Source organism: Collinsella aerofaciens (assembly GCF_018785245.1).
Taxonomy (GTDB): domain Bacteria; phylum Actinomycetota; class Coriobacteriia; order Coriobacteriales; family Coriobacteriaceae; genus Collinsella; species Collinsella aerofaciens_AD.
This window is the reverse complement of record NZ_WQPL01000024.1, coordinates 1-57671: the sequence shown is the minus strand read 5'-3', so window position 1 is coordinate 57671 and position 57671 is coordinate 1. Positions and strand designations below refer to the sequence as shown.

Below are 57671 nucleotides of genomic sequence, written 5' to 3'. Positions count from 1 at the left end.
CTCGATCACCGCCTGCGAGGGGCGAACCGCCGAAAAGTCCTTATCGGTCATATCGTCGGGATCGAACGACGTTAGCGTGCCGTCCACGTCAAAAAAGAGCACAGCGGGTTCGGGACACGCATCAATCATATGGGTTCCTTTCGAGGATAAGGGCAAACGAAACATCCATCATATAATGGAGCGACGCAACCAGAGAGGTCACCCATGGAATTTTACGCAAGCTGCCCCGAGGGCTTTGAGTCCGCACTCGCCGATGAGCTTAAACGCCTCGGGCTTTCGCATGTTCGCCGGCTGAAGGGCCGCGCTACATTTGAGGGCGAGCTCGAAGAAGGCTACCGCGCCTGTCTGTGGTCGCGCCTGGCGAGCCGTGTGTTCGTGGTACTCGGGCGCTTTGAGGCGCAGGATGCCGATGAACTGTACGATAGCGTTTACGACATCGCCTGGGAGAGCATCGTCCGCCCCGGCGCCACCATCGCCATCACCGCCCGCGGCGTGACCGAGCAACTGCGCAACACGCGCTTCTCGGCCCTGCGCGCCAAAGACGCGCTGTGCGACCGCCTGGCCGAGACCACGGGACGTCGTGCCGACGTCGATGCCGCCGACCCCGATGTTCACCTACTGCTTTCGCTGCGTCAGCGTCGCGCGAGCATTAGCCTGGACCTTTCGGGCGACCCGCTGTTCAAACGCCTGCCGCCCGCAGCGACCCGCGCCGGCGAGGGCACGCACGTGCTGCGCCCCGACTACGCCGCCCTGGTGCTGGCGCAGGTCGGCTGGACCGCACTATGCGAGCGCGAGCTGACGGCCGACGATTACGAGAACGAAGCCCTCCCCACGCTGATCGATGCCTCGTGCGCCGGCGGCGGCCTGCTGCTGGAGGCCGCGAACATTCTGACCGACCGCGCCCCGGGCGCCGCACGCGAGCGCTGGGGCTTTGAGGGCTGGCAGCTGCACGACGCCGCTCTGTGGGAGCAGCTGCTTGCCGAGGCGCGCGAGCGCGAGGCGGCAGCGCGCGAGCGGCAGGCGCGCATCGTGGCCGCAGACATCGACCCCGCCGCTCGCAAGACCGCCGAGCGCATGGTCAAGAGCGCTGGTTACAAGCGTTTTGTCGACTTTTGCGCCGCCAAGTCCGCCACCGTGCTGGACCATGCTGGCGCCGTCGCCGGAGCCGCCGTAGTCGCAGACACCACCGAGACACCGCTTTCACTCATGCACGACGCCATGACGCTGGTCGGCGAGCTGCGCCGCGCGCCCGAGCTTTCCGCGGCGCCGGTCGCCGCACTCACCCGCGATGGCCTTATGGCCCGCGCGCTCCATGCCGAGCCCGCGCGCTCCATCGCCGTCATGCCCAATAACGAAGAGGCAACTATTGAGGTTTGGCCCTCGCTCGACCACGCCGCCGCAGCGTTTGAGGCTGCGACCAGTGCGGATGCCGAGGCCGAGGTTGCGGATGCCAACGAAGCCAACGACAAAGCCGCCGCTTCCTCCATGCCCGAACCTGCCGCCACGCTCGACCTGGGTGACGGCAAGCCGTTGCCCGTGCTCATTCCCGAGTCCGAGCAGTTCGCCAACCGCCTGCGCAAGAATGCCCGCCTGCGCCGCAAGTGGGCAAAGCGCGAGGGCGTGAGCTGCTACCGCGTCTACGATGCCGACCTGCCCGATTACTCCGCCGCCATCGACCTGTACGAGGGTTGCCCGCAGACGCCGGGCCGCTGGCTCGTCATCGCCGAATACGCCGCGCCCAAGACCATCGACCCCGCGCTAGCCCAGGCCCGCATGCTCGACATTTTGGCCATCGCGCCGCGCATCCTAGATGTTCCCGCCGAGCATGTGCACGCCAAGGCCCGCATGCGTTCGCGTGGCGGCTCGCAGTACGGCAAGCAGGGCGCCGGCAAGGGCGGATCGGGCGAGCGCGCCAACATCGCGCGCCGGCGTCTGCCGCTCATCGAAGAAGGCGGGCTCACCTTTGCCGTCAACTTTGACGACTACCTGGATGTGGGCATCTTCCTGGATCATCGCGTCACGCGCAACCTGGTGCGCGAGCACGCCAAGCAGGCGCGCCGCTTCCTCAACCTGTTTGCCTACACCGGCACTGCCACCTGCTACGCGGCCGATGGCGGCGTCGAGGAGACCGTGACGGTCGACCTTTCCAACACCTACCTGGACTGGGCCGAGCGCAATATGCGCCAGAACGGCTTTGTTGGTCCGCAGCATCATTTTGTGCGCGACGACGTGCTCGCCTGGATTCGCGACCAGCGCCAGACGCGCAACCGCTGGGACTTGATCTTTGTCGACCCGCCCACGTTCTCGAACTCGTCCAAGATGGGCCGCCGCACCTGGGATGTCCAGCGCGACCATGTTGAGCTTTTGGCCGGCGTATCGCGCCTGCTCGCACAGGGCGGCCACGCCATCTTTAGCTGCAACCTGCGCGGCTTCCGCCCCGAGACACGCAAGCTCGCGCGCGCGGGCGTGGTGCTGGAGGACATTACGGCGCAGACCATCCCCGAGGATTTCGCACGCAACCAGAAGGTGCACCACTGCTATATCGTGCGCCGCCTGCCCATTGAGGACGCCATGGCCGAGGTCGGCTTTAGCGCCGAGGAGATTGCCGAGCGTGTCGAGGAGCTGCGCAACCCCGAGGCCCGCAAGCCTCGCGCGGCAGTACCCGCGCACGCGCAGGCCGGAGACCGAGGGCCGCGCGGCGACGGCAAACCCTCCCCCGCCGGCAAGCCCAAAAAGAAGAAGTTCTACGCCAGCAAACCCAGGGGCAAATAAACAAAGTTGCGGTGGAATATGGACTGTTTGGCCGCCAAATAGGCCATTTCCGTCCGTATTTCACCGCAACTCATATTGGGACGGTGGTTGGCGATCTAGCCTTGGGTGACCAATCGGTAACCGATGCCCACGTGTGTTTGGATATAGCGCGGGTGCGCGGGGTCGGACTCGATCTTCTTGCGCAGCGTGCCCATAAAGACGCGCAGGCTCGCCAGGTCGCTCTTAGTTGCCGTGCCCCAAATCTCGTGCAGGATAAACTGGTGCGTTAGTACCTTGTCGGCGTTATGTGCCAGCAGGCACAGGAGCTTATACTCGATCGGCGTCAGATGCAGTTCCTCGCCATCCATCGTGGCGATGCCGGCATCAAAATCGATATGCAGCTCACCGGTATCGAACGAGCCCTCGGAGGCAACACCGCCCGTTTGCGCATACGAAAGGCGCCTGAGCGTCGTGCGAATACGCGCGAGCAGCTCCTCGACCGAAAACGGCTTGGTCAGATAGTCGTCAGCACCGGCATCGAGCGCGCGGATTTTGTCCGCATCCTCGCTGCGCGCCGAGACCACGATAATCGGCATGCCCGACCATGCGCGCACCGACTCCACCACCTTGACGCCGTCCATATCGGGCAGGCCCAGATCGAGCAGCACAATGCTCGGCGTCTGCGACGAGGCGGCGGCGATGGCGGCATGGGCGGTCTCCACGGCCATATGGCGCAAGCCGTGCGCCTCGAGCGCAGCAACAATAAGATTGCGAACGGCAGGGTCGTCCTCAACGACCAAGATGAGCGGTTTTACGGCAGAGTTCGGCACGGCGCTACTCCTTATCAAACGAAACGTCGGCGGCAGGAAGCTCAATCGTAAAGACCGAGCCGTGCGGGTCCGCCGCGGCAACCTCTATGCTACCGCCATGCGCCAGCGCAATGGAGCGGCAGAGCGAAAGACCCAGGCCCACGCTGCGGTGACTGTCAGCCAGACCGTGGTTGGCGGTGTAGAACGACTCAAAGATCCGCTCGCGGTCCTCGGGTGCGATGCCCGGACCATCATCGACCACCGAGCACGCCACGCGTCCATCGTCGACGCTAATCGAAATCATGATATGCGAGCCTGTGGGCGTATAGGTGATGGCGTTGTTCACCAGATTGACCACCAGCTGCACCATCAGGCGTGCATCGACGTTGACGAGCGCCGGCTCATCGCACGCCACCACCTTAAGGTCGTGCTCGCGCACGGCAGGGTTCACGTGGCGCAGCGCCTCCTCGACGATATCGTCCATGAGCTCGAGCGTGGTCGACAGGTGCATGCCGCCGCCCTCGAGCTTGGTGATGGCGAGCAGGTTCTCGACGGTGGCGTTGAGCCACAGCGCATCCGAGCGAATGGATAGAAGAAGGCCACGGCGCGTCTGGGCATCGAGAACCGCGGTGCCGGTCGAGCCCTGATCGAGCAGCACGTCGGCATTACCCGAAATACTGGTAAGCGGTGTGCGCAGATCGTGCGAGATGGAGCGCAGCAGGTTGGCGCGCAGCTGTTCGTTTTTGGCGAGCACCGCCGCCTCCTCGCGGGCCTCCATAGCGCGGGCGCGATCGAGTGCCAGCTCGCCTTCGCTCACGATGGCATCGGCAAGTGTTCGCTCCTCGTGCGTCAGCACGTCGCGCTCGGCAACGATAGCCAGCACGCCCACCACCGAGGCGGGGTCGCCCGAGCGCGCGAAGCCGTCGCCCGTGCGAACCGTCAGGTAGATGCCATAAAACGCCGAGCCGCCATAGGTGGCATCGAGCGGCGTTCCCACATAGGCGGACGCCGAGAGCCGCGGCGGCATCTGCGGCGCCAGTTCATGCACCGGCGCGGCATCGCCCACGGCCGTGTAAGTCGCGCGCGGCAGCAGGTCATCGCCCTCGGCGTCGGCGCTGTACCACACGACCGGACAGCCCGAAAGACGCGCCAGCTGCGTTGCCATGGCATGAACGATCTGCTGCTCGTCGGCGCACTGCTGCAGCATGCGGTTGGTCTCGAGCACCATATGCGTGCGGCGGTCGCTGGCGGCAGCCTGTGCCAAGGCGCGGCGCAGGGCCAACGCAATCGAGCTCGACACAAGCGAGACCACGAACATGATGAAGAACATGCCGGGATAGCCGCGGTCGATAAGCGACAGCGAGTAGCGCGGGTCGACAAACAAGAAGTTGTAGAGCGCCACGGCGGCAGCCGAGCTCAGCAAGCAATACAGGCGACTCCAGGTAAAGAATGCGCACAGCTGAACGGCGAACACATAGACGATCATGATGCTCGGCGCGAGACCCGGATGGTCGAGCAGCGCGCCCACAATCGTCGCCGCGACCAGCAGTCCCACCGATACGCAGGCGTCATACAGAGGAGTGCGGCGCGCCAGCGTTGTGCGCCGCCACCAAAAGTTATCGGCAATATCGCCGTCCGTACGGACGTCCATCAGCGCCCCGCTCCTCTCTCAAAAACAAAAACCACCACAAAGGGACAGGCACCTTTGTGGTGGTTTCCCTTGTGGTGGTTCCAAGTGTATAGCCTTTGCAGCCGGCGGTCGCTAGACAAACAGCACGTGCGCGAGCAGGGCACACACGCACACCGCTCCAAATACCAGTGCCACGATCGAAATTACGCGATCGGCCATATCCATGTTGGCACGGTTCGTCAAAAACCGATCTTCGGCGGCGTCGGCGCGTGCCTCACGTACCAGCTCGGCAACCACCTCGCGGCCATCAAGCATCTTTGCATCCATGTTTGCCTCCCCGGTCTCAATCTTGTCCATCGAAAACCAACTCCGTGCAACCCGTCGGCGCCTACGGCCGCTCGTTGGGGGCCAGGCGCTGCATCTTGTTCACGGCCTTGAACTTGGTGAACAGCGGCACGTACTCAAAGCTCACGTTGGAGTTCTCCAGGCCGTACCAGCGTGCAGGCGTGCCGGCGGCGCGGCGGATGATGTACTTGAGCGTGATGGCCGTACGCTCGCTCGGCTCCACATCGCTTTCGGGCGCCAGAAGCTTACGGATCAGGACGAACTTGAACGTACCGATGTTGCCCGGATCCTTGTAGACCGAGTAGTCATGCGTCTGCGCCGGCAGCTCGCCGGTGGCAGCCAGGTCCTGAACGACCTGACGCAGATAGGCATTGACGCGCTGGTTGATCTTGTAGCCCAGGTACAGATGCACGCGGAACACGTAGTCGGTGCCGAACGTCTCGACCGAATAGGCAAAGGTATGCGGCTCGTCCATGGTCTCGACATTCACGAACCACCAGGCGCGAGCGCGCTTGGGATGCTTGTCCAAGATCGAATAGACGATATCACGGTCGATGTAATCGGTATGGGTGTCCTTGGTCAGGTACACGATGTTGTCGCTCAGGCGCTCGTAGCGATCGTCATCGCGCAGGCGCTTGAGCTGCGGCAGGTAGCTGCGCAGCGGCAGCAGCGTAAACTGGCGCTGCTCGACCGCCGTGCCGTTGTACCAGCACACCATAATGCCCATGATGAGTGCAGCCATGAGGATGGTGAAGTAGCCGCCGTGGAAGAACTTGGTGAGCGAGCTCACGAAGAAGAAGCCTTCGAGCAAAAGGAAGAAGGCCGCGAAGATCCACGGAGCAACCTTGAGCTTGCGCTCCTCGTGCAGGTAGAAGAAGAGCAGCAGCGTGGTGCACATCATAGTCAGCGTAATGGCAAGGCCGTAGGCGGCTTCCATATGCGCCGAGTTCTGGAACAGCAGCACCACGATGACGCAGCCCACGAGCATGACGTTGTTGACCATGGGGATGTAGAGCTGGCCCTTGGTCTCGGCAGGGTAGAAGACCTGCATGTGCGGCATAAGGTCCAGACGGCTGGCCTCGGACACCAGCGAGAATGCGCCGGTGATGAGCGCCTGCGAGGCAATGATGGCCGCGACGGTGGAAAGGCCTACGGCAAACGGGCGCAGGCCCGGGGCGAGCATCTGGTAGAACGGGTTGAGGTCGGCAATGCCCATGAGCTCGGGGTTGGCAGCGTTGTTCATAAGCCAAGCGCCCTGGCCCATATAGGAAAGCAGCAGGCAGCACTTAACGAACGGCCAGGTAGCGTAGATGTTGCCGCGGCCGACGTGGCCCATGTCGGAGTAGAGCGCCTCGGCACCGGTGGTGGCGAGGAAGCAGCTGCCCAGAATCATGATGCCCGCGTGGTTGTTGGGGCTCAGCAAAAAGGCGATGCCGCGCACCGGGTTGAGGCACAGCAGCACGGCGGGGTGCTGGAAGACAAAGAACAGACCCGTGCCGCCCAGGAACAGGAACCACAGCGTCATGATGGGGCCAAAGGCGTGACCGATCTTGGCCGTACCGATGCGCTGTACCAAGAAGAGCACGATGATGATGGCGAGCGTAATGGCGACGACGCGGCCCTGGTCATCGCCCAGCACGGCATGGACCGCCGGGATGGTGCGCAGGCCCTCGATGGCCGTGGTAACGGTAACGGCCGGCGTGAGGATGCCGTCGGCGAGCAGCGCGGCGCCACCTAGCATGGCGGGGATGATAAGCCACTTGCCACAGCGCTTGACCAGACTGTACAGGGCAAAGATACCGCCCTCGCCATGGTTATCGGCGCGCAGCGAGATGAGCACATACTTGATGGTGGTCAGCAACGTGACCGTCCACACGACAAGGGAGAGCGCGCCGAGCACGAACTCCTCCGTGACGCTTCCGATGCCGCCGTTGCCGGCAACGAGCGCCTTGGTTACATACATAGGGCTGGTGCCGATATCGCCGTACACCACGCCCAGCGTGACGAGCATCGCCGAGATGCTCACAGGAATCGCAGCGTGCGAAGCTGCCTCCTTGGCCTTTTGTTCCATAAGCCGGTTTCCTCCCAACTTTAATGTTCGAAGGAATTATAGGTAATCGGCCCATGTTTGAATGGCACTGTTTTCCCAGCTAGATAAACATTTATACGGCCTTTAAGCCACCTCGGCGATATGGAATGTGACAAAGGGACTGTCTCTTTGTCGCATCCGTCATTTTCCGAGCCAATTTTTGAACCACCACTCCATGGAGCGGCTCATCTCGGCCATAAAGGGACTCGTGTGCTTGCGGGTATAGATGTCCACGACGCGCTCCCCCACCACGCGGGCATGCGGACGGAACATCGCGTCCATCTCGGCCACCTGCGCGTCCATGGTCGCGGCATCGGCGCGGCAGTAGCGCTCCTCGTGCACCAGGTTCACCACGGGATGCGCAATGGCCGGACGCTCCTTACGGGGCGTGCCGATGATGAGCATCGACAGCGGCATGGTATAGGGCGGCAAGTCCAGCAGCTCGGCAACTTCCTCGGCATTCTCGACGATATCGCCGATGTAGCAGCTCCCCAGCCCCAGGGCCTCGGCGGCAACCACGGCGTTTTGCGCAGCGATCACGGTGTCCTGGGCCGCGATGGCAAAGTCGCCCAAACCCGGCGCGCGGCGGGGCGCCTTGCCCGTACGCTCGACAAACTCGGGCTCAAAGCAGCCCACGTGCTCAAACAGATCGATCCACTTGGCATAATCGACCACAAATATTAGTGCCCAGGGCGCCTTGGCGATCATGGGCTGGTGATCGCACAGGTCGGCGAGGCGGTCCAGCGTAGCCTGCTCGCGGATGCTCACGATGGAATACATCATCATGGCGCCCGCCGACGGCGCGCGGCTCGCCGCATGCAAGATCGCCGCCCGCTGCTCGTCGGTCACCGCCACGGGACGGTCGTCGTCATCACGCGCGAAGGCACGCGTGGACGAGCGATGCTCCAACGTGTCCAGCACCGCGTTGCCCGTGGTCTCGACCGGATAGCCGCCCGCGTCCATGCCCGCAGCTCCGCCGCAGTGCTCGACGCCCGTCATACAAGTCTGCTCACCCATAGCCCCATCCTCGCCATTTCTTTAAGAAGCCTTTACGTTTCCGTGTAATTCCCGTCCATTATCGCGCAGGCCGCCACTACATTGCGCCACACCGCCGCACGTGCGCGTTAATATGGCTGGTTGTTGTGCGCAGCCACCAATTGCAGCGCATATCTTGGTAACAATCGGGTAAACCCCCGCTTTCGTACGTTTTAGTTTGTGAGGAGTCTCAGCATGTTCGCTGCCGCCATCTCGCTCGTCGGTCTTGCGGCGACCGTCTACCTTGTCTTGCGCGAGGCCAAGGCCATTCGCGCTCAGTCGGGCACCGTTGCCAAAAGCGCTCTTGGGTGGAGCGTCGTCTTCGGCCTGTTCCAGGTCTTTTTGACTATTTGGGGCGCCATTGGCCTCGTCGCCCAAAACGAGCCGCTCGCCTTTGTGATGCTCATCCTGACCAACGCCATCCTCACCGGATGCGCCTGGGCCAGCATCGCCCGCGATCGCATCGCCCCGCGCGTCTTTGCGTTCGCCAAGCCCGACGCCCCCGCCCCCACCGGCAAGCTCGCCCGCCTGCGCGGCGCCTTTGTGGGCAAACCACTCGTCGCCGCCGTCCTGTGCCTGCTGCTCGCCGGCGTCTTTGCGCTGCTGGGCATGGAGGTCTCGTCCAACCACGACTTTACCTGGGTCTACCACCTGTGCATCCTGCTCGAGTGGGCCATCATCACCGTGCTCATGATCGGCTTGTTCTTCCTGTTCCAGCGCCACGGCGCAGCTCCCGCGGTCCTGGCCTTTGCCCTCTTTGTCCTGGGCATTGCCGAGTTCTTCGTCATCACGTTTAAATCCATGCCCATCCAGCCGGGCGACCTTTCGGCCATCTCCACCGCCGCCGCGGTCGCCGGCACCGGCTACACCTTCTCGATCTCGCTGTTCTGCGTGCTGTCCATGGGCTTTACCGCCATCGCCATGCTGCTGTGCGAGTACGCCGGCCTGGTGGCACCGCACCGTCAGAAGGGTGCCGCCAACGCCAAGCGCATGCTGCTCACCAACCTGCTCGTCGCCGTGCTGTGCCTGGGCGGCGTGACCGCGCACGTCACCCTCATCGACTACTACAACACCCTCGGCATCACTGTCTACACCTGGCGCCCGCTCGAGAGCTACTGGCGCGAGGGCTACCTGCCCGCCTTTATTAGTGCGGCACAGTCCATCAAGCCGCCCAAACCCGCCGACTACTCCGTCGACGATGCCAAGGCCACGCTCAAAAAGTACGCCAAGGCCTACGACAAGTCCGACGCGGCCGAGAGCGACGAGCGCGCCGCCGCAAAGGAGCAGTTCGACAGCGAGAAGCCCACGGTCATCGCCATCATGAACGAAACCTTCTCGGATCTTTCGATCTACCAGAACATGCGCGCCGGCTACGAAGGCCCGCAGTACTTTAAGAACCTGTCCAACTGCCTCAGCCGCGGCAAGCTCTACGTGAGCGCCTACGGCGGCGGCACCGCCAATACCGAGTTTGAGTTTATGACCGGCAACTCCATGGCCAACCTGGGCTCGGGCGTGTACCCCTACACCATCTACAACATGGAAACGACCGGGAACCTGGCAGAGCAGTTCAAGTCGCTCGGATATTCCACCACGGCCATGCACCCCAACCACGCCACCAACTGGAACCGCGAGAACGTCTACAAGGACTTTGGCTTTGACCAGTTCCTGTCCATCAACGATTTCCAGGGCGCCGATACCCTGCGCGGCATGGTGACCGACCAGGCTACCTACGACAAGATTCTTGAGATGCTCAACCAGAACGCCGATCCGCAGTTTATCTTCGACGTGACCATGCAGAACCACTCGGGCTACGATACGGGCCTGCTGCCGGTCGACAAGCAGATGCACCTGAACATCGACACGACCGACCTAGACGCCAAGACCATCGAGGACGGCACGCTCTCCGATGTCGACGAGTACGTCTCGTGCATCGAGCAGTCCGACCAGGCGCTGCGTTACTTCCTCAACGCCCTGAGCAAACTCGACCGCAAGGTGGTCGTGGTGTTCTGGGGCGACCATCAGCCGTTCTTCCCGTCCAAATTCAACGATAAGTGGTTTACCGGCGAGGACGACGCCACCCACCAGGAGCGCTTGTGGCAGACCGACTACATCATTTGGGCTAACTACGACGTTGCTGGTTGCGACCAGACGAGCGAGGTCGACGACCTGTCCACCAACTACCTGTCCACGCAGCTTATGCAGCTGATCGGCGCCCCGCTGACCGACTACCAGAAGGCGCACATGACGCTGCGCGAGTCGCTGCCCGCCATCAACTCCGTGGGCTACGAGGACGCTAGCCTGCGTTGGGCGCTCTCCTCCAACGTCACCGGCGACGACGCCGAGGCCGCGGCTGCCACCAAGGCGCGCGAGGATTACGCCAAGATGCAGTACTACGAGATGTTCCGCGACGGCAAGAACGTCTACACCGAGCACTTCCAGACCGAGGCCAACGAGACCGACCCCAACCTGGCGCCAGGTACGACCAAGATCAAGTAGCAGCGCGTCTTAACTGGTTCGTCTGCCCGGCGACGCGGAACGTAAGGTTCCCTGCTCGGACAGTCCTGCGCAAGACGGAGGCCACATTAAGTGGCCTCCTTTGCGTGCGGAACTCGCGATGAACCTTATATGCCTCCGCCCGGACAGACGCCCTGTTGTTGGAGCGCGGCTTGTCATGGGGATACCCGCAGCATATACAAGTTAAAGGCCACGTCATGTGGCCTTTTTTGAATCCGGAAACCGTGTCCCAGAATTCACGTCCGGAGTGGGATGCAGTTTCCGCTTACGGCCCCGTTGGGAAACTCCATCCCACTCCGATCGCAAATTCCGGGTCGCATTTTCCACCAGATCCCTCAACCGGAAATTGCATCCCACTCCAAAGGCAAATTCTGGGACGCACTTTCCGAAACCCCATCCATCAGGAAAGCCCTTCCCACTCTGAATACATCCAGCGAACGTATGCGAGCGTGTTGTCCAGAACGGCCTCGTCATCGAGGTGATGGAAAATGTCACCCCAAACGCTTGCCACGGTTGCGTCCACAAGTGTCAAGAAAAAAGCCTCGAGAATCTCGAGGCTTTCACGTTTGTACGATTGAACGCGCGGCACCGCGAACGACGAAGCTACTCGCCCAAAACGGCCTTTTTGGCGGCTGCAGCCATGTTGTCCAGATCTTCCTTGGTGGGATGGTCCTTCGCGGCAACCCAGTTGTCGAGCAGCATCTTATAGCGAGCGTTGTCGGGATCTTGCTCGAGCATGGCCTCGTAGCGCTGCTTGACCGCGGGGCCCATCTTGCCCTGGCACATCGCCCAGCCCGCAAGCTCGGCATCCCCAGCCAAATTGGAAGTCACGCGATCAATAATCTGCTGGTAATAGCTCTGGTCGGCGCCAAAACCGCAGGTGCCAAACAGGAAGACGCGCTTGCCGTGCAAGGCGGAGAGCAACGCCGCGACCGAAGGCGTGCACGCGCCCTTGTCGCACCAAAAACCGACGAGCACCGTGTCGGCCGTGCAGGCGCCCTGCGCCTCGAGCGCAACCTGATCTGCATCCGCATCGTCGCTCAACGCCGCGGCATGGACAAACTCAACACCCGCAGCCTGCAGAGCGCGCTTGATCGCGCCCGAAACCATCCTAGTATTACCGCTCTTGCTGTTAACCACCAAAGAGCACGTCATAGTCACGTTGCCTCGTTTCCCCCAAAACTAAAGCCACTAATGCAATTTATTAGATGAATATCTTAGTACTAACGTGACAGATGTAAACCACCGTCTGTCGATTGATTAATTTGCCCCACGGGCTTGCTCACTGGGCGAATTGGCTGCGATAGAGTTCGGCGTAGAAGCCGCCTGCCGCTAGCAGCTCGTCGTGCGTGCCGCGCTCGATAATCTGCCCGTCGCGCATCACCAGAATGCAGTCGGCGTTGCGGACGGTGCTCAGGCGGTGCGCCACGACAAAGCTTGTGCGACCGGCCATGAGCTCGTCGAATGCCGCCTGCACCTGCAGCTCGGTGCGGGTATCGATACTCGAGGTCGCCTCGTCCAGCAGCAAGATAGCCGGGTCGGTGAGCATGACGCGCGCGATGCACAGCAGCTGTTTTTGACCCTGGCTAAACGTGCCGCCGTCCTCGCCGATGACCGTATCGTAGCCGCCTGGCAACTGCACGATAAACTTGTGCGCGTGCGCGCGCTTGGCGGCTTCGACAACCTGCTCGCGCGTAGCTCCTGGGCAACCGTAAGCGATGTTGTCCGCCACCGTGCCCTCGAACAGCCAAGTGTCCTGCAGCACCATGCCAAAGGCACGGCGAAGGCTTGCGCGCGCGTAGTCACGCGAAGACCGGCCATCGACCATGATGCGTCCGGCATCGATATCGTAAAAGCGCAGCAGCAGGTTGATGAGCGTCGTCTTGCCGCAGCCCGTGGGGCCGACCAGGGCAAAGCGTATGCCGGGCTTAGCCTCGATGCAGATATCCTGCAGCAGTTTGCGGTCGGGCACGTAGCTAAAGTCCACATGCTCAAAGGTCACCTCGCCCTGCGGGACGGCAAGTTCCACGGCATCCTCCGCATCGGGCTCCTGCTCGCGCGCATCGAGCAGCGCAAACATACGGCGCGCCGAGACGTACGCGGTCTGGATCTGCGTAATGACGTTGGTGACCTCGTTGAACGGCTTGGTGTACTGGTTGGCGTAGGACAGGAAGATCTGCACGCCGCCCACCGTAAGCGCCGCGGGCACGCCCGTGATCACGCCCACGCAGCCGATCACAGCGACCACGGCATAGATGATGTTATTGATAAAACGCGTACCGGGGTTGGAGAGCGAACCCATAAACTGCGCGCACTCGCCCGCGGTGTAGAGCTGGGCATTGAGGGCATCGAAGCGCTGCTGAGCGTTGGGGCCATAGGCAAAGGCGTCGACAAGCTTTTGCTCGCCCACATACTCCTCGATATGACCACCGAGCTGCCCTTGAATGCGCTGCTGAGCCGTAAAGCTCTTGTTGGAGAGCTTGGCAATAGCACCGGCAGCAAAGATGGAAAGCGGCGTGACGAGCACCACCACGAGCGTCATGGTCAGGTTAATGGAGAGCATAAACGCGAGCGTGCCCACGATGGTGATAACGCCGGTGAAAAGCTGGGTAAAACCCTGCAGCAGGCCGTCGCCCACCTGATCCACGTCGTTGACCACGCGGCTCATAAGGTCGCCGTGGGCATGGCTGTCGATAAAGCTGAGCGGCATACGGCTGAGCTTGTCGCTCGCCTCCACGCGCATGTCGCGCACCGTCTCGTAGGACAGGCGGTTGACGCAGTAGCCCTGTAGCCACTGGAAGGCCGCAGCACCTACGACGACAATCGCGAGCTTGGTAACGAGCGGCAGCAGTGCGTCAAAGTCCACCTGCCCGGCGGCAACGATCAGGTCGATGCCCTCGCCGATGAGGATGGGCGTGTAGAGCTGCAGAATCACGGAGATGGCGGCGCTCACAAACGACGCAACAAACGAAATGCGATGCGGACGAACGTAGCCCAGCAAGCGGCGGGTCACCGCACCCACGGGATAGCGCTCGGGATCGCCGGGCTGGCGCGGACCGTCACCCAGGTCGTTGAGGTTATCGTTGCCGGACACGTTGGCCGTCATCGTGGCGACCGAACCGGAGGAAGTGTACGGATTCATTTAGCAGCCCTCCTTTGCGCAGACGGATGCGGGGGCGGTCGGAGCGGACGCGGGCGTCGTGCTCCCCTGCTGGCCCTCGAGCTCCTCGCGGCGAAGCTGCGACTGGCAAATCTCGCGGTAGAGCTGGCAGGTCGTGTAGAGCTCATCGTGCGCGCCCAGGCCCGCGACCGAGCCGTGGTCGAGTACGCAGATCATGTCGGCGTCGCGCACGGTCGAAACGCGCTGGCTTACGATCACCGTAGTCAGCGGCAGCCCGCCCTCAGCAGCGCCACACACGCTGCGCTCGCGGATGGCATGGCGAAGCGCCGCGTCGGTCTTAAAGTCGAGCGCCGAGGCGGAGTCGTCCATGATCAATATCTGAGGCGAGCCCACCAGGGCGCGCGCGATGGTCAGGCGCTGGCGTTGGCCAGCGCTGAAGTTCTTGCCGCCCGCCTCGACCGGGGTATCGAGCCCCTGCGGCTTGTTGCGCACGAACTCGCTCGCCTGCGCCATGTCGAGCGCCGCCCAGAGATCCTCGTCGGTCGCAGCCTCGTCGCGCCAGGTCAGGTTGCTGCGGATGGTGCCGCTCACCAGCGACGCGCGCTGCGGGACGGTCGCGACCACACGGCGCAGCTGGTCGAGCGGCCAGGTGCGCACGTCGGCGCCCATCACGCTCACGCTGCCGGTGCTCGCATCGTACAGGCGCGGGACGAGCGAGACGAGCGTGGACTTGCCGCTGCCCGTGCCGCCGATAATGCCGAGCGTCTTGCCCAGCGGCAGCTCCAGGGTCACATCGTTGACGGCATTTGCCGCGCCCGCGCCAAAGGAGAAGCTCGCATGGCTCAAGCTCAGCGCGGAGACCGGGGCGTCGACGTCCGTCGCGGGTGCCTGGGGCAGTGCGACCGGCTCGTTATCCTCGTCGGTGATGCTCGGCACGCAATTGAGCACCTCGTTGATACGCGACGCGCTGGCGCTCGCCTTGGTAAAGACCACGACCAGGTTGGCGACGTACACGATGGAGGTGAGCGTCTGCGTCATGTAGTTCACAAACGCCATGACCTGACCCTGCGTGAGCTCGCCCACGTTGACCTGGATGCCGCCCACCCACAGGATGGCGCACACACCCAGGTTCATCACCAAAAACGTCACGGGGTTGAGAATCGACGAGAGCTTGCCCACCGCGATGGCAGTATTGGCCTGGTCATCGGCAGCTTGGGCAAAGCGCTCACGCTCGTGGTCCTCGCGCACAAAGGCGCGAACCACGCGGGCGCCCGAAAGCCCCTCGCGGCAAATGAGCGCGATGCGGTCGAGCTTTGCCTGCAGCTGCTTGTAGTACGGAATGCAGCGCGCCATGACAAACCAAAACACCAGGCCAATGGCGGGCGTGCAAATCAAAAAGATCATGCCGAGCTTAAGGTCGATGGCAAGGGCCGCGCACATAGAGCCCACCGCCAAGAAGGGCCAGCGGATGAGCATGCGCACGCCCAGCGCCACGGCAAGCTGCACCTGGTTGACGTCGTTGGTGATGCGGGTGATAAGCGACGGCGTGCCAAAGCGGTCGAGTTCGGCATAGCTCAACTTGTTGATGTGTTGGTAGAGCGCACCGCGGATATCGGTGCCCATGCCCTGCGAGGTGAGCGCCGCCATCTTTTGGCAGACGAGCGTAAACGAGATGCCGATCACAGCCATGGCGCCAAGCAGCATACCGTAGTGGACGACGGCGTTGACATCGTGTGCGCCAATACCCTTATCGATCATCTGGGCAATCACCAGCGGCGTCAGCAGGTCAAAGATCACTTCGATCAGCTTACACGCAGGGCCAATCACCATATACCGGCGAAACTTACCACCAAAACGCCTGAGCAGCTCAATCATGTATAGGCGCTCCCTATCATCATCCACATTCAATTCGAACCATGATAGTACCGCCACCCCAAAAGAAGCGTAAACAACTCGTCATTTCTAATGGGATTCGGTTTCCAAAGAAGCGGAAAGGCACGCGCACACCCAGCCAGTGTCGGGTCGACCGCCTGATATACTTACATTAGTGCTACCAAGTTAGTCGCCGACCCTTGAAATGAGGTGCCGAGATGAACGACATTCTCGCAAGAAGAGCAAGACGAGCAACTGTGGGCATCGCCCTTTCCGCGGCACTTGTCGCGGGAATCGCCCCCGTAGCGGCGATCGCGGCAGAAACCAGCTCCCCCACCGGTGCAGTTGCCTTGCAGACGGAAGATGCGGCCGCCGCAAAAGAAAAAGCGTATGCAGCCATGCAGGAAGCGCTCAAAAACCTCGAGGCCGCAAAAGACGCCGCAAGTCCCGAGAAACTTGCGGAAATCGATGATGACATTGCCGCTTTTCAAGAGATCTACGACATGGTGGTGACGGAAGCCGCCAAACGGAGGGAACCCCTTCCCGCCATGCAAGCGAACGTCGATGCAGCCCAAGCCAAATACGATGAGGCCCACAACCGGACAAGCGGCCTTCAGGCAGAATTAGATAAGGCACTTGAAGCACTCGGCGACGAGGAGCCCAGCACAGCTATTAAGGAGCATATTAAGCAGTTGCGCATGGAGATCATGACGGCACAAAGGCGAGAAGAATCTTGTGAAGATGATCTTCACCGCTACCAACGCCGGCTCGAAAGCCAGGAAAAACAGGTTCAGTATTTCGAAAGTAAGGCAAAGGAAGCTAAAGCCCACATCGACGAGGACATAGCCAAGCGAAATGCGCTCCTTAGCGATTTGGAAAAGGCGCAAGCGGCCTATGACGACGCCTGCAAGGCATACGAAGAGGCGAAAGCCGCGGCAGACAAGGCCGCCTCACCCGAGATAACGCAACCGACCGAGACGACGCCTCCCTCCAACTCAGCGCAACCGGCCGAGACGGCACAGCCCGCCAGCTCGCCCGCGACCGGCAAAAATACCCCGCCAAGCTCCACCAAGCAGGCGAACTCGAGCAGCGGCAAGCAAGCAGATACGACCGCCGGCAAGCTCGCGAACACGGGCGACACAGCACCGAGCGCAATAGCACTCGCAGGAATCGCCGCCATGGGGCTCGGAATAACCGCCACAGCCACACGCCGCATCAGGAACTCAAAATAGCCGCCAACGGCTATTGGCTCCGCCAATCCACAAGTCCAGAGACAAAATGAGGTCCGTTTCCCCAACCCAGGGAAACGGGCCTCTTTAACTGCAAAAATTCAAGCAACAGCACCGCCGCCTCTTGAACCACGTAGCCATCAATGCCCAGACAACGCCAGCAAGCCGCATTCCGCAAGGGATAGATTAAATTAGATAAACGCGCCTTTACGGGTGATTTTTGGACGACGGGGCCCGGCCGGCGGCGAGGTGTTTGGTAGTCGAGCGATCCCGCAGGCAAAGCCGAGGACCAGCGAGACACCAAACAGCCCGCCGGCACCGGGACCGCATCGCGGCACCAAAAAAGCGCCCGTGCGCTCGATGGATTCGGATGCCCGACAGAGGCTCCTTATGGCTGCTTCCTTCCGGACCTGACCAGATTCGGAACATGTCGTCATCCGAACCCATCGAACGCGCTAGGCGCTCGGTATATCTTACCTGCTCCCGCCCGCCAGAGCAAGGTAGCTAATTTGGGACGGAGCTTTTTTGACTACTTTTGCAGCCCGATTGCCAGAGCAGCCAATGAGTAGTCAAAATAGTCCCATCCCAAAATGACCGGCTTGGTGCCGCACCACAGAAAGGGCCCATCTACTACGTTTAGGCCACAGGGGTCAACCATAGCCGACTTTTTCGAAAATCGGCAAGCTTTCTACCTGCGGTTTTGTTTTTGCAAATTCCGGGATGGTCGAAGGTGGCCGGTTTAACGTAGTAGATGGCCGCATTTCGTGGCAAACGGTCCGACCCAAGACCCAAGGCAGCCAACCTCGAATGACCATTCTCGAAGTTGCGGTGGAATACGGACTGAATTGGCACCTTAAAGGCAAAAACACTCCGTATTTCACCGCAACTTATCGAGGGGATGGGTTTTAGATACGGCCAAGGTCGTAGGATCGAGCGGCCGCTTCACCGGCGCAGATGAGGTTGGTTGTGGCTTCTTGCGGATCGAGTGCCTGTTCCAGGTCCATGGGCTTGCGGCAGATTGGAAGCACCAAGTCGATGCCCTGCACACACACCGCATCCAGGTTGTCAGCGCGACCACCCACGACGGCGACCACCGGTTTGCCATATCGCTTGGCGCGGCGAGCCACACCAACCGGCGCCTTACCGGCGGCGGATTGCTCATCCATATTGCCCTCGCCTGTAATGACCAGGTCGACATCGCGCACGCGCTCGTCAAACCCCACGAGATCGAGCACCGTCTCCACACCCGAGCGTAGCTCCGCGCCGAGCGCCAGCAACGCCGCGCCCAAGCCACCGGCAGCGCCCGCGCCGGGCACGCCAAGCACCGAGCCAAATGTCCGTGCGTTCTCGGGTGTGCGCAACAATCCCTGGGCTCGCGCCTCGAAAATTGCCGCATCGAGCAGGCGACCGTAGCCGACCATCCAGCCGTCGTATCTGCGCAGCACCTCGACATCATCCGCCGGCAGGCCCTTCTGCCCGCCAAACACCGCCAGTGCGCCTCGACGCCCCACGAGCGGATTCTCGACATCGGAAAGCACAACGATACGAATATCATCCAAAGCCTGCAGTGCTGGCGCCAAATCGACGCTCGCCACCTGCTCAAGGCCGGCAAGACCGGGGGCGACATCGCAGCCCTGATCATCGACCACACGCGCGCCCAGCGCCTGCAGCATACCGGCGCCGCCATCGTTGGTGGCGCTGCCGCCCAAACCAATATAGATAGTCTTTGCGCCCACGCGAACCGCGCGAAGCATGAGCTCGCCCACGCCATAGGTTGTAGCAGCCAGCGCCGACGACTCCGTGCAAGGTGAATACCCGATGCCTGCGGCTTCGGCCATCTCAATAACAGCCGACTCGTGCTCGATATCAACCAGCATCCGGGCAGACGTGCGCTTGCCCAAGGGACCTGCCACCTCGCAGGTCACAATCTCACCGCCGCACGCGGCGATAGCATCGAGCGTTCCCTCGCCGCCATCTGCCAGCGGCAATACGCACACCTCGACATCGGACCACACACGGCGCATGCCCTCGGCAACCGCCGCCTCCGCCTGCGCGCTCGGCACGCTGCCCTTAAAGGAGTCGATCGCCAACAGCACACGGCGGGGCCGGCGGCACGCAGGACCAAAGTCAACCGCCGTGCCAGCATCCTCACCGGCACCTGCAAGCGCTGCGGCGTGAGCGGCGTGCGCGTCAAGATCGGCCCCACAACCGCAACCAGCGCCGCCCGCCCCGCGCAGACCGCCAAAATAGCTACTCAGCAGCTCGCGGCATTCGTCCGCCAGGACCCCAGCCGTCACGTTAAACCGATGATTCAGGCGCGAGTCGGCATTCAAATCGTATAGGGATCCCAACGCGCCCGCCTTGGCGTCGCTCGCGCCATACACGCAGCGCCCCACGCGCGCGTTAACCATAAGGCCTGCGCACATGCAGCAGGGTTCCAACGTCACATAGACCGTACAGTCGGAAAGGCGCCAGCGACCGAGCGACCGAGCGGCAGCACACAGGGCCGCAAACTCGGCATGAGCCGAAGGATCCTGGTCGAGCTCGCGCCGATTGTGCGCCCTCGCGACGATCTCACCGTCGCGCACCACTACGGCTCCAATGGGCACCTCGCCCACCGCCGCGGCGACTCGCGCCTCCGCCAACGCCTCGCGCATGAACTTCTCGTCGATTTCGGTGATCGTCATCGTTCGCCTTCCCTGTTGCAAATTCAAAACGATGCTATCATTACGACTCACGGAGAGATGGCAGAGCGGTTGAATGCGGCGGTCTTGAAAACCGTTGAGCGCGAGAGCGTTCCGGGGGTTCGAATCCCCCTCTCTCCGCCACTTTAGTGATTCACCGGTGTCATGGTCCGCTCAAACAACGCATCGACCACGTCGGCTATCTCAGGTCGACGCTCAAGATCGTGGCCTGATTCCCACCATATCGTGAAAAGACGAATAATACCGCCGGCGACAAACTCGGACGTCGTCTCGAGTGACACGGGGGCCAGGGCATCCTCGGCAAGCAGGTTCATCACACGCTCGCGGATGGAGCGGGCAATGCGGTCGCAAATAACGTTGGTCAACATGCCCGACATGCTGCTTGCCAAAATGTTATCCATGAGCCGCTCGTGCGTCAGAATCAAATCCATAGCATCGTCCAAAATCGCGTGCCGAAGCGCGCGCACGTCCTCGGCAGACACTGCGCCGGCCTCATCGGGCTGTTTTTGCGGCAAGCCCGACATGAGCTCATCGATATAAAAGGCAAAGTAATCGTTCTTGTCGCGAAAGTGCTTGTAGAACGTCGTGCGGCGAATCATGGCGCGGTCGCATAGCATGGCAACCGTCAGGTCCTCAAAACGATGCTCCTCGAGAAGCTCGGTGAAGGCATCGAAAAGGGCGCGGTAGGTTTTCTTAATGCGAAGGTCCACTGGTATCGCCATCCTCAGGGCAAAGACAACACTCGTCAATCTGTCGCATATCTTACACCTGTACCTCGCGCGCTTTGCCCCGGTGCCGACCCCGCCGAAAACACAACGCTTACCGGAAAGTTCGGCACGGTAAAACGTTGCGGGTATACTAGTAGCGTTATACCAACGGCAGCTGGCGCATGCCGCCGCGGCCATTCGAAACGGAGACATCATGATTACCGTCATCATCGGCATCGTTGTTGTCATTGTGATTGTCTGCGCCATCGCCGGCATCTACAACAACATGGTCACCAAGCGTAACCGCATCGATAACGCCTGGCAGAACATCGATACGCAGCTGCAGCGCCGTAACGACCTGATCCCCAACCTGGTCGAAACCGTCAAGGGCTACGCCAAGCACGAGCAGGAGACGCTCTCCGCCGTGATCAGCGCGCGTAACACCGCCGTCAAGGCCACCACGCCCGAGGCCAAGATGGAAGCCGACAACGTGCTGACCGGTGCGCTGCGTCAGCTCTTCGCCGTAGCCGAGGCCTATCCCGATCTTAAGGCAAACACCAACTTTACGCAGCTGCAGGCATCGCTCGAGGATACCGAGAACAAGATTAGCTATGCACGCCAGAGCTACAACGATTGCGTGCTCAGCTACAATAACGCCATTCAGACGTTCCCGGCTGTCATCTTTGCCGGCATCTTCCAGTTTAAGGAGCGCCAGGGCTTCGAGGCCGCCGAAGCAGCCCGTCAGGCCCCGACCGTCAAGTTCTAGTAGTTTGGCAGCGCATCCTTAATCGGCCAAATGCATAAACTGCCCCGTCGAATGCATACTTCGACGGGGCAGTTTCCTTTTTCGCGAAGGTCCCCCTCTAAGCGCCGTGCATTTTTAGGAGTATTCAACATAACCAAGAGCTTCGGGCGCCACGATAAGTGCCAAAGGCCGCGAATATCCCTGCAAATCAAACGCTGCCAGCCCATAACCCCGCCCATCATCCGTAGAAAACATCGAGAACTCCCGATTTTTTGCCCGAGGTCGGTATGCAGGGGCCTTCGATTGCAGAATACTCGCAAAAATGCACGTCGCCACCACCCCCACATGGCGCGAACCAAAACAAAAGCGCGACCTTCCTTTCCGGCGCACTCCGCAGGACGAAAGAACCCCCGCCGCACGAAGTGCGCAGCGGGGGCTCTTTCATGTCCGAGGACGCGCCGGAAAGGAAGGTGCCCTCGGGCCGGACATATCCGTAAGACAGATTACGCGACGGTGTAAACCCAGTTGTGCTTATCCTCGACAGCACCAGACTGGATACCAGTCAGGGTCTCGCGGAGCTTCTTCATCACAGGCCCGATCTCGGTGTAGCCAGCCGGGAAGGTCACGGTCTCGTCGGCGCCGTAAACCTTGTTGTCGATCTCGCCAACCGGGGAGATGACGGCAGCGGTGCCGCACAGGCCGCACTCCACAAAGGTGCCGGCCTTGACCTCGGCCCACTCGACGGGGCGCTGATCGACGGTCATACCCAGGTCCTGAGCGACCTGAACGAGCGAACGACGGGTGATGGAGGGCAGAATGGAGTCGGTGTGCGACTGCGGAACGACGAGCGTGCCGTCCTCCTTCACGAACAGGACGTTGGCGCCGCCGGTCTCCTCGACATAGGTGCGGGACTCGGAGTCGAGATACAGGTTCTCGGCATAGCCCTCGCGATGGGCCTCCATCGTGGGCTTAAGGGACATGGCGTAGTTCAGGCCGGCCTTGATGTTGCCGGTGCCGTGCGGTGCGGCACGGTCATACTCGGAAACGCGCAGCTTGACGGGCTTGAGGCCACCCTTAAAGTACGGACCGACCGGGGTCACGAGAATGCGGAACGTGTACTCAGGAGCGGGAGCCACGCCGATCACGTCACCGGAGCCGATCATAAACGGACGCACGTACAGGGTCGCGCCGGAACCGAAGGGCGGAACCCAGGCGGCGTTGGCAGAAACGACCTGCTTGACGGCCTCAACAAACTTGTCCTTGGGGAACGGGGGCATCTCGAGGCGCTGCGCAGAGTTGTACATACGCTCGGCGTTCATGTCGGGGCGGAAGCAGACGATGCTGCCGTGCTCGGCGGTGTAGGCCTTCAGGCCCTCAAAGACCTCCTGGCAGTAATGGAAGATGCCACCGCACTCGGAAACGTGCAGGGTGTGGTCGGTGGTCAGGCCGCCCTCGTCCCACTCGCCATCCTTCCAATGGGCCTCGTAGCTGTAATCGGTCTTCATGTAGCCAAAGCCGAGGCTACCCCAATCGATATCCTTCTTCTCGACAGTCATATGTCGCTCCTTACATACACAGTTGCATACTCGCGAACTCGCACGCAAGGACCGAGGCCGACCGCGTCGCAACGTCGCACGCCCGGAGCGTAGAGCCGGACGGGACACGCGAACGGCATCAAAGCCGATGGCACGTCGATTCGCATGCACGAGATTGTACTCCCCGTACGCGTCTGATAAAACGCTTTTCTTTAACTAAGTAAAGTATTTTCATTTGACCGAAACTAAAGAGGCCCGCCACCGTAAGCGGTGACGGGCCTCAACTGCACGGTTTGCGCGCTGGCTCGAGCTACGCGTTCTTTTTGCCCAGCTTAGCCTTAACCAGACCGACCACGGTCGGGATGATCGACACGGCAACGATGCCAACGATTAGCAACTCAAAGTGCTCCTGCACAAAGGGGATGCCGCCAAAGAAGTAGCCCAGCAGTGTAAAGAGCGTCGACCAGGTAATGCCACCCAGCACGTTAAAGATGACAAAGTTGCGCCAGTGCATGCCGCCCATGCCGGCGATAAAGGGCACAAAGGTGCGGATAAACGGGAAGAAGCGGCCCAGGAAGATGGCCAGGTGACCCCACTTGTCCAAGAAATCCTCGGACTTTTTGATGCGCTCGGGCGTCATGGCCTTGACCTTGCCCGAAGCGATAATCTTTTTGCCAAAGAAGTGACCGATCATAAAGTTGCACTGATCGCCCAAAATGGCAGCGGCCCATGCGGTGGCCAGAAGCGCCACAATGTTAAAGCCGCCATTGTGGGCAAAGAAACCCGAGGCGAACAGCAGCGAATCACCGGGAAGGAACGGGAAGAACACCACGCCCGTCTCGATAAAGATGATCAGGAACACGCAGCCGTAGGCCATAAGCGGGCCGGCGGCGATCCAGCTGGCGATCGCGGTGCGCGGGTCCTTAAGCAGCTCGGCAATAAAATTGATGAAACCCATGAAGTAAAACCTCTCAGTTGTGGGCGCGGATACGTCCAAGTTGACCAGTATACGGTTGCGGTGCCCCCTCGTGCGCAACCCCACAAAAGCATGACTCCATTACCAGCAAGTTTGCATAACTGACACCTGTCGCGCAATGCCGCCAAGATTGTCCTTCCTAATCCCTAGCGAATCGCTATACTTTATTGAATCGCATTGCCATGGCGCTAAGGGAGGGCGGCCGGTGAGCTTTATCAATACCATTCGCGAGGACATCAAGACCGTCCAAGCGCAGGACCCCGCCGCGCAAAACGGTCTGGTCATCTTCCTTTCCTATCCTGGCCTGCACGCCAAGTGGAACCACGTGCCCGAGCACTGGCTCTGGGAGCATGGACATCGCTCGCTCGCCCGCGTGCTCTCGCAGCTCACCCGTCATATCACCGGCGTCGAGATTCATCCCGCCGCACAGATCGGCAAGCACTTCTTTATCGACCACGCCATGGGCGTCGTCATCGGCGAGACCACCATTGTGGGCGACAACTGCGTGCTCTATCAGGGCGTCACGCTCGGAGGCACCGGCAACGAGACCGGCAAGCGCCACCCCACCCTGGGCAACAACGTCACCGTGGGCACGGGCGCCAAGGTGCTCGGCAACATTCGCATCGGCAACAACGTCAAAATCGGCGGCAACTCGGTCGTCGTTAAGGACGTGCCCGACAACTGCACCGTCGTGGGCGTGCCGGGACGCATCATCAAGCGCAACGGCTGCCGCGTGTTCGAGGAGAGCTTCGATGCCAAGCAGCATCGCGAGTACATGCCCGACGACGCCGCCGAGCAGTCCGCGCTCAACCGCCAAGGCATCACCGAGAACGCCCGCCGCGTCAAAGAACTCGAGCGAGAGGTGGCCGAGCTCAAGGCCCTCGTCGCCAAGCTCGTGGACGAGCGCTAGGAACGCAAGCGGCACAAAACGACATCGGCATCAACGCAAGAAGGCGCGCCAGGGAATTCATCCCCGGCGCGCCTTTCTTTTTGATGTGACATGCGGGACTGTCCCTTTGCCACATTATGCGAACTGACTCAGATAGAGGTCGGCATAAGCGCCCTCGGCTGCGAGCAGCTCCTTATGCGTGCCCTGCTCGATAATGTTGCCGTGGTCCATGACCAAGATCAGGTCGGCGTCCACGATCGTCGACAGACGGTGCGCGATCACAAAGCTCGTGCGCCCGCGCATAAGCGCATCCATGGCACGGCCGATGGCAAGCTCGGTACGCGTGTCCACGCTTGAGGTCGCCTCGTCCAGAATGAGAATCGCCGGGTTGTTGAGCAGCACGCGTGCGATGGTCAGCAGCTGACGCTGGCCCTGGCTGATGCTTTCGGCATCGTTGGCCACGCGCGTGTCGTAGCCCTGCGGCATGGTGCGCACAAAGAAGTCGACCTGCGCGGCGCGTGCGGCCGCCACGATCTCCTCGCGCGTCGCCTCGGGGCAGCCATAGGCGATGTTCTCGGCAATCGTTCCGTCGAACAGCCAGGCGTCCTGCAACACCATGCCAAACTGCTGGCGCAGCTCGCCGCGGTCCATACGGCTCGTGTCCACGCCGTCGAGCGTAATACGCCCGCCGTCAATCTCGTAGAAGCGCATGAGCAGGTTGATGAGCGTGGTTTTACCCGCGCCCGTGGTCCCCACCACGGCAATCTTCTGGCCCGGCTCGGCGGTAAACGACACGTCGCGCATAAGCGGCTTGTCGGGCGAATAACCAAAGCGCACATGCTCAAAGGAGACGCGGCCCTCCACGCGACCCGGCAGCTTGGCGGCCTTGTCCGGCAGCGGATCGGCCTCCATCTCGGGCTCATCGAGCAGGTCGAACACGCGCTCTGCACTCGCCAGCGCACTCTGCAGCGAGTTGAAGGTAAACGACAACTGCGTCATGGGCTCGGACGCCTCGTAGATAAACTGGAAGAACGCCTGGAACACGCCGACGGTCATGTGACCGGCAACCAGCATACTGCAGCCCACAAGCGCAATAACGATCTGCGCCAAACGGCCGATAAAGCGCACCGCGGGGCCGACAGCATTGATCATAAAGTCGGCCTTGGTGCTCACACGAGCCAGTTCCTTCGAAGCCTCGTGCACCTCAGCGGAGCTCTGACGTTCGCGGTTAAACGCGCGGATCACCAGACGGCCCGAATAGCCTTCCTCGACCGCACTCGTAATCTTGGACACCCACTCCTGGCGCTCGCCCGTCACATCGTGTGTGCGGCACGAGACGACCTTCGTCACCAGCAGCGACAGTGCCGTAAAGAACAGAAAGACGAGCGTAAGCTGCACGCTGAACACGAACATCACGCTCACAGCACCAACAACCGTGCCGATCGACACGAGCAGCTGCAGCAATCCGCGCTGCATGCTCTCGGACATCTTGTCCAGGTCGTTGGTCGCGCGGCTGACGACCTCGCCGGGACGATGCGCGTCAAAATAGGCGAGCGGCAGACGGTTGAGCTTTTGCGCGATGCGGTTGCGCAGGCACAGATTGAGGCGTTCGGCCACGCTCGACATCAAAAAGCTCTGGAGCGCGTAGAACGAGGCGGCGGCCGTCCAAATCAAAAAGTAGATGAAGATAGTCCTGCCGCAGTTCTCCCAGGTGATGCTGAAGGTGGCGTTGTTGACAAACGCTACCTGAATGTGACCCCACAGCTCATCGATCACGCGGGCGCTATATGCCGGCGCGGCAGTGTTAAAGATGACATAGAACACAATGCTCGCGAACACGATATAGAAGCGCCAATGGTCGCCGGCAGCCTCACTCCACAGGCGGCGCACCGTCGCCCAGGTATCCCGAGGTGTCTCGTCCTCGTCTTCGTCGTCCACGTCGCGCATACGCTCTGCCTCGGCGCGGGCGCGCTCGTCCTCGGCACGTTCGTTTTCCTCGTAGAGCGCTTGGCGGCGAGCCTCGCGCTCGGCTGCAGCCTTGGCGGCGTCATCCAGCTCGGTCGACGCGGCAGCCGTTTCCTCGACCAGTCCCGCGGCAACGGCGTCATCAACGCCGCCCTGCTTCTTGAGCTCCTCGGTCATGCTACTCACCTCCCTTCATCTGCGATTCCGCGATGGCGCGGTACACCTCGCAGGTTTCCATAAGCTCGCTATGCGTGCCCAAGCCCACAATCTCGCCGTCCTTGAGCACGACAATCTGGTCGGCGTGCAGAATCGTCGAGATGCGCTGCGCGATGATGAGCACCGCGGCATCGCGCGTCTCGTCTTGCAATGCATGGCGCAGGGCCGCATCGGTCTTAAAGTCCAGGGCCGAAAAACTGTCATCGAAGATGTACAAATCGGCCTGCTTCATGAGCGCGCGAGCAATGGCCAGACGCTGGCGCTGACCACCCGAGAAGTTCGTACCGCCCTGGGCAACCGGGGTATCGAGCCCCTGCGGTTGGTCGAGTACAAAGGTGCTCTGGGCAACCTCAAGCGCGTGAAGCATGTCGCCCTCGGTCGCGCCTTCGTTACCAAAGCGAAGGTTGCTCGCCACCGTGCCCGAGAACAGCCACGCCTTCTGCGGCACATAGGCAATGCGCCCGCGGATTTCGTCTTGCGTAAGCTCGCGCAGGTCCACACCATTCAGGCGAATGGAGCCCTTGGTGGCATCGTGGAAACGCAGCAGAAGCTTTGCCACCGTCGATTTGCCCGAGCCTGTCGAGCCAACGATCGCAGTCGTCTGACCGCGACGGCAGGAAAAGCTCAGGTCGCACAGGGTGTCCTCGTCGGCATCGTCAAAGCGAAACGACATGTGATCGAACACGGCAACCGCATCGGCCCCGTCCTTTGAGTCGGACGCGGCCGCATCAAGCGTACGCTGGCCATCGACGATACTCGGCTCAATCTCCAACACCTGCTGCGCACGGTTCAGGCACGCGGCAGCACGCGGAAGCGTCAGCACCACCATCTGGGCCATCATCACAAAGAACAGGATCAGAATTGCATACTCCAGCACCGCCGAGATACTCGCAATCTGCATGGCGTGGGCACCTACGCGGTTGCCGCCCACCCACAGCACCGCCACCTCGGCGATGTTCATCAAAAAGAAGCTTGAGCTGTCGAGGCCCACAAACAGGTGGTTGACTTTGATGGCGTTGGCGGCGTATTCGCTAAACACCTCGTCCAGACGCCGTTCCTCGTGGCGCTCCTTGTTAAACGCACGGATGACGCGCACGCCCACAATATTCTCGCGCAGCACCACGTTCATGCGGTCGATAAAGCCCTGTAGGCGCATAAAAATCGGCGCCGCGTTGGCAACCGTAAAGACCGCCGCCACCAGCACAATCGCAACGACTACGCCCAGAAGCGTGCCCATGGCGGGATCGATAAACCAGGCGAAGATGATGCCCGCCACAGCCAAAAACGGCACGGGCAGCACCAGCTGAATCGTCTGCAGAATCGCCTGCTGAATCACGTTGATGTCGTTGAGCGAGCGCGTGATCATCGATCCGGTGCCAAAGCGCTCAAAATCGCTGGCCGCGAGCTCGAGCGATTTGTCGTACACGGCATTGCGGATATCGCAAGCCACGTTGGCGGCCAGGCGCGCCGAAAGATAGCAGCCCAGCACCGTGCCGCCGCTAGCCATGCTGGTCGCGATAAACATGTATAGGCCGTTGCGTAAAATGTAGTCGACATCGCCCGTGGTAATACCGGTGTTGACCATGTTCGCCAGCATCGTGGGAACCAACAGCGTACCGACGTTATCCACCAGCAGCACCAGCAGCGTCACTGCGACAAGCCCTCGATATGGCTTTAGAAACCTCATTAACAGTCGCACGACTCCCCCTCACCTTGATTCTCGGCTTGGCTCTCGGCAGCGATATGCTGCTTAAAGGCATCGCACTCATCGCCGAGCACCTGAGAGAATTTGCCGATCAAGCGCATAATCTCGCGCTGCTCACACGGCTCAAGCGCGCCAAAGGCTCGCTGCTCGGCCTTGAGTGCCGGCAGCGCATAACGCTCGGCAAATCGCCTGCCCTCTTCGGTCAGGCTCACAACCTTGTTCTTACGACTGCCTTCGGCAAACTCCAACGTTGCGAAACCCCGCGCCGTCAAGGTTTTAATTGCCGAGTTGATGGTCTGCTTGCTGTAGAACCATTCGCTTGTCAGACGGCTTACGGCAATACTGCCGCCCGCCGTGCTGGTGTCGACGAGCATCCAATAGGCGCAGTCCGAAAGGCCGCAGGCGCGCGAGAACTCCGAATAGATATGGTCGAGTCCATTGATCAACCGGTCGAAGTCGACCAGCGCAACCGCACTATTCATCTATCCCACCATTCGATTGTCCGATTTTTGACCAATTATGTGTCTCTAGATTAGTCCGAGTTTTGACTATCGTCAACAGGCTTTCCGCGAATGCGTGCATTTTTATGGCCTATCGGCAGAAAAAGACCGCCGGCGCGGGGGCGGCGCCAGCGGTCACGTGAAAATCGGGTTTTATTGCCTGTTAAGCGGCGACGGCCTCATAGACCGTAGCGCCCGAGAAGCTGTCATGCAGGCTCTTGCCGGCAATCCACGGCAGCTCGACGACCTCGCAGACCGTGTTGACCAGCTCGGAGCAGTCAGTAAAGTGGCCCTTGTCGTTGAGGGCCTCGCAATCCTGAACACGCCAATAGCCATCGGTGTGCGTGATGTAGTACTCGTGATCGTTGATCGACACGAAAGCGCGCGTCTTGGAACGCAGCAGCTTCAGAAATCCTTCGAAGTCGGTCTCGACGACATCTCCAGCCTGGAACATGATGTTACCTCCTGGCCCGGCGCCACCATGGCGCGTTGATAAACGTTGGTGCTCCTTTAGTAAAACCTTTATCAGAGGTTATGCGTTCGTCATTTAGGCAAGTGGTAAAAAACCGCAGGGTAGACGGGATAAAACGTTTAACCATCCCATTTGTTTGTCACATTCTGAAGGTACTTTTATGCAAACCCACTTTCCCAATTGGAATCCATCCTTTTGGCCGGGCAATTGACCGTCTATCGTTTGAGCCCGACGGGTATGAACGTGGCATCTGCAACGCCACCGCAAGGAGACACCATGGAGACCATCGAAGCGCTCATTCACCGCCGCAGCTGCCGCAACTACAGCGATCGTCCCGTCGAGGCCGAAAAGCTTGCGCGTATTATCGAAGCCGGCCAATATGCACCGAGCGGCATGGGCCGCCAACCGGTGACGTTTGTCGCCGTCACCGACCCCGCGACCGTCGAGCGTCTCTCACAGCTCAACGCCCAGGTCATGGGCAGCAACAGCGACCCCTTCTATGGCGCCAAGACCGTTGTGGTGGTGCTGGTTGACCGCAGCGTGCCCACACATCTGGAAGACGGCTCGCTCGCCATGGGCAACCTGCTCAACGCCGCCTATGCACTGGGTGTCGATTCGTGCTGGATTCACCGCGCGCATGAGGTCTTTGACTCGCCCGAGGGCCTGGAGCTGCTGGCCAGCTGGGGCCTGCCCGCCGACGGCAGCCTGCGCGGTGTCGGTAACTGCATTCTTGGCTACGCCGAGGACACGCTACCCGAGGCAAAGCCGCGCCGCGACAACGTGGTGTACGTAAAGTAATTAGTTCCGCCGTTCTACCGAACGGCGGACCCGCTGAAAGGCCCCGTCCCAAATTTGCTGCCCCACTCGCAACTTATCCCGCCGATGGAGTTGTTGCCGTTTCATTTGCCTGGGCCGTTTCGGCGTCGTCGCCTTGCTTGTCTTCGTCCTTTTGCGCATCGGCGATGGTGGAGGCCGCCGCAACGATACCACGCTGGGGCGCGACGCCCGTCTGGGTCTGAGCGCCCTCGACAACTTCTGTACCTGCATGCGCGAGCTCGGGCGATTTAAACACTGCGTCCAAGTTGGCGCCACCGCCGGCATAGCCAAGCGCGGCGAGTGCGATGACGATCACTGCAACGACGACCGCGATCGGAACATAACGGTGCCAACCAGCCGGATTGAGCCCACTGCGGCGAGCCGCCCCGCGGCTGATGTAACCGAGCGTTCCGTCGTGCTTGAGCTTTGAGCCCACCACGCGTTTGCGGCCCCACAGTGAGGACTCTGCCTGCATTGCCAAGCGGGCGCTTGCCGAAGGATAGCCATATTTAGTGCGCTTGAACGAGCCATCAAACCCCGAGGCGTGTTTGCCCCACGTCACCGATGTCGTGCGTCGGTTGACCGGCGCGGCGCTCCGCCTTCTGCGGCTCGGTTTTGAAGTCTCAGCCATATGCCCTCGCACGCCGTAACCAAATCGAAACAATAACGCTTTGGACTGTAGCACACGCGTCGCGCGCGGTCACGGGCGCCTCGCTCAACGGTCATCGTCCTTCAGCAAGCGCCACAGCGTTGTACGGCTTATGCCCAGCACCTCCGCCGCACGGGTTCGGTTGCCGTGGAGATGGTCTACAACCAGATGCGCGATATCTCGCTCGGTATCGGCCAGCGGTCGCAGGATATACAGGTCACTTTCGAGCGTCGGGGCGCCAAAGGTTGCGGTCTTAATCACGTCCTCTTGGGCGAGCACTTCCTCCGCCACAGCTCGGTCCACCGTGCCCGCCCCCACCAAAATATACAGTCGTTCCGAGACCTCGCGGAGCTGCAGATAATTGCGCGGCCAGCGGTAAGCATCGAGCGTCTTCGTCGCCGCGGCAGACAGCGTGGGCGCTGCCGTCCCAAATGCATCAGCGAGATATTCCAAATAGCGCGCAACCTTCGTCGACGCGGCTCCCTGCTCGGCGATTGCCGGCGCCACGCTCACCGCACAGGCGAAGCGCTCGGTCACAAAGGCGGCTTGATCACTTTCGCCGCCGCCCGGCATGTCATTCGCCGTCAGCACCACATGGCAGCGCGTCGCCAACGCGGTGTCGGCCATCGTGGAAACGAGCTCGCGGAGGCGCTGGGGGCCAACCGCGTTCCAGCCCTCAATGCAAAGGGTCAGCCCCGTTTGGAACAGCGGCGATTCGGAGCTTTTGAGCATATGGCGCCAACCGCGGTCGGTGAGTTCATCGAGCGCGACGGAAACAAAGGGCTGATCGGCAAAAGGACCGTCCAGATAGAGGCGCTTGGCGATCTCGACCTGACCCGCTCCCAGCTCGCCCTCGAGCATAAGGGGCACACCGCGCGCGTAGCTCTCGGCAACCGGTGCAGCCACCGCAGCGGCACCCTCAACGATGCCGTACGCGCTCGATTCGTAGCGGGCCTCAACTTCGTCGGCGTTGAGCCACTCGATGCCCGCATGCGCCGCGGCACCGCGCACCTCGCGGACCACGACGACCCAAAGGCCCCCGCCCTCTTTGTCGGTGGGGCGAACGGTCAGGCTCAGGCGCGTACCCTCACGCCCCATAACCAGACGCGCGCCGTCTCCTATACGGTCGAGGCGCTCAGCGACAAAAGTCGCCACACCCCGCTCAAGCGCCGCGTCATTCATGGTCGAGATCGCGACGTCCCCACGCGCATCGATTGCCAATGCCGAGGCCCCGGCAGCAGCTAGGGCATCGGTCAAGATGTTCAGCTTGGCATCGCTATCCATGATTTGCCCCCTGTCCGCAGCGACGTGCAACCGCCGACGGTCGCACGACCGAGTGTTTCAAAATTGAACGATATTGCTCACCAAACACTATAGGGCAGAAAGCGCCGTCCTGCGAGTATAGGTGTTGCCCCGCATCGCCATCCTGGCGGGGCGATAAGAGCTCTTCGGGACTTATAAACCTGCGGACAAGCCATACCCGCAAGAGCTCCTATCGCTCCACCGTGAGAATGCGCTCACCAACACGCAGCACGCAAACAAGCTACTTCTCTACCAGATTCCCAGCACGTGCTGCATTCCCAAACTCATGCACGCAATGCCAATCCAGCAGCAAAAGCCCAGCGCGATGGGCTTGCCGCCCTTTTTGACCAGCTCGACGATATCGGTATTAAAACCAATAGCCGCCATGGCCATCACAATAAAGAACTTCGACAGCTCCTTGATGGGCGCCGTGATGGACACAGGAAGCTGAAACACCGTGGTGATCACGCTCGCCAGCACAAAGAACAGCACAAACATGGGAAACGCGCGTTTAAGCGAGAACGTGCTCTTAGCGTCGCCACCGGCCTTGCGTGCCAGATGCATCTGCCAGCATGCGAGGACCAACGTGATGGGAATAATGGCCAGCGTCCTGGTGAGCTTGACCACTGTGGCGCTCTCGAGCACATTGGCGCCGGGATGCATGCTGTCCCAAGCGCTCGCCGCAGCCGTTACGGACGAGGTGTCGTTGATGGCGGTACCGGCAAACAGGCCAAAGCCCTCGTTGGTCAGCCCGAGCATGCCGCCGAGCGTTGGAAACACGAGCGCCGCGATAACGTTAAACAGGAAGATGACCGAAATAGCCTGGGCAATCTCGCGATCGTCGGCATCGATGACGGGCGCGGTCGCGGCGATGGCAGAACCGCCGCAAATCGACGAACCCACACCCACAAGCGTCGCGATCTTGCCCGGCACGTTCATAACGCGGCAGAGCACAAAGGCGATGACAAGCGAGGTCGAGATTGTTGCCACGATAATCGGTAGCGACTGGGCGCCCTTGGACAGAATCTGGGAGAGGTTCATGCCAAAGCCAAGCAGGATAACCGCGTACTGCAAGACTTTTTTGGACGTATAGGTAACGCCGGCGGTGAGCTGTTCGCGACGATTCTTGGGAAAGACGAGCGCCAGGACCATGCCAAAGAGGATGGCAAACACCGGACCGCCGACCACCTCAATTTGTTTGCCGAGCAACGTCGCGGGAATGGCGATGATCAGGCAGAACAAGACGCCTTTCCAGCGCTCGCGTACGATGTTTGCCAGTTGCATATGGGATTCCTTCTTTCTATTTCACGTTTGCGACGGCTTATGATACGGCAACATTGAGCGCAGCCTTGCGCAAACACAGACTAAGATGCCGCAATAGTTCTCAGGCAACAGCCGAATTACCCACCGCGGAGAGCTGATTCGCGGCATAATTAACAACTGACATATGAGTTTGATAGAACAGTTGCGAGGCGCTATGGAAGAATCGATGCACGTCGGCGAGCAGGAAACGAGCCTACAGGACCAGTCCTATCACACCATTCGACGCAAAATCGTCTACCTGGACTACAAGCCGGGCGAAAAGCTGGGCGTCAAGCAGCTTTGCGACGACCTAGATATGGGTCGCACGCCCGTGCGCGAGGCACTGGTGCGTCTGGCGCAAGAGGGCCTGGTGCGCACCGTGCCCCAGAGCGGCACCTACGTCTCACCCATCAACCTCACCCTTGCCGAGAGTGCCTGTTACATCCGCGAGCATCTGGAAAAGCAGGTGATCGTGGAGTGCTGTGCGCGAGCCACGTCGGCCGGCATCGAGCAGCTCGACCGCGCCATCGTGCTGCAGGAAAAAGCCATGGCCGAAGAGGATCGCATCGGCTTCTTTTTGAGCGACAACCTCATGCATCACATGATTTTTAGCATCGCATGTCGCAGCACCGTGTGGTCGTGGCTCGAAGAGACCAATGCCGACCTGGAGCGCTTCCGCTGGCTGCGCGCCGCCACGCAGGTTCTCGACAATCAGGACATCGTGAACGAGCACAAGCAGATTCGCCGCGCCATCGCCGGTCGCGACCCCATCGAAGCGAGCTTTTTGGTCAGCAAGCACCTGCACATGATGTTCCGCAACCAAACCGAGGTTCTGGACCAGTTCCCCGAGTACTTCGAGACCAGCAAGCTCCGCTAACCTGCCAAAAAGGGACAGGTTCATTTTGGCAGGTTTTATCTGGTCAAATGCAAAAAAGGGCCCGGCTCCGTCTAATGACGCAGAGCCGGGCCTTAGTCGCTAGAACGGCGGAACCAACTACTCTACCGTGACGCTCTTGGCCAGGTTACGGGGCTGGTCGACGTCGCAGCCGCGCAGGATGGCGACCTCGCGGGCGAGCAGCTGCAGCGGGACACTCGCCGTGATGGGGCTGAACACGTCGCGGACTGCCGGCACGCGGATGATGCAGTCGGCAATCTTGTTGATCTCCTCGTCGCCCTCGGTGGCAACGACGATGACCTTGGCACCGCGCGCCTTGCACTCCATAAGGTTCGACACGGTCTTGTCGTAGGTGGCGCTCTTGGTGGCCACGGCGATGACGGGGAAGCCCGGATCGATCAGCGCGATGGGGCCATGCTTCATCTCGCCGGCAGCATACGCCTCGGCGTGCAGGTAGCTGACCTCCTTGAGCTTGAGTGCGCCCTCGTAGGAGATGGCAGCGCCCATACCGCGTCCCACGAACAGCGCCGACTGCGCGTCCTTGCATAGCAGGGCGGCCTCGTGCACGGCCTCGGTCTGCGTGTCCAAAATCCACTGGATCTGCTCGGCCGTATCGGAAAGCTCGCGGAACATCATGCGCGCTTGCTTGGTGGTCAGACGGTACTTGACCTGCGCCAGCAGCAGAGCCAGCAGCGTGAGGCTCACAACCTGGCCGATGAAGCTCTTGGTCGAGGCGACCGCGATCTCCTTGTTGGCCTTGGTATAGATGACGCCGTCGCTCTCGCGCGCCACGGGGCTGCCCACCACGTTGGTGATGCCAAAGACCTTGGCACCCTTGATGCGCGCATCGCGAATGGCGGCAAGGGTATCGGCCGTCTCGCCCGACTGGGACACGGCAACGACGAGCGTCGTCGGCGTGATGATGGGATTGCGATAACGGAACTCGCTGGCCGCCTCAACCTCGGTGGGGATGCGAGCCCAGCCCTCAATGAGATTCTTAGCAATGAGGCCAGCGTGATAGCTGGTGCCGCAAGCGATCACGTAGACGCGGTCGATGTCGTTGAGCTCCTCGAGCGAAAGGCCCAGCTCGTCAATATCGAGCTCGCCGGCCGGCGTCATACGACCGACCAGCGTGTCGCGCACGACGCGCGGCTGCTCGTGGATCTCCTTGAGCATAAAGTCGGGATAACCGCCCTTTTCTGCCATGTCCAGGTCCCAGTCGATGTGGGTGACCTTGGGCTCGATAACGTTGCCAGCCTCGTCGGTGTACTCGACGCCTGCGGGCGTGAGCTTGGCAAACTGACCGTCCTCGAGCACCACGACATCGCGGGTGGCGTCGATGAGTGCAATCACGTCAGAGGCAACGTAGGAACCGGTCTCGCCCGCGCCGACCACGATCGGGGAATCCTTGCGGGCCACGGCGATCACGCCGGGCTCGTCAGCGCACACGGCGGCCAGACCATAGGCACCGACCACGTGGGTGCACGCCTCGCGCACGGAGGCCATCAGGTCGTGCGTCTCGGCATAAGCCTCTTCGATCAGATGCGCGAAGACCTCGGTATCGGTCTCGCTCTTAAAGTGATGGCCGCGGCCCTCCAGCTCTTCGCGCAGCTCAGCGAAGTTCTCGATGATGCCGTTGTGGACGATGGCGATTCGACCGTCGCAGCTGGTGTGGGGGTGAGCGTTAACGACGGAGGGCTTGCCGTGGGTGGCCCAACGGGTGTGACCGATACCGCAGGTAGCGTCGCTGTCGATGTTGGCAAGCTCGCTCTCCAGGCCCGCGACCTTGCCCACGCGGCGGATGACGTCGAGGTGCGCCGCGGCGCCCTCGCCCACCTCGAGCGCGACGCCCGAAGAGTCATAGCCGCGATACTCCATACGCTTGAGGCCCGTGACCAGGATGTTCTTTGCAATATCAGAGCCGGTGTAGCCGACAATTCCGCACATAGGATAAATCCCTTCGTTCGCGTGACTGCAAGACGTCCACGCACAGGGGGCGCTGAGACGTATAACGTTCGAGTATTGTACTCACGCAAGCGCAAGCTGATATACCAGAAGTGGTATCTCAACTTAGATACCACCCGATGCACACATGCCCAGCCGGTCCAAACCACTGCAAAGGTGCCTGTCCCCTTCGTGGTGGTCGCGCTGGCAACGGCGTTTTCCCAGATAAAACCTGCCAAAATAAACCTGTCCCTTTTTGGAAGGTTTGGGATGCTACAATCTGGCTTGTACTTGAAACGCATCAAAGGGGCCGCTATGGCAAAGGTAAAAATCAGCGACGTCGCGCGCGAGGCCGGGGTTTCGCTGGGCACGGTTTCCAACGCGCTCAACCACCCCGAAAAGCTGCGCCCCGAGACCCTCAAGCTCATCAACGAGACCATCAATCGCCTTGGCTACCTGCCCAACCAAAGCGCTCGTCAGCTCGCGGGCGGCGCCACCAAGTCCTTTGGCCTGGTGCTCCCCCGTCTCGACCACGGCTTTTCACTCCAAATCGCCAGCGGCGCCCACAACGAGGCCCGCAAGCACGGCTACGACTTGCTCATCGCCAACGCCGATAACGACGATATTCTCGAGGACCATTACCTGCGCTACTTTATGGGCACCCAGATGTCCGGCGTCATGGTTCAGCCCATGGCATCCCCCGACTGGCACCCCGCCATGGCCAAGATGCCCGTGCCGATCGTCCACCTGGACATCCATTGCTCCGAGCCCGGCTACTATGTAGTGGCCGACAACGAGGCCCAGGGTCGCATCATTGCCGAACTCGCCATCGCCCGCGGCGCGCACCATATTGTCGTCGTCGGCCGAGCAGCATTTATGCAACTCACCCTGCGCGTCCTTGGCATTCATAAGGCGCTCGCTCTGCACCCCGATATCAAGATCGAAGTCATCGACGCTGGCGAATGGAATACCGCCGCCGACGGCTACGGCATCGGCGCCCAAATCGCCGCGCGCCCCGCCGACGAACGCCCCGATTTTGTCGTCGGTCTGACCGACGTGCTGGCCTCGGGTGTCGTTTCGGCACTGGTCGACAAGGGCATCTCTGTCCCCGAGCAGGTACGCGTAGCAGGCTGCGATGGCAACCCGCTCGCTTGGAGCGGATCGGTCCCGCTCACTACGGTAGCGCCCCCGGGCTACGAGATTGGCCGCAAGGGCGTTCAATTGCTCATGGAGCAAATCGAGAACAAGACCCCGGCAAAGACCAAGCATATCCGCGTCGGCTCTGCAGCGCGCACCGTCACCGCAGTCACCGCCGCCGAGGATATCAACCGCCAAGAACTGGTACGTCCGTTCCTACTGGAGCGCGCCAGCACCCAGGCAAGCACCCAGACCGACGCCACGGCCATCAACCTCGGCGCGTATCTATAGCACGCCCGCAAGTATGCTATGTCGCCGCTTAAGCAAAAGGGGCCCGACCATTGCCGGGCCCCTTTTGCTTAAGCGCAAACGTGGGCAATTGCTCGTTTCAACACCGCAATTGTCTAGCGCACGGCCTTGACCGACGCCGCCAGGTCGAACAACGTATCGAGCACGGCCTCGCAGCCATCCACCACGTCTTGCGGCAGCGGCACGATATCGGGAACGGCAAAGACATGGCAGCCGGCCGTAATGCCCGAGACGCAGCCGTTGCGCGAATCCTCGACCACGGCACATTCCTCGGGGGCAAAACCCGCGCGCTCGCAGGCAAGCAGATACATCTCGGGGTCGGGCTTGCCGTGCGCGACGTCCTCGCCGCAGGTCACCGTTTCAAACTTGTCAAAAAGACCGAATGCTTTAAGGTTGCGCTCGGCCGTAACATGGCGCGATGACGTTGCAAGGCCTACGTGATAGCCCGCAGCCAACAGCTCGTCTATGCACTCGGCAGCGCCGGCCTTAAGCTCCAGATCGGTCTTGACCATCTCGTCGCGAATCTCCTTGTGGCGGACATAGACCGCCTCGGTGGTTTCGTGGCTGCCGTAATGCTTATCGAGGATGTCCATGACATCGGGCAGCGTGCGACCGATAAACTGATGGATCAGCGCTTCATCAATCGCGAGCCCCAGCTCAGCGGCGCCTGCCTTCCAGGCCTTAATCCCCAAACGCTCGGTATCGACCAGCGTTCCATCCATGTCAAAAATAACAGCCTTGATCATATCGGTCCCCCATCGACTCTCGCTGTCGCATTGCCGCAACTCTACCGCATTTGGCAACTTGTATATAACGTATATACCATATTGCACTTTCGTTACACAGATAGAAGTCTTATGGCAAGTAACGCATTAGGATTATAGTTTTCAATCGAGTACTCAACGATAAGGATCGTTTCATGATTTTAGACACCACGGCACCCGCAGAGGAGCTTCAAGACAAGCTATCGGCGCTCGAACAGCTGCTTTTGGCATACGGGCGCGTGGCTATCGGGTTTTCCGGTGGCGTCGACAGCAGCTTTTTGGCCGCCGTATGCGCCCGCATCATGCCTACCAATACCCTCCTCGTCCATCTCACCACGCCGCTCATCGGCACGCCCGAGCAGGCTTCGTTTGAGCGGTCCGTTGATGGACAAGCCAATGAAGGACCGCATTTTAAACTCCCCGTGCTCAATCTTTCGGTGGATCAGCTGCAGCTCCCCCAGGTAGCCTGCAACGATGCCAATCGCTGCTACCACTGCAAGCACGCCGGCTTTACCGCCATCGTCAACCACGCCAAGTCGCTCGGCTTTCCCACCGTCATCGATGGCAGCAATGCAAGCGATCGCGGTGACTACCGCCCCGGCATGCGTGCGGCAAAAGAGCTCGGCGTACGCTCCCCTCTCATGGAGGTCGGCTTTACCAAGGACGAAGAGCGCGAGCTGCTGCGCGCATGGGGCTATCCCGTTTGGAACCTGCCGGCGGGAGCATGTCTTGCCACGCGCGTTCCCACGGGCGAGGAGCTTACGCGCGAGAAGGTCGATTTAATCCGCGCCTGCGAGGATTACCTGCACGATCTTGATCTGGCACAGGTACGCGCGCGCTTGATCGGCGGCTGCATGCATATCGAGGCCGCACCCGCAGATGTTGCCAAGATTGCCGCCCTCGGCGGTGCCGCCATCGACGACAAGGGCAAGACCCCGCTGCCCGCCGTTATCGAGTCCGCGCTGCGCGAGCTGGGCTGCGACCATATCTCCCCCGAGGTCACCCCCTACATTCACGGCGCCATGAACCAGTAATCCGCATCCCGATAAGTTGCGGTGGAATAGTTCCTGTTTTGCGGCCTATCAGGCTCCAACAGGAACTATTCCACCGCAACTGCGTTTTGCGAGCATGGGCCCGCAAAAGAAAGAAACGGTTTTATTATTGAGCGCGTTTGCCCGGGCAAACGCGCGGCGACGCGCTAGGCGAACATCTTGACGCTCATATCGACGGGATTCGCCGTGTAGCAGGACGTGGTCACGAGGCCATCAACGCCAGTCGACGCGTACTCGGCAGCGTTGTCGGGGCGAATCCCTCCCGCCGCAACTAGGGCCACATGGGGGTCGATTCCATGCAGCTCCTCGACAAGCGGTCCCAGCTCGGCAACCGACACTTTGTCGAACTGAATACCGTCAACGCCCGCCTTCACCAGCCTGCGAGCATCATCGGCACCCGCCTCGACAAACAACTTTTTCTCGATGCAGCGTCGACGAATCTGGGGCAGAAGCTCAATAAACGCATCGAGTCCCGTCGCCCCAGAAGGCGCTGTCATAAACCTGGTATGGTTGTCGAACACTAACACGGTCTCGGAAAGGCCCATGCGATGCGGAAACGCTCCGCCCGCAACGATCGCCTTGGTCAGCAGATCTCTATTGCCCGGCGTGCTCTTTCGCGTCGTCAGCACCTCGCACATGGGATTGGCCGCATGCGCAGCGTCGACCATTTTGCGCGTCTTGGTTGCCACAGCCGAGTAGTGATCGAACATATTTAGGCCGACTTTCCATAGCAGATGCAAATTGGCGGCCGAACCGCGTACACGCATAAAAGACCGCCCGGCTTCAACCTTGGTTCCCGAGGGCTCAAACCACTCGACCGTCAGGTTCAGCATTGTGGCCATACGCGCAACCTCCTCCGTGCAACAAAGCACGCAGTTCTCGCGCATGTAATACTCCATCGCACCGAGCGCCTCACCGATTCCCAGGATATGCGTCGTAAGATCGATATAGGGGACATCCTCGGCGATAAGCTCCTCGAGCCGCGCGTCGCTTATATGGATAATGTCGGACAAGGGGCCTTCTCTCTCGCATTGCTCTCGGCAGAAAAAAGCATGTCGTTTTCCCAGCCTATACGGTACAACCTCATCAGTATCGCTTGCCTCACATCTTACGCATTCGACCGAGCAAACGTCCATGGGCGGCACCTGCTAGACTGGTAGGCCCCAACCGTCCATCCAGGAGCCTCCATGTCGCGCAAGTCCGCCTACAAGCAAGTACTTTCCATCGGCACCGCCGTGGTGCTGGGGTTTGCGCTGTTCACAGGGTCGCTCGACGGAGCGCCCAAGCTGTTGTCGCCGCAAAGCGATGAGCAGGCAGCGGCTCTGGCCGAAAAGCAAAACGAGAGTCCCAGCCGCACCGAGGACGAGGCAGGCCTGGTCGCTCGGCTCGAATCGGGAACGGCGAGCTCCGAGGACTCCGGCGATGGCTCCGAATCCGCCGCACCCGACACCGGTGATGCCGCTTCCGAGGACAGCTCCACCACCCCCATCGACGAGGTCGAAAACCCCGACCTTAACCGCGCCCGCGGCGTATACCTCAGCAGCATTCCCGACTACGCCGGCAACCCCTACGTTGCCCTTCGCGCCGACAGCACGCACCCGCTCGGCACGCCATCATTCACACTCGATGAATACGAGCGCGCCACCGAAGAGGGCTGCTTTAAGAAATTCTCCAAGCTCGACAGCCTGGGCCGCACTCGCAAGGCGCTCGCCTGCGTGGGCCCCGAGTCACTCGGTCAAGGCAAGCGCGGCGATATCTCGCGTATCCATCCTGCCGGTTGGCACCAGCAGCGCTACGACTTTATTCCGGGCCAGAGCCTCTACAACCGCTGCCACCTTATCGCCTGGTCACTCTGCGGCGAGAACGCCAATCGCAAGAATCTCCTCACCGGCACGCGTTATCTCAACGAGACGGGTATGCTGCCGTTTGAAGAGCAGATTCTTAACTACATCCGCGACACAGGCAACCATGTGCTCTACCGTGTCACGCCCATGTATAACGAAGAGGAACTTGTCTGCCGTGGCATGCGCCTTGAGGCGCAATCGGTCGAGGACCACGGCAAGACCCTCTGCTTCCACGTATATTGCTACAACCTGCAGCCGCATGTGCAGATCGACTACGCTACCGGCCGCAACCAGGCCTCGGGAGACTAGGACCGACCAAGCTGCCCCAAAACCTAAAATGATCCGTTTTCCTCCGTCCCCAAGGGATCAAAAAGGGCCGCCCCGGTTACCCAGAGCGGCCCTTGCATCGGCACGCATGTTGCAGGCAACGCCACACGCTACTTGGCGCGACCCTCCTCATAGCGCTCGACCAGCTTGGCCTGAACGTCATAGGGAACCTGCTCATAGCCAGCGGGCTTCATGGTAAAGTCGCCCGTGCCGCGCGTGATAGAGCGCAGGCGCGTCGAATAATCCGTCAGCTCGGCCAGCGGCGCCTGGGCGATGACCACGGTGTCGCCGCGCTCATCGGTCTCCATGCCCGTCACGCGGCCGCGCGATGCCGAGATGTCGCCCATCACAGCGCCGGCGTAGCTCTCGGGAATAGTCACCGTGATTTCCTCGATGGGCTCCAGCACCACCGGGTCGGCATCGGCGCACGCCTTGCGCAGGCCGATGCGAGCCGCCGCGCGGAACGCCATCTCGTTGGAGTCGACGCTGTGATACGAGCCGTCGTACACAGCCACGCGAATGCCCGTGAGCGGATAGCCGGCAATGATGCCGTCCTTCATGGTCTCCTGGACGCCCTTGTCCACGGCGGGGATCAGCGAGCGCGGAATGCGGCCGCCCACGACCTCATCCACAAACTCGTAGCCGTCGCTCGTGCCGTCGGGCCCAATGAGCGGCTCCACGCGTAGCCAGCAGTCGCCATACTGACCGGCACCACCGGTCTGCTTCTTGTGGCGGCCCTGGGCGCTCGCCGTGCGGCGGATGGTCTCGCGATACGGAATGCGGATCGGCACGCTCTTGGCCACGACCTTGGTGCGATCCTCCAGACGGTTGAGCAGCACCGAAACCTGCGCCTCACCCACGGCGGAGATGATAGTCTGGCCCGTCTCCTCGTCGCGGTCGATACTCATGGTCGGATCGGCCTTGCATGCTTTCTCGATAAACGTATAGAGCTTTTCCTCATCGCCGCGGTTCTCGGCCTCGATGGCAATGCGGTACTGCGAGTTGGGAAACTTAAACGCCGCGGCCTCGACCTTACCGGTAATCGAGAGCGTGTCGCCCGTCTCGGCAGCCAGCTTGGGCGCCACGATGATGTCGCCGGCATAGGCATGGCCAACCTCGGTCATATCGCGACCGCACATCACATACAGGTGAGCCAGACGATCGCTCTTGCGGGTACGCGCGTTGATCAGCTCAAGGCCCGGCTCAAGCGTGCCCGTCAGCACCTTGATAAAGCTGATGCGGCCCTGCTGCGGATCGGCCAGGGTCTTAAACACAAACGCCACCGGACGGTCATCGTCGCTCGAAATCTTGAGCGAATCGCCGTCGATGAGCGGCATCTCGCCGTAGTCCGTCGGCGCCGGGAAGTACGTGGCGATATCGTCCATCAGCGAGTTGACGCCCTGCTCCTTAATGCAATCGCCCGCAAAGACCGGCACAAAGATGCGCTCGGCAATCGCCTTCGACAGCAGGCCCTCAAGCTCCTCCTGCGTCAGCGTCTCCTCGCCTTCCAGGTACTTCATCATCAGTTCGTCGTCAGCCTCGGCCACCAGCTCGCACAGATGGTCATGGGCTTCCTCGGCCTGGGCACGATACTCCTCGGGAATCTCCGACTCAACGGCTTCGGTGCCGTTGCAATGGCGCGCCTTCATGCGCACCAGGTCGATGATGCCGTCAAAGTCCTCGCCCTCGCCCCAGGGAAGGGTCACGGCGCCCAGGCGCGTGCCAAAGCGCTCCTGCAGCAAGTCCATTGTGGTCGCAAAGCTGGCCTCGGAGCGCGACAGGCGGTTTACGAACACCGCACGCGCCAGACGCAGGTCCTCGGCGGCATACCAGAGCTTAACCGTCGTAGGCTGTGGGCCGGCCTCGGCGTCGACCACAAACAGAGCCGTCTCGCAGACGCTCATCGCGGCAAAGGCGTCGCCGATAAAATCGGGGTAGCACGGGGCATCGAGCACATTGATGCGCGCGCCCTTCCAGTCGATCGGCGCGATGGTCGTCGAGATGGAAAACGCACGCTTAACTTCTTCGGGGTCATAGTCGAGCGTGGGCTTGGTGCCGTCGTGGCCGCCCAGGCGGGCGGTCTTGCCGGAAAGGTGGAGCATGGCTTCGGCGAGTGAAGTCTTGCCCACCCCGCCTTGGCCTACGAGCACCACGTTCCTTACGTTACCGGTCTTGGGAGCACCCATGATGACCTCCTTGCAGGGCCGCGCGCAATGCGCGACGCCAACGGGGAGAGTTCGCGGTCGGTGCCATCCCGGGAGCAGCATGGTCGGCAGCCGAGCCGACTCACCCTCCAAATGTCCTATGCCACCACCCTACCCTCACGGGCGGCTGTCCATGCATACCTTTCGGCGCACGTATGAATACAGGCGGCGAGAGGAAGAGACAAGCTTGTGAGGCGATTATTGAACCCCGTCGATGCAAACAAAAAGCCGCCACAGACCGTAAGACCTGCGGCGGCTTCGCCTCAATTAATAGTTGAGTAAATACCTGAGCCTATCCCTCGATACGGCTCAAGAACTCACGGGTGCGCTGCTCGCGCGGATGGTCGATAACCTGATCGGCTGGCCCTTCCTCGACAATGCGGCCGCCATCCATAAAGACCACGCGATCGGCAACATCGCGCGCAAACTGCATTGCGTGGGTCACGATCACCATCGTCATATTCTGCGCCGCAAGGTCTTTAATGACACGCAGCACCTCGGCCGTTAGCTCGGGATCGAGCGCCGAGGTCGGCTCGTCAAAGAACAGGATCTCCGGGTCGAGCGCCAAGGCGCGGGCGATACTCACACGCTGTTGCTGGCCGCCCGAAAGCTCACATGGCACCTTGTTCTCGTTGCCCGTAAGCCCCATCTGCGCGATCAACTCGCGCGCACGAGCTTCCGCCTGTTCGCGCGGGCGCTTAAGCACGCGGATCGGCGCGTCGATGATGTTTTTCATCACGGTATAGTGCGGGAACAGGTTGTAATTTTGGAACACCAGGCCGAATCGCGAGCGTGCCCGCTTGGGCACATCGCCCTTCGCATAGACTGCGCCCGAACCCGCATCCGTCGCAACGGCAAGGCCACCAAACGAGAGCGAGCCTCCGTCGAGTGTCTCGAGCAGCGTGGCACACCGCAGCAGCGTGGACTTGCCGCCACCCGAAGGCCCGATAATCGCCACGACCTCGCCACGCTTGACCTCGAGCGAGATATCCTTGAGCACCTCATTGCCGCCAAACGCCTTGCGAGCGCTTTCGATTTTCATCACCGAGTTAGTCATGATAATAGTCCAGCTTCTTTTCGGCGGCGCCCAACAGCATCTCGACCACGAAGTTGAAAACCCAGTAGATCAGCGCCGCAATCGCAAACGGTACCATGCTCACCTGCGAGGCAACCAGGGCCTTGGCGGTCGAGAACATCTCCCCCACGCCGATGGCAAACGCCAGCGACGTATCCTTGACCAGCGTGATGATCTCGTTGCCCATCGCCGGCAAAATGCGCTTGGCAACCTGCGGCATCACGATATACAGAAACGTCTGCACGCGCGAATAGCCCAGCACCTCGGCGGCCTCGTATTGACCGCGCGGAATGGACTGCAAGCCCGAGCGATAGATCTCGGCAAAGTAACCGGCGTAGTTGATGATGAACGCCACGACGCACGCCGTCCACTTGGAATCGGGCGTGAGCGAAATGCCAAACACGTAGTACGGGGCAAAGTAGATGGCAAACATCTGCAGCATGAGCGGCGTACCGCGCATGACCGAAATGTAGATGCGCGCAATCCAGCGAAGCGGCGCGATTTTGCTCATGCGCATAAACGCCACGGGAATTCCCAGCGGAATCGACCCCAACAGCGTCAGCACAAACAACTGCAAACTGACCAAGAAACCCTGGCCAAGCATCTGCATCATGACCTGAATAGACATTACTTGAGCACCCAATTATCGAAAGACAAACCATAGCTTGAATATTTATCGCAGAGGTCCTTGACCGTGCCGTCCTCGTAGAGCGCCTTGAGCGACTCGGCTACAGCATCGGCCGACTTGGTGTCGCCCTTCTTAAAGCCAACGGCGTAGTGCTCGCTGGACAGCGGCTCATCAAGCTGCGTATAAGCATCGGGCTTGGCGGCAAGCTGATACTGGGCAATCGAAAGGTCGCAAGCCACGGCATCGACCGCGCCGCTCTCGAGCTGCATAAAGGCCGTGTTGTACTCGCCGATCGTGTCGAGCGTGGCAAACGTCGCCGCCAGATCCTTCTGGTCACCCTCGAGCACATCCTGCGCAGCGGAATCGGTCTGGGTAATCACGGTCTTGCCGGCAAGATCGTCCCAGCTCTTGATGCCCGCGTCCTTCTTGACCACGAGCACTTGCTCGTTGAGCATGTACGGCTCAGAGAACGTGTAGTCATCCTCGCGCCCCTCCATGGTAAAGCCGTTCCAGATGCAGTTGATGGCGCCCGAGTTAAGCAGCGTATCCTTGGCGTCCCAGTCGATGGCCTCGTATTTGACCTCCCAGTCCTGCTTATCGGCAACAGCCTTGGCCAGATCGAGATCAAAGCCGGTGTACTCACCATCGTCGCCCACAAAGCCGTACGGAGGATAGGACTTATCAAAGCCCACCACGAGCTTCTTGGACTCCGCAGCACCCTTCACATCCTTGGCCGCGGCAGAGCCAGCAGCGGAGCCCTTGCCGGCGCCACCGCCGCAACCGACAAGACCAAGGCCAAGCACCGTGGCGAGCGAGCCGGCTAGACCAACAAACTGACGACGAGACATATCGGTATTCATGGTATTCCCCCTTGATGGCACTTTAGTTAAGTAAAGTGAGTCGTGTAACGTCCAGAATCATACACTCTACCTTGATAAAGTACAAGGGAGGGTTTGCCCGGCATGGGCGGGGAGCAAACATCGTTGGACTTATCACTGACACGAAATGGACGCTTGCATATCGTCCGCTAGCTTGGCACGGTACAATGCTTTCAGATTTCAATTTGTAAATTAGTGGGGTTAATTCATGGCAGAATCTCGTGCGGAGCGTAAGGCTCGTCGTGCTTTGATCGAGGCGGCTGAGGGGTCGAAGGAGGAGAAATCTTCTACGAAATCCAAGTCTTCTAAAGCTGCAAAAAGCAAACCGACCAAGAGCAGAGCTAAGACCAAGCGTTCTGACTCTCGTCGAGGCGGGGATAAAGCGCCTCAGACTCGTTCCAAGCGCTCGCATAAAGATCGGGTTTCGTCTGCGCGTAAGGCCGTGGACCCCAAGTCTCCCTGTTCGATCATGAAATCTTGCGGTGGGTGCACGGCGCTCAATCGTCCTTATAAAAAGCAGTTGGCGGCTAAGCAGGCTGCTATGGAGGAGCTGTTTGCCGAGCTTTGTGAGCGCGAGAGCATTGCTGTCGATCCTATTCGCGGTATGGGCGTCACCCTTGGCGACCCGGGTAAATATCCTGCGCCGCGTGGCTTTCGTCATAAGGCTGCCACTCCCTTTGCTCCCGGTAAGGAGGGCGCTGTCCGTTGCGGTTTCTTTGAGCGCGGCACGCACAAGATCGTTGCCGTACCCGAATGCCCCGTCGAGGCGTCGGGCGCTCGTCAGATTCTCAACGGCATCGCACGCGAAGCTGAGCGGTTGCATATTCCCGCCTTTAACGAGGACAAGCATCTTGGTTTGCTTCGCTATGCCGTCATCCGCTGCGGTTGGCGTACCGACCAGGTCATGGTTACGCTCGTGACCGCCCAGCGTGACTTACCGCATGCGCAGGAATTCTTTGAGGCCGTCGCCGCACTCGATCCGCGCATCGTCACCGTCGCCCAAAACATCAACGGACGCCCCGGCAACGCCATCCTCGGCGAGGAAACCCGCATCGTGTATGGCGCCAAGTGCATGCGCGACCAGCTACTCGGCTGCGAGTTCGATATCTCCCCCACCGCGTTCTACCAGACCAACCCGCAACAGACCGAGCTGCTCTATCAGCTCGCTATCGACGGCATGGATTTGCACCAGGGCGATGTGCTCATGGATGCCTACTGTGGCAGCGGTACCATCGGTCTTTGCGCAGTTAAAGATGCCCAGAAAAAGGGCATCGGCATTATGCTGCTCGGCGTGGAGCGCAACCCGGCGGGCATTGCCGACGCACGTCGCAATGCCGAGCTCAACGGCCTCACCCGCAGCGCCTGGTTTATGGCCGACGACGCCACCGATTGCATCCTGGATGCCGCCGATAACAACGAGCGGGTCGATGTCCTTTCCATCGATCCGCCGCGCGCCGGCTCTACCCCCGAGTTCCTCGAAGCTGCCTGCGCGCTTAAGCCGCGCCGCATCACCTATATCAGCTGCAACCCCGTAACTCAAGAGCGCGACCTGCATCAGCTCCTCGACGGAGGCTATTGCCTGCTCAAGATCACACCCGTCGACATGTTCCCTCACACCGACCACACCGAAACCGTAGCGGTCCTCGAACGCCGCTAACCGACCTCAGTAGATTTTTGGGACAAGAAAGGGGGCGACCCGCCTGGGCCGCCCCCTTCGCTTGGTTTATAAACTCCGCCACATCCCATTGCTCAGATCGCACACGCCGGCTGCCGCCATCTCGCGCAGCAGCGTCTCGCGGTCGCGCGTCACGATCAAATCTAGCGGGAAGTGAATCTCGTCGAGCATCTTGCGCGCGTGATCGAGCTTGCCAATGGCCATGCCAATGTGGGCATCGGTTGACACGCCAATGCCCACGCCCAGCTCGGCGCAGCGCTCGGCGATCTTGCGGCATACGGCCCAATGCTCAGTGTCGACACCGTGTTCAAGACTATGGTTGTTGATCTCGATAATCTTGTGCTTGGCCTTAGCTGCCAACAGCACCTCGTCGATATCGAACGGCACGCCCGAACGTCCCGTGTGACCCAGCATGAACACCTTGGGGTACTCCAGGGCATTGATATACATCTCGGTCGTCTGGGCCAGCGTCGCGCCTTCAGCAATCTGCGGATTATGCACGCTCGCAACCAAATAATCCAAATTTCGCGTAACCAAATCGAACAGCGAATGCTGACGGCTGTACGAATCACCGGCAATATCGAGCGTGACAGGAGTGTCTTCGCCAAACAGGCTTCCGTCCAGCGAAACGATATCGGCCTCGGCACCACGCAGCACCAGCACGCCGCTCCAAATGCGCGGCCAGATATCCTGGTTGATAAAGAATTGGTAACTGCGCAGGTCATTGGGGCAAGCCGTAACCATAGAGCTCAGATGGTCGGCAGATCCGAGCACCTGCAGGCCACGCTCTGCCGCCCAGTACACATTCTCCTCAATGGTCGAATATGCATGCGCAGAGAATATCGTATGGGTATGAATGTCACAAGAAAGCAGGTAGGGCATCAGGTCTCCTTATCTGGCACGGCCGTCGCTTATATTCATTGTACGCATAGCCTTCGATAGTCGTAAAACCACTCCATCCCAAAGACACAACGTCCATGACAACGGGGTCTGGCTTAACACCAAACCCCGTTTCACGTAAAACATTGTAGGCAGAGCGCTTTACTTTTAACGATACTCGTCCGCCAACTGTTTCCAAGCGGGTAGCGAATTGATAATCGTTTCGTAACTCACGCAATAGCCCAGGCGGAACCAACCCGGCATACCAAAGCTGTCCGAGGGAACCGCAAGCAACTCATACTTCTTTGCACGCTCGCAAAACGCATTCGCATCGGGTTCCAGCGCCTTCACCCACAGGTAGAATGCACCATCCGGCTCAACATAGGTGTAGCCGTACTCCGCTAGTGCGTCGGTAAGCGCGGTGCGGTTGCGCGCATAGGCCTCGACATCGCTCGGCTCATCGATGCAATCGATGATTACGCGCTGGAAGAGTGCCGGTGCGCATACAAAACCTAGCGTACGGGCAGCACCCGCAACAGCCGGCATCAGACGGGCAGCCTGCGGATTGGTGTTGGGAACCAAGATCCACCCCACGCGCTCGCCCGGCAGCGACAGCGACTTGGAATACGAGTAGCACACGATGGTGTGCTCGTAGATCGAGGGCACCCAAGGCACCTCGGCACCGTACACAATCTCGCGGTACGGCTCATCCGAGATGAGCATAATCGGATTCTCGGGATCGCGCTGAGCGTTGGCCTCGCGCAGAACATTGGCCAGTCGCGTCAGCGTGTCGCGCGTATATACGGCACCGGTCGGGTTGTTGGGCGAGTCGATAATGACGGCTGCCGTCTTGTCGGTGATCGCCTTGAATACGTTATCCACGCTCAGCTGGAATGTGTCCTCGTTGGCAAGCGCCTCAACACACGTACAGCCGGCCTTCTCAATCCAAACGCGATACTCCGGAAAGTACGGGGCGATAACAATAACCTCGTCGCCCGGGTTCGTAACGGCGTTGAGCGTGCAGGTGAGCGAAGCCGCGGCACCCACCGTCATAAAGACGTCCTTACCCTCATAGTTCGTTCCAAAGCGGCGGTTGAGCGATTCGGCCACAGCGGCACGACATTGCGGCAGGCCCGGTGCGGGCGTGTAGCCGTGCAGCTGGTCGCTCGGCAGCTCCAGGGCCTTCTTAATCGACTCAGCCACAGCAGCGGGCGCCGGAACGCTCGGATTGCCCAGCGAAAAATCGAATACGTTTTCCGCACCGATCTGCGCCTTGCGCTCAAGGCCATAGCTAAAAATCTCACGGATGATGGAGCTTTCCGCGCCGCGAGCATACATAGTTTCGTTGATCATCTGTTCCCCTTTCGCATAGGCGCTATTGTACGCTTTAGCCGAGCAAAGTGCCGCAGCAATGTTAATTGGGGACACAATGTTGATTGGGGACAGACTTAAATGCGTGAAAATGCTCATTTAAGTCTGTCCCCAATCAACAGACGGCCCCATATCGCTCAAAAGAAAAAGCCTCCACAAGTTTCCCCGCGGAGGCTTTTGTTACAAGGACTATTTGTCGGCGTCGGTGTCGGCACCGGCATTGACGGCATGGTCATCGTCAGCATCATCGGATGCGACTTCGGCATCCTCCTGCATGGCCGCCTGCGCAAAGGCCGCGGCATCAGCCGCCAGCTCCTCCTCGCTCATTCGAAGCGCGCGCTTCTTGGTCGGCATGCCGGCCGCCTTGGCATTGCGCTCCTCCTTGGCCGCCAGGATATCGCCCTCGCGCTCAAGGTAGGCATTCCACTCGTTGTCGAGCAGGGCGTTCACGGCGTCGCCCTCGACGGTCTCGCGCTCAAGCAGCACCTTCGCCATCAGATCGAGCTGATCGCGACGGGCGTCCAGAATCTCGACCGCACGACGATGGGCCTCACGCATAATGCGCTGGACCTCAATGTCGATGCGACGCGCCGTCTCCTCAGAGTAGTCCTGATGATCGGCATAGTCGCGGCCCAGGAATACCTGATGCTGCGCCTCGCCAAACACTTGCGTGCCCAGCTCCTCGCTCATGCCCAGGCGCGTGACCATCTCGCGCGCCATCTTGGTTGCGCGCTCCAGATCGTTGCTCGCGCCCGACGTAATATCATCGCACATGAGCTCCTCGGCAACGCGACCGCCCAAGAACACGGCGAGCTCGTCGAGCATCTCGTTCTTGGTCTTGAGGAAGTGGTCCTCCTGCGGAAGCTGCAGCGTGTAGCCCAGCGCCTGGCCGCGGCTGACGATCGAGATCTTGTGGACCGGATCGGAGTGCTCCAGGATGTGGCCCACCAGGGCATGACCGCTCTCGTGGTAGGCAATCGTGGTGCGCTCGGCCTCGGTCATCACGCGACCCTTGCGTTGCGGTCCGGCAATCACGCGCTCCATCGACTCCTCGACCTCGTCCATCGAGATCACGGAACGATGGCGGCGAGCAGCCAGCAGCGCAGACTCGTTGAGCAGATTTGCCAGATCGGCACCGGTAAAGCCAACGGTCATCTGGGCGAGCTTCTCAAACTTAACGTCCTCGTCCATCGGCTTGTTCTCGGCATGTACGCGCAAGATCTGCTCGCGGCCCTTCACATCCGGACGGTCGACCGTAACCTGACGGTCAAAACGGCCGGGACGCAGCAATGCCGGATCCAGGATGTCAGGACGGTTGGTCGCAGCGATCAGGATGACCGACTCGCTCTCCTCAAAACCGTCCATCTCGACCAGCAGCTGGTTGAGCGTCTGCTCGCGCTCGTCGTGACCGCCGCCCAAGCCAGCTCCGCGCTGACGTCCCACGGCATCGATCTCATCGATGAAGATGATCGACGGGGCCTGGGACTTGGCCTCCTTAAAGAGGTCACGCACACGGCTGGCGCCGACACCTACGAACATCTCGACAAAGTCGGAACCCGAGATGCTAAAGAACGGCACGCCCGCCTCGCCGGCAACGGCCTTGGCCAGCAGCGTTTTACCGGTGCCCGGAGGGCCAACCAGCAACACGCCACGCGGGATCTTGGCGCCCAGCTTGCGATAGCGATCCGGATCGCTCAAAAAGTCACGGATCTCCTCGAGCTCCTCGACTGCCTCGTCCACGCCGGCAACGTCTTCAAACTTGACCTTGGGGCGTGTGGCCTCGTTGGTCTTGGCGTTGGTCTTGCCAAACTGCATGTTCCTGTTGTTGGCGCCCATCATCTGGCGCATAAAGTAGAACATGATGGCGATAAGGGCGATCGTCGGAAGCACACTCATCGCCAAGTCGCCCCAAAAATCGGGATCGTTGGTGTTGACGATGTACTTGGTATCGGGGTGCTCCGACATGAGCTCGGCAAGCGAATCGGAGCCGACATAGGTCGAGGAGAAGCTCTTGAGCTCGCTCGTATCGCCCTTGTCCTTCTTCGTCTTCCAGTAATGACCCGTCACGCTTCCGTCTTGAACCGTATAGGTCAGATCTTCGACGCGATCCTGCTTGATGGCGCTCACCATCTCGCTCGTCGCGAGCTTAACGGTATTGCTAGAATTGGCAAAGCCGGAGCCCATGTTAAAGAAGGCGTAGCCCAGAAGCGCGCAAGCCAAAATAAAATACAGCCAGCCCGTACGCGTGGGCTTCTTGCCTCCGGGCATCCCCGGGATCTTAGGCTCCCGGGGAGTCTGGGAATTGTTATCGTTATGGTCGTCGGGCATCTTACGAATAAACCTCCGGTTTCAAAATGCCCAGATACGGAAGGTTACGATAGCGCTCGGCATAGTCGAGGCCGTAGCCCACCACAAAGGCATCGGGGCAATGGGTTCCAACATACTTGGGCGTGATGGCCGAGGTGCGGTCCTCAACGTCCTTCCACAGGAAGGCAGCGACCTCCAGAGAAGCGGGCTTGCGGCTCTCGAGGTTCTTCATCAGATACTTGAGCGTCAGGCCCGAGTCCAGAATGTCCTCGACGATCAGCACGTCGCGACCGCGGATGTCGATATCCAGATCCTTAATGATACGCACGATACCCGAGGACTTCACACCGTCGCCATAGCTCGAAACAGCCATGAAATCGATGTTGGTCGGCAGCTCGATCTTGCGCATCAGGTCGCCCATAAAGACCACGGCACCGCGCAGGACCGCAATCAGCACCAAATCCTTACCCGCGTAGTCGCGCGTAATCTCCTCGCCCAGGCGAGAGACGATACCGTCGATATCCTCCTGCGTGAACAGAACCTTCTCGATATCCGGATGTTGAGAAGCCATGACAACCCTTTCTTGTGCTTATCGCCCACACACCGCCGTATGGACGCGAACTTCACATTCTAGCAGCGCACGGGGTAAATTTACCAGCCCGTGCGCCATCAGCGCGGGAATACCGTCAACGTCGCACAGAATAGCAGGCGTGGGACGCTATTCCGCATCGACCACGCGGAGCAGATATGCCACGCGCGTTGCGGCCGTGCACTTAAAACGCTCGTCCGCGCGAACTCCGGCGACCCACACCACGGCACCTCCCGGCGCCGTCCTCACCATGGGCACGCCGGCGCGCTCGGAAACGGGAATGCGAGCCTCGCCTAGCAAGTCGGATACTTTCTTGCTTCGGCCACTCATCCCTAACGGGCACATCACGTCTCCCGGTGCGGGACCGTCCACCCACAGGCGCGCCAATCGCGCCTCGACAGGGGTCTCGCCACGCGAGCCCGCCAGGATCCGCTCACTATCGCTGTCGGCAAAACCCAAGGCAGCCGCGTCTACCAAAGCTGTCACTTCCCCGGCGGCCGCAAGCTCACGGGCGCGGCGCACGATATCGCATCCCGGCTCAACGGCCATCGGCTCTGTGACCAGCATACGTCCCCCGCCCAACGGCAAACGACCGGGTACGGTAACCCAGTCCGCGACCAGGCCCTCGCGAGCCACCGGGGCCTTAAACGCCAACATGCCAAACTCAACGCGCGCGTCAATTCCCGCCGGAAGCGTGACCGAGCCGGCACCCTCGGCAACGCAGGAAAGGACTCGCTCAACATGCCGCATCTCGGGACGAGCGTCCGGATCGATGCGTTTGATCGCCAGTCGCACGATGCGCCGCGCGATTACCACCTCGGCCGCAGCAAGGCGCCTGGCATCGAGCACCAGTGCGCCCGCTGCCTCTTTGCGCAAACAGCTTCGAAACGCCTGTGCCGACAGCTGGGATAGAAACGCATCTTCATCACCCAAGATCTCACAGGCGGCGCCAATCGTCTTGCACACGCTCGCATTACGCTGTGCCACCACTGGCATTACCCGATGGCGCACGTAGTTTCGCAGATACGAGATATCCTCATTGCTCTCGTCTTCACGCCACGGCTGACCATGTACCTGTAGATAGCCCACGAGCTCGCCATGAGTTAGGTCGAGCAAGGGACGCACCACGATATTCCTCCGGCGAGGAATGCTCGATAGACCAGCGGGCCCTGAACCCTTAATCGCGTTCATCAAAAACGTTTCCGCGCGATCCGAAGACGTGTGCGCGGTGCAGATACGAGCCGCCGTTCGCGGCGCCCCCGTCTGGGCGCAGAGTTCGCGAACATACCTCCGCGCCGCGGCATAGCGCACCTCGCGGGCCGCGGCCTCAATATTGCCCGACTCCCCATCAAAATAAGCGTGCTCCACACACAGCGGTAAACCATATTGCGCGCAGAGCTCACGCACAAAGGCCTCGTCGCCATCGGACGCCTTGCCGCGCAGATGATGGTTTACATGCAGCACATGCAGGCGCTCGCGAGCAATGGGGGCAACACCGCGTCCGTCTTGGATATCCAGCTTTGATGTGCACGCCATAAGAAGCAGTGCCGTCGAGTCCGCGCCGCCTGATACCATGAGCACGACAGGAGCAGCCTGCTGTCTCGTCCGGGTCTCATCGACTGCCCCAGGCACGGCATGGTGTCCGTAATGCTGTGATACCGTTGGCATTCGCTTCCTCCTCTATTCGTCCGCACCCATTGTATCCTTTGGAATCTTATGTCTCGTCTGCACCTTCATATCCTCGGCAGTGGCTCTAAAGGCAACTGCGCACTCATCGAGGGCCCACAGGGGCTCATTATGGTCGATGACGGACTGTCTCGCCGCGAGACATTAAAGCGTATGGCAGAACTGGGGCTCTCGGCAGACAACGTCTCGGCTCTTCTCATTACTCATGAGCATAGCGATCACATCAAGGGTCTCGATGTCTGGTGCAAGCACTGGCACGGCCCCCTCTTTGCCAGCAGGGGCACACTTTCGAGCAAAGAAAATCTTTCGCATCTGCCTGTCGAGGAATTCGATCCCGGTGACACCCTATCCATTGCCGGCATCCACGTGCAAACCTACTCAACGTCACACGATGTCATCAATCCAGTCGGCTATCGATTCGACACCCTCGATGATTCCATCGGCTTTGCCACCGACACCGGAGAGCTATCGAGCCAAGCCATGAACACCCTCGAAGATTGTCGAGTCCTCGCACTCGAAAGCAACCACGATGTGACCATGCTGCGCGAGGGAGAATATCCCCGCTTTCTTCAGGAGCGCATCCTGTCTGCAAGGGGACACCTCTCCAATGGCCAAGCCGCCGAAGCCGCGCGCGAACTTGTTACCGATCGCACCGAACAGCTCATTGCCATGCATATCAGCCAAGATAACAATCGTCCGAGCCTTACCGTCAAAAGCTATGCCGAAGCTCTGGCCGCAACCCTGGATGACGAGGTCGGCAGCTCCGCAACCCTTCTCCAAGGATCGCGAAAACTCTCGATACGCCCCGCAAGCCAGCATCGGCCAGTAACCATTCAATAGACTGTCCTAGACAGCAAAAGGGGCCGAGAATCGCTTCCCAGCCCCTTTTGCTGTCTTTTTATAGCGCAGAACACCAACGAAGTTAGTCGATGGAGATCTTCGTAACGTTCTTCTTCTCGACGATCTTGGGGACCGTAACGGTCAGGATGCCGTCAGCGTACTTAGCCGAGAGGCCCTCGCTCGAAGCGTCCTTTAGATACACGCCACGCGTCGCGCTGTACGAGCTGAACTCCTTCTGCAGGAAGTTCTTGCCCTCGTTCTCCTCGTCTTCCTCGACATTCACGCTAATGGACAGACGGCCCTCGTTAAGCTCGACATCGATATCGTCCTTGGCGACGCCGGTCAGATAAGCCTTGACCTCATAGCCGTCGCCCTTATCCTCAACGTCAACGGGAAACGCCTTGGAAGCAATCGAGTTGTTTGCAAGGTCGGTCATATCATCAAACAGATCGAACAGCGAGCTAGCAGAAGGACGAACGCCAAAAACCGAACGATAAGGAACCATGCTTGCCATGTTTACCACTCCTTTTAGGACTGCCGAGCCATCTTCTAGGTGACTGGGACTTCTTTTGACGCTCATATATATGCCCACACAGTGCTTATATATACATTGACTATAAAGTTTTTTGAGTCAAGTACTATAAGCATATCTAAGTGTAATTGACTCATGTTTTAGTAAGGTTAAGGTTCTTTGAACCAGAGCTTAAATAACGAGTATGTTCGCAGCTACAAATAACAAGGGGCTTACAATGAGCGCGTACACGTTGTTGGTAACGAGCTAAAGGGCATCATGGACGACCAAAATCAGAACAAAATGTTTATGCAGACGCAGGGGGAAGAAACTTCCACGCAGCCGCCACGGTTCCATCGCCCCCACATCTCGCAAGAGCCCATTAATGATCCTGAGCCAGAGTATGTGACGAGAAATCGATATCAAACGCTCGAGGATGCCCAAACGGGACGCAAACATATGGGCGTCGCCTCGGGAGACCCTGTATATCTGAAAGACGCACCATTATCTAAAAACAGCGCAGCTAGTGATGAGCCGATGAAAGCATCCGCCGCTCATCAACAAAGAGGTCCTCGACCAAAGCAAACCTTGACGCATTCGGCTCGCTATCTCGAAACGCCAAAACAGGGAAAATCAATCTTCGTTTCATCAAGTAAACGACGCAAGCAGCATCGACTGACAATCCTGCTTTTGATCATTGCAGCCATAGCAATTGCCCTTGTTATTCGTTTTATTTTCTTTAAATAAAAGCTCAATACCAAAAAGAATTAAATGGTCTGGCGTAAATGAGTCATTTATGCCCGGTAAACGCAAAAAAGGGGGAGGCCGCGAGGCCTCCCCCTTCTCAGTTCAAGCGTACGGCTCGGTGCCGTCCACC

The 57671-nt window shown here is 60.3% G+C and carries 46 protein-coding genes, 1 tRNA gene and 1 other RNA gene (1 of these 48 running past the window's edge); 14 read left to right on the top strand and 34 right to left on the bottom strand.

The window, feature by feature from the left end:
* Positions 1-129 carry the 5' portion of an HAD-IIB family hydrolase gene (locus tag GPK39_RS06385; protein WP_215674495.1) on the bottom strand. It extends 699 nt beyond the left edge of the window, so 129 of the gene's 828 nt are visible here — the first part of the coding sequence; it begins with the start codon at positions 127-129; the stop codon falls past the left edge of the window.
* A gap of 75 nt (positions 130-204) precedes the next feature.
* Between GPK39_RS06385 and rlmKL the strand changes: the two genes are divergently transcribed.
* Complete coding sequence (gene rlmKL, locus GPK39_RS06380) at positions 205-2772, top strand: bifunctional 23S rRNA (guanine(2069)-N(7))-methyltransferase RlmK/23S rRNA (guanine(2445)-N(2))-methyltransferase RlmL (RefSeq protein ID WP_215674493.1); 2568 nt, start codon at positions 205-207, stop codon at positions 2770-2772.
* A gap of 95 nt (positions 2773-2867) precedes the next feature.
* Here the strand turns inward: rlmKL and GPK39_RS06375 are convergent, their stop codons facing one another.
* The 5 genes from GPK39_RS06375 to GPK39_RS06355 all read right to left on the bottom strand — a co-directional run bounded on the left by GPK39_RS06375 (position 2868) and on the right by GPK39_RS06355 (position 8641).
* Complete coding sequence (locus GPK39_RS06375; protein ID WP_055286278.1) at positions 2868-3581, bottom strand: response regulator; 714 nt, start codon at positions 3579-3581, stop codon at positions 2868-2870.
* Positions 3582-3585: 4 nt separating this feature from the next.
* Positions 3586-5211 (bottom strand): ATP-binding protein, encoded by a 1626-nt coding sequence (locus tag GPK39_RS06370; protein ID WP_215674491.1) that lies wholly within the window; start codon positions 5209-5211, stop codon positions 3586-3588.
* Between the two features lie 111 nt (positions 5212-5322).
* Positions 5323-5517: a hypothetical protein gene (locus tag GPK39_RS06365; RefSeq protein ID WP_118450240.1), complete on the bottom strand. Its 195-nt coding sequence runs from the start codon at positions 5515-5517 to the stop codon at positions 5323-5325.
* A 61-nt stretch (positions 5518-5578) separates the two neighbouring features.
* Positions 5579-7606, bottom strand: coding sequence for a KUP/HAK/KT family potassium transporter (locus GPK39_RS06360; protein ID WP_117840327.1), 2028 nt, complete (start codon positions 7604-7606; stop codon positions 5579-5581).
* A 159-nt stretch (positions 7607-7765) separates the two neighbouring features.
* Positions 7766-8641 carry a nitroreductase family protein gene (locus GPK39_RS06355; RefSeq protein ID WP_215674489.1) on the bottom strand — a complete coding sequence of 292 codons (876 nt, stop codon included), beginning with the start codon at positions 8639-8641 and terminating at the stop codon, positions 7766-7768.
* 213 nt (positions 8642-8854) lie between these two features.
* Here GPK39_RS06355 and GPK39_RS06350 point away from each other — a divergent pair, with 213 nt between their 5' ends.
* Positions 8855-11155, top strand: a complete 2301-nt coding sequence (locus tag GPK39_RS06350; protein ID WP_215674487.1) for an LTA synthase family protein — start codon at positions 8855-8857, stop codon at positions 11153-11155.
* 621 nt (positions 11156-11776) lie between these two features.
* On the opposite strand, the gene bilS is transcribed toward GPK39_RS06350, so the two are convergent.
* The 3 genes from bilS to GPK39_RS06335 all read right to left on the bottom strand — a co-directional run bounded on the left by bilS (position 11777) and on the right by GPK39_RS06335 (position 16169).
* Positions 11777-12328: a flavodoxin family protein BilS gene (gene bilS / locus GPK39_RS06345; RefSeq protein WP_215674484.1), complete on the bottom strand. Its 552-nt coding sequence runs from the start codon at positions 12326-12328 to the stop codon at positions 11777-11779.
* A gap of 127 nt (positions 12329-12455) precedes the next feature.
* Positions 12456-14315: an ABC transporter ATP-binding protein gene (locus tag GPK39_RS06340; RefSeq protein WP_215674482.1), complete on the bottom strand. Its 1860-nt coding sequence runs from the start codon at positions 14313-14315 to the stop codon at positions 12456-12458.
* Positions 14316-16169 carry an ABC transporter ATP-binding protein gene (locus GPK39_RS06335; protein ID WP_215674480.1) on the bottom strand — a complete coding sequence of 618 codons (1854 nt, stop codon included), beginning with the start codon at positions 16167-16169 and terminating at the stop codon, positions 14316-14318.
* 215 nt (positions 16170-16384) lie between these two features.
* Between GPK39_RS06335 and GPK39_RS06330 the strand changes: the two genes are divergently transcribed.
* Positions 16385-17398: an LPXTG cell wall anchor domain-containing protein gene (locus GPK39_RS06330; protein WP_215674478.1), complete on the top strand. Its 1014-nt coding sequence runs from the start codon at positions 16385-16387 to the stop codon at positions 17396-17398.
* A gap of 351 nt (positions 17399-17749) precedes the next feature.
* On the opposite strand, the gene ffs is transcribed toward GPK39_RS06330, so the two are convergent.
* Both ffs and tadA read right to left on the bottom strand, forming a co-directional pair.
* An RNA gene (gene ffs / locus GPK39_RS06325) (signal recognition particle sRNA small type) lies at positions 17750-17845 on the bottom strand.
* Positions 17846-18300: 455 nt separating this feature from the next.
* Positions 18301-20082, bottom strand: a complete 1782-nt coding sequence (gene tadA, locus GPK39_RS06320; protein WP_215674476.1) for a tRNA adenosine(34) deaminase TadA — start codon at positions 20080-20082, stop codon at positions 18301-18303.
* 51 nt (positions 20083-20133) lie between these two features.
* Between tadA and GPK39_RS06315 the strand changes: the two genes are divergently transcribed.
* Positions 20134-20223, top strand: a tRNA-Ser gene (locus GPK39_RS06315).
* A 2-nt stretch (positions 20224-20225) separates the two neighbouring features.
* Here GPK39_RS06315 and GPK39_RS06310 read toward each other — a convergent pair.
* Positions 20226-20810: a TetR/AcrR family transcriptional regulator gene (locus GPK39_RS06310; RefSeq protein ID WP_215674474.1), complete on the bottom strand. Its 585-nt coding sequence runs from the start codon at positions 20808-20810 to the stop codon at positions 20226-20228.
* A 211-nt stretch (positions 20811-21021) separates the two neighbouring features.
* Between GPK39_RS06310 and GPK39_RS06305 the strand changes: the two genes are divergently transcribed.
* Positions 21022-21573 (top strand): LemA family protein, encoded by a 552-nt coding sequence (locus tag GPK39_RS06305; RefSeq protein ID WP_082421874.1) that lies wholly within the window; start codon positions 21022-21024, stop codon positions 21571-21573.
* A 482-nt stretch (positions 21574-22055) separates the two neighbouring features.
* On the opposite strand, the gene GPK39_RS06300 is transcribed toward GPK39_RS06305, so the two are convergent.
* A complete protein-coding gene (locus tag GPK39_RS06300; RefSeq protein ID WP_215674472.1) occupies positions 22056-23108 on the bottom strand; it encodes a branched-chain amino acid aminotransferase in 1053 nt (350 codons plus the stop codon).
* A 289-nt stretch (positions 23109-23397) separates the two neighbouring features.
* Positions 23398-24045 (bottom strand): DedA family protein, encoded by a 648-nt coding sequence (locus tag GPK39_RS06295; protein WP_117848562.1) that lies wholly within the window; start codon positions 24043-24045, stop codon positions 23398-23400.
* 223 nt (positions 24046-24268) lie between these two features.
* On the opposite strand from GPK39_RS06295, the gene cysE reads away from it, so the two are divergent.
* A complete protein-coding gene (gene cysE / locus GPK39_RS06290; RefSeq protein WP_118081701.1) occupies positions 24269-24973 on the top strand; it encodes a serine O-acetyltransferase in 705 nt (234 codons plus the stop codon).
* A gap of 114 nt (positions 24974-25087) precedes the next feature.
* Here the strand turns inward: cysE and GPK39_RS06285 are convergent, their stop codons facing one another.
* The 4 genes from GPK39_RS06285 to GPK39_RS06270 form a co-directional block, all read right to left on the bottom strand.
* Positions 25088-27094, bottom strand: coding sequence for an ABC transporter ATP-binding protein (locus GPK39_RS06285; RefSeq protein WP_215674470.1), 2007 nt, complete (start codon positions 27092-27094; stop codon positions 25088-25090).
* A gap of 1 nt (position 27095) precedes the next feature.
* The gene (locus GPK39_RS06280) at positions 27096-28820 is read right to left on the bottom strand and encodes an ABC transporter ATP-binding protein (RefSeq protein WP_215674468.1); all 1725 of its coding nucleotides are present in this window, start codon (positions 28818-28820) and stop codon (positions 27096-27098) included.
* Positions 28820-29320, bottom strand: coding sequence for a MarR family winged helix-turn-helix transcriptional regulator (locus GPK39_RS06275; RefSeq protein ID WP_215674466.1), 501 nt, complete (start codon positions 29318-29320; stop codon positions 28820-28822). The genes GPK39_RS06280 and GPK39_RS06275 overlap by 1 nt, the downstream gene beginning before the upstream one ends.
* Before the next feature lie 181 nt (positions 29321-29501).
* Complete coding sequence (locus GPK39_RS06270; protein ID WP_006235631.1) at positions 29502-29792, bottom strand: hypothetical protein; 291 nt, start codon at positions 29790-29792, stop codon at positions 29502-29504.
* A 294-nt stretch (positions 29793-30086) separates the two neighbouring features.
* Between GPK39_RS06270 and GPK39_RS06265 the strand changes: the two genes are divergently transcribed.
* Complete coding sequence (locus tag GPK39_RS06265) at positions 30087-30608, top strand: nitroreductase family protein (protein ID WP_022094369.1); 522 nt, start codon at positions 30087-30089, stop codon at positions 30606-30608.
* Between the two features lie 73 nt (positions 30609-30681).
* On the opposite strand, the gene GPK39_RS06260 is transcribed toward GPK39_RS06265, so the two are convergent.
* From GPK39_RS06260 to GPK39_RS06250, 3 genes are all read right to left on the bottom strand, one after another.
* Positions 30682-31257 (bottom strand): hypothetical protein, encoded by a 576-nt coding sequence (locus GPK39_RS06260; protein ID WP_215674464.1) that lies wholly within the window; start codon positions 31255-31257, stop codon positions 30682-30684.
* Positions 31258-31341: 84 nt separating this feature from the next.
* A complete protein-coding gene (locus GPK39_RS06255; RefSeq protein WP_215674463.1) occupies positions 31342-32559 on the bottom strand; it encodes a helix-turn-helix domain-containing protein in 1218 nt (405 codons plus the stop codon).
* A gap of 267 nt (positions 32560-32826) precedes the next feature.
* A complete protein-coding gene (locus GPK39_RS06250) occupies positions 32827-33861 on the bottom strand; it encodes a YeiH family protein (RefSeq protein ID WP_215674461.1) in 1035 nt (344 codons plus the stop codon).
* A 193-nt stretch (positions 33862-34054) separates the two neighbouring features.
* Between GPK39_RS06250 and GPK39_RS06245 the strand changes: the two genes are divergently transcribed.
* On the top strand, positions 34055-34756 hold the full coding sequence (locus GPK39_RS06245) for a GntR family transcriptional regulator (protein WP_050766156.1): 702 nt from the start codon (positions 34055-34057) through the stop codon (positions 34754-34756).
* Positions 34757-34873: 117 nt separating this feature from the next.
* Here the strand turns inward: GPK39_RS06245 and glmS are convergent, their stop codons facing one another.
* Positions 34874-36721: a glutamine--fructose-6-phosphate transaminase (isomerizing) gene (glmS, locus tag GPK39_RS06240; RefSeq protein WP_215674459.1), complete on the bottom strand. Its 1848-nt coding sequence runs from the start codon at positions 36719-36721 to the stop codon at positions 34874-34876.
* Between the two features lie 312 nt (positions 36722-37033).
* Here glmS and GPK39_RS06235 point away from each other — a divergent pair, with 312 nt between their 5' ends.
* Positions 37034-38146, top strand: coding sequence for a LacI family DNA-binding transcriptional regulator (locus GPK39_RS06235; RefSeq protein ID WP_252204744.1), 1113 nt, complete (start codon positions 37034-37036; stop codon positions 38144-38146).
* A 113-nt stretch (positions 38147-38259) separates the two neighbouring features.
* Here the strand turns inward: GPK39_RS06235 and GPK39_RS06230 are convergent, their stop codons facing one another.
* Positions 38260-38910 carry an HAD family hydrolase gene (locus GPK39_RS06230; RefSeq protein WP_215674455.1) on the bottom strand — a complete coding sequence of 217 codons (651 nt, stop codon included), beginning with the start codon at positions 38908-38910 and terminating at the stop codon, positions 38260-38262.
* 173 nt (positions 38911-39083) lie between these two features.
* On the opposite strand from GPK39_RS06230, the gene larE reads away from it, so the two are divergent.
* Complete coding sequence (larE, locus tag GPK39_RS06225; protein ID WP_215674453.1) at positions 39084-39962, top strand: ATP-dependent sacrificial sulfur transferase LarE; 879 nt, start codon at positions 39084-39086, stop codon at positions 39960-39962.
* Positions 39963-40126: 164 nt separating this feature from the next.
* Here larE and modD read toward each other — a convergent pair whose 3' ends face one another.
* A complete protein-coding gene (modD, locus tag GPK39_RS06220) occupies positions 40127-40993 on the bottom strand; it encodes a ModD protein (protein ID WP_252204742.1) in 867 nt (288 codons plus the stop codon).
* Between the two features lie 174 nt (positions 40994-41167).
* On the opposite strand from modD, the gene GPK39_RS06215 reads away from it, so the two are divergent.
* Positions 41168-42133, top strand: coding sequence for a DNA/RNA non-specific endonuclease (locus GPK39_RS06215; protein WP_215674452.1), 966 nt, complete (start codon positions 41168-41170; stop codon positions 42131-42133).
* Between the two features lie 128 nt (positions 42134-42261).
* Here GPK39_RS06215 and GPK39_RS06210 read toward each other — a convergent pair whose 3' ends face one another.
* The 4 genes from GPK39_RS06210 to GPK39_RS06195 all read right to left on the bottom strand — a co-directional run bounded on the left by GPK39_RS06210 (position 42262) and on the right by GPK39_RS06195 (position 46918).
* Positions 42262-44337 (bottom strand): elongation factor G, encoded by a 2076-nt coding sequence (locus GPK39_RS06210; protein ID WP_215674451.1) that lies wholly within the window; start codon positions 44335-44337, stop codon positions 42262-42264.
* A 310-nt stretch (positions 44338-44647) separates the two neighbouring features.
* Positions 44648-45412 (bottom strand): amino acid ABC transporter ATP-binding protein, encoded by a 765-nt coding sequence (locus GPK39_RS06205; protein ID WP_252204740.1) that lies wholly within the window; start codon positions 45410-45412, stop codon positions 44648-44650.
* Positions 45405-46058, bottom strand: coding sequence for an amino acid ABC transporter permease (locus tag GPK39_RS06200; protein ID WP_006235606.1), 654 nt, complete (start codon positions 46056-46058; stop codon positions 45405-45407). The genes GPK39_RS06205 and GPK39_RS06200 overlap by 8 nt, the downstream gene beginning before the upstream one ends.
* Positions 46058-46918: a transporter substrate-binding domain-containing protein gene (locus tag GPK39_RS06195; protein ID WP_138375044.1), complete on the bottom strand. Its 861-nt coding sequence runs from the start codon at positions 46916-46918 to the stop codon at positions 46058-46060. Before GPK39_RS06195 ends, GPK39_RS06200 begins: the two co-directional genes overlap by 1 nt.
* Before the next feature lie 460 nt (positions 46919-47378).
* Here GPK39_RS06195 and rlmD point away from each other — a divergent pair, with 460 nt between their 5' ends.
* Positions 47379-48593 (top strand): 23S rRNA (uracil(1939)-C(5))-methyltransferase RlmD, encoded by a 1215-nt coding sequence (rlmD, locus tag GPK39_RS06190; protein ID WP_321573283.1) that lies wholly within the window; start codon positions 47379-47381, stop codon positions 48591-48593.
* Between the two features lie 66 nt (positions 48594-48659).
* Here the strand turns inward: rlmD and GPK39_RS06185 are convergent, their stop codons facing one another.
* From GPK39_RS06185 to tilS, 5 genes are all read right to left on the bottom strand, one after another.
* Positions 48660-49493 (bottom strand): phosphatase, encoded by an 834-nt coding sequence (locus tag GPK39_RS06185; protein WP_215674448.1) that lies wholly within the window; start codon positions 49491-49493, stop codon positions 48660-48662.
* A 165-nt stretch (positions 49494-49658) separates the two neighbouring features.
* Complete coding sequence (locus tag GPK39_RS06180; RefSeq protein WP_215674446.1) at positions 49659-50843, bottom strand: pyridoxal phosphate-dependent aminotransferase; 1185 nt, start codon at positions 50841-50843, stop codon at positions 49659-49661.
* Positions 50844-51050: 207 nt separating this feature from the next.
* Positions 51051-53129 carry an ATP-dependent zinc metalloprotease FtsH gene (ftsH, locus tag GPK39_RS06175; RefSeq protein ID WP_276571290.1) on the bottom strand — a complete coding sequence of 693 codons (2079 nt, stop codon included), beginning with the start codon at positions 53127-53129 and terminating at the stop codon, positions 51051-51053.
* A gap of 61 nt (positions 53130-53190) precedes the next feature.
* Complete coding sequence (gene hpt / locus GPK39_RS06170; RefSeq protein ID WP_006235600.1) at positions 53191-53739, bottom strand: hypoxanthine phosphoribosyltransferase; 549 nt, start codon at positions 53737-53739, stop codon at positions 53191-53193.
* A gap of 147 nt (positions 53740-53886) precedes the next feature.
* Positions 53887-55425, bottom strand: coding sequence for a tRNA lysidine(34) synthetase TilS (gene tilS / locus GPK39_RS06165; protein WP_215674442.1), 1539 nt, complete (start codon positions 55423-55425; stop codon positions 53887-53889).
* A gap of 48 nt (positions 55426-55473) precedes the next feature.
* On the opposite strand from tilS, the gene GPK39_RS06160 reads away from it, so the two are divergent.
* Positions 55474-56283 carry an MBL fold metallo-hydrolase gene (locus GPK39_RS06160; RefSeq protein WP_215674440.1) on the top strand — a complete coding sequence of 270 codons (810 nt, stop codon included), beginning with the start codon at positions 55474-55476 and terminating at the stop codon, positions 56281-56283.
* A gap of 82 nt (positions 56284-56365) precedes the next feature.
* On the opposite strand, the gene GPK39_RS06155 is transcribed toward GPK39_RS06160, so the two are convergent.
* Complete coding sequence (locus GPK39_RS06155) at positions 56366-56797, bottom strand: Hsp20/alpha crystallin family protein (RefSeq protein ID WP_040359532.1); 432 nt, start codon at positions 56795-56797, stop codon at positions 56366-56368.
* 276 nt (positions 56798-57073) lie between these two features.
* Between GPK39_RS06155 and GPK39_RS06150 the strand changes: the two genes are divergently transcribed.
* Positions 57074-57541, top strand: coding sequence for a hypothetical protein (locus GPK39_RS06150; RefSeq protein ID WP_147349627.1), 468 nt, complete (start codon positions 57074-57076; stop codon positions 57539-57541).
* Positions 57542-57671: the final 130 nt, after the last annotated feature.

Coding starts and splice junctions, on each gene's coding strand:
- rlmKL (WP_215674493.1), top strand. CDS start 205: ATGGAATTTTACGCAAGCTGCCCCGAGGGCTTTGAGTCCGCACTCGCC.
- GPK39_RS06370 (WP_215674491.1), bottom strand. CDS start 5,211: ATGGACGTCCGTACGGACGGCGATATTGCCGATAACTTTTGGTGGCGG.
- GPK39_RS06365 (WP_118450240.1), bottom strand. CDS start 5,517: ATGGATGCAAAGATGCTTGATGGCCGCGAGGTGGTTGCCGAGCTGGTA.
- GPK39_RS06360 (WP_117840327.1), bottom strand. CDS start 7,606: ATGGAACAAAAGGCCAAGGAGGCAGCTTCGCACGCTGCGATTCCTGTG.
- GPK39_RS06355 (WP_215674489.1), bottom strand. CDS start 8,641: ATGGGTGAGCAGACTTGTATGACGGGCGTCGAGCACTGCGGCGGAGCT.
- GPK39_RS06350 (WP_215674487.1), top strand. CDS start 8,855: ATGTTCGCTGCCGCCATCTCGCTCGTCGGTCTTGCGGCGACCGTCTAC.
- bilS (WP_215674484.1), bottom strand. CDS start 12,328: ATGACGTGCTCTTTGGTGGTTAACAGCAAGAGCGGTAATACTAGGATG.
- GPK39_RS06340 (WP_215674482.1), bottom strand. CDS start 14,315: ATGAATCCGTACACTTCCTCCGGTTCGGTCGCCACGATGACGGCCAAC.
- GPK39_RS06335 (WP_215674480.1), bottom strand. CDS start 16,169: ATGATTGAGCTGCTCAGGCGTTTTGGTGGTAAGTTTCGCCGGTATATG.
- GPK39_RS06330 (WP_215674478.1), top strand. CDS start 16,385: ATGAACGACATTCTCGCAAGAAGAGCAAGACGAGCAACTGTGGGCATC.
- tadA (WP_215674476.1), bottom strand. CDS start 20,082: ATGACGATCACCGAAATCGACGAGAAGTTCATGCGCGAGGCGTTGGCG.
- GPK39_RS06305 (WP_082421874.1), top strand. CDS start 21,022: ATGATTACCGTCATCATCGGCATCGTTGTTGTCATTGTGATTGTCTGC.
- GPK39_RS06300 (WP_215674472.1), bottom strand. CDS start 23,108: ATGACTGTCGAGAAGAAGGATATCGATTGGGGTAGCCTCGGCTTTGGC.
- GPK39_RS06295 (WP_117848562.1), bottom strand. CDS start 24,045: ATGGGTTTCATCAATTTTATTGCCGAGCTGCTTAAGGACCCGCGCACC.
- GPK39_RS06285 (WP_215674470.1), bottom strand. CDS start 27,094: ATGACCGAGGAGCTCAAGAAGCAGGGCGGCGTTGATGACGCCGTTGCC.
- GPK39_RS06280 (WP_215674468.1), bottom strand. CDS start 28,820: ATGAGGTTTCTAAAGCCATATCGAGGGCTTGTCGCAGTGACGCTGCTG.
- GPK39_RS06275 (WP_215674466.1), bottom strand. CDS start 29,320: ATGAATAGTGCGGTTGCGCTGGTCGACTTCGACCGGTTGATCAATGGA.
- GPK39_RS06270 (WP_006235631.1), bottom strand. CDS start 29,792: ATGTTCCAGGCTGGAGATGTCGTCGAGACCGACTTCGAAGGATTTCTG.
- GPK39_RS06265 (WP_022094369.1), top strand. CDS start 30,087: ATGGAGACCATCGAAGCGCTCATTCACCGCCGCAGCTGCCGCAACTAC.
- GPK39_RS06260 (WP_215674464.1), bottom strand. CDS start 31,257: ATGGCTGAGACTTCAAAACCGAGCCGCAGAAGGCGGAGCGCCGCGCCG.
- GPK39_RS06255 (WP_215674463.1), bottom strand. CDS start 32,559: ATGGATAGCGATGCCAAGCTGAACATCTTGACCGATGCCCTAGCTGCT.
- GPK39_RS06250 (WP_215674461.1), bottom strand. CDS start 33,861: ATGCAACTGGCAAACATCGTACGCGAGCGCTGGAAAGGCGTCTTGTTC.
- GPK39_RS06245 (WP_050766156.1), top strand. CDS start 34,055: ATGGAAGAATCGATGCACGTCGGCGAGCAGGAAACGAGCCTACAGGAC.
- glmS (WP_215674459.1), bottom strand. CDS start 36,721: ATGTGCGGAATTGTCGGCTACACCGGCTCTGATATTGCAAAGAACATC.
- GPK39_RS06235 (WP_252204744.1), top strand. CDS start 37,034: ATGGCAAAGGTAAAAATCAGCGACGTCGCGCGCGAGGCCGGGGTTTCG.
- GPK39_RS06230 (WP_215674455.1), bottom strand. CDS start 38,910: ATGATCAAGGCTGTTATTTTTGACATGGATGGAACGCTGGTCGATACC.
- larE (WP_215674453.1), top strand. CDS start 39,084: ATGATTTTAGACACCACGGCACCCGCAGAGGAGCTTCAAGACAAGCTA.
- GPK39_RS06215 (WP_215674452.1), top strand. CDS start 41,168: ATGTCGCGCAAGTCCGCCTACAAGCAAGTACTTTCCATCGGCACCGCC.
- GPK39_RS06210 (WP_215674451.1), bottom strand. CDS start 44,337: ATGGGTGCTCCCAAGACCGGTAACGTAAGGAACGTGGTGCTCGTAGGC.
- GPK39_RS06205 (WP_252204740.1), bottom strand. CDS start 45,412: ATGACTAACTCGGTGATGAAAATCGAAAGCGCTCGCAAGGCGTTTGGC.
- GPK39_RS06200 (WP_006235606.1), bottom strand. CDS start 46,058: ATGTCTATTCAGGTCATGATGCAGATGCTTGGCCAGGGTTTCTTGGTC.
- GPK39_RS06195 (WP_138375044.1), bottom strand. CDS start 46,918: ATGAATACCGATATGTCTCGTCGTCAGTTTGTTGGTCTAGCCGGCTCG.
- GPK39_RS06185 (WP_215674448.1), bottom strand. CDS start 49,493: ATGCCCTACCTGCTTTCTTGTGACATTCATACCCATACGATATTCTCT.
- GPK39_RS06180 (WP_215674446.1), bottom strand. CDS start 50,843: ATGATCAACGAAACTATGTATGCTCGCGGCGCGGAAAGCTCCATCATC.
- ftsH (WP_276571290.1), bottom strand. CDS start 53,129: ATGCCCGGAGGCAAGAAGCCCACGCGTACGGGCTGGCTGTATTTTATT.
- hpt (WP_006235600.1), bottom strand. CDS start 53,739: ATGGCTTCTCAACATCCGGATATCGAGAAGGTTCTGTTCACGCAGGAG.
- tilS (WP_215674442.1), bottom strand. CDS start 55,425: ATGCCAACGGTATCACAGCATTACGGACACCATGCCGTGCCTGGGGCA.
- GPK39_RS06160 (WP_215674440.1), top strand. CDS start 55,474: ATGTCTCGTCTGCACCTTCATATCCTCGGCAGTGGCTCTAAAGGCAAC.
- GPK39_RS06155 (WP_040359532.1), bottom strand. CDS start 56,797: ATGGCAAGCATGGTTCCTTATCGTTCGGTTTTTGGCGTTCGTCCTTCT.
- GPK39_RS06150 (WP_147349627.1), top strand. CDS start 57,074: ATGGACGACCAAAATCAGAACAAAATGTTTATGCAGACGCAGGGGGAA.